The following is a 57,671-nucleotide window of genomic DNA, read 5'->3' on the forward strand; positions in this document are numbered from 1 at the left end:
AAATTCTTCTAGAAAATCGTCCAGATATTTTAGAATTATTGAAAAGATCCACAAATATGGAACTTGCTTAAATTTTTACTACTAATGAATTTAAGAGCATATATTGATTGAGTTAGAAGGATTTAATGCGTTGAAAGTTTAATGTTTCGTATCTATTACAGAATAAAAAAGACCTTACTACATTACGCAGTAAGGTCTTTTTTAATAATAATCTAAGCTCAACTAGAACTTATATAGCAAACCAAGCGTCGTCGTAGCATCAGTACGCGAGTCAACCATTGGACTGTCATATTGCTCATTTGGCAGATAACTTAAGCTTTGATTGGCAAAGCCCGCCCAGCGCTTACTGAAATCATAGTTGGCACTAACATTAATATAAGGATTCAAGCTTGAGTTGGCGGTATAAGCAGCGACGCCCGTTCTAGTTGACTCTGTATCACTTACCCCATAATAGTATTCATTGTAGTCGGCATCATTGTACTCAAATCCAACGCTTGGATAGACCGTTAGCTTGTTTTTGCTAATTTTACCAATATAGCTTAAGCGGGCAGTATTACCGCCGCTACGATCTAAGATATCTGTAGCGTATTGGGCACGAAAGCCACCAACCGGTGTCAGACGCGTATAGCTTAGTCCTGCAGCAGCAGAGGCTTTACGCTCATCAAGTCCTTTTAGTGCGCCAGTAGCATCATCAGGATCAAACTCACTGCCAGCAAGCTGAGCATAAGCAGCTAGCTGATTGCTGCCGTCATTGATAAGGTATACACCCGCTTGAGCACCGCGTGCGTAGATTCTATTATTGTCATAAAACACGCCTGGCAATACTTTTATCTCGGTGCTTTCTTCCAAATCGTAAGCAGATTTGACTGCCATGACGTTGACGCCGACGCTTAACTCAGCATCAGGATCTTTCGGTAGGTTTTTATTGAAGAGTGCTGCATTAGATAGGCTAGCTGCGCCAAGCATGGCAGTAGCCGTCAACGTACTAAGCAAAACGCGTATAAAAGTCGGTGATAGCGCTGATGATGTAGACATGATGTGCTCTCATAAGTGGGTGAAACAAAGGGATAAAAATAGTAAAACACGTAAGGATTTTTGTACGTTATAGTCGATTCATCTTAAAAACGATACAGTGCTATTGGCTATAAATTTTTTTGCAGCCTCTGTCACGCCTGCGAACAGCAAGCAAGAAAAAATTATAGCCAATAGCACGTTATTACAATCGTATCGCTTTTATTTTGAACTGACTATAGAATCCGTTAAATATAAAAGAGATATAGGCTAAACAGTACTTTGCTCAATGGCATTGAGCACTTCTATTAATTGCTGATGGATATCTTGCCACCACCACACAAAGCCAATGCTAATAAATAACATCACAATCCACGGCAGCAATTGCCAAATAAGCGCAGGTTTAATGGCTGTGCTTTTTTCATTCAGGGTTTCGTTAAGAGTAGGGCGAATAGGGTTGGTAGGGTTAATAGTTACGTTTGAGTTTATACCACTATTATTATCTACATGACTCTCATTATGCAAACTGTCATGATTTAAATGAAGGTTGGTTGAGTGAACATCATTATCAAAATAAGTATCGCTATTCACTGGCGTATTAATATAAGTGGTGTGATATTCGTTTTGTTGCTCACTTTGATAATGGGGTAAATAATCACTCTCGTAAGTGGCAATATTCTGTATGACAGCTGCCATACGTTGACGATAGGCAATCGCAAAAGCCAGTGCAATGATAAGACCGGTAATCGCACCGCCAATATGACCAGCATTGTCGATACCCGGCACTGCAAAACCATAAACTAGGTTGATGCCCATAATAAATATCAGGCTTTTAAGATTCAGCACCATACCATTGACTGATATCTTAAACAGCGCGGCGATTAATAACGCCGCGCCAATACCCATGATACCGCCCGATGCGCCCGCAGATAATCCAGCTTGCCCTGTCCCGTCCACAATACCTTGCCATGTGACGTAATTATTTAGTAAGTTGCCACCGATTGCTGCCAGTAAAAATAGCGCCAAAAACTTCGCTGAGCCAAACATCGGCTCGGCGATTTGACCAAAAAAGTACATGGCAAAACCATTAAACAATAAATGCATCAGCCCAATATGCAAAAACGCACTGCTGACCAAGCGCCATGGCTCATTATCCATGGTAAAAGGTAGAGCATTGGCACCCCATTTTACCAGCGCTTCAGTTGAGGGATTATTGGCATCGACACCCGTTAATACCTGCATGATAAACAGCCCGATAAAGCTGACTAATAACAAGGTGGTAACAGGCGCTGTCTTTAATAATTGTTGAATGGTCATAACATCTAATTATCAATAAAAAATTATCAGTACAGTATAAAGGGTATAGATAGTATAAAGAAAGCGACCAACAAGTCTAAGTAGCTATATCGTCTACACTTACCAGCGCATCGGTGCTACGTATGGCAAGGCAGTTTTGAGATGCTCGTAGGTACCTTTGACCAAGATATCATCGCGCACTTCATTGATATCGGTATGACCGCAAAACGCCATGCTGATATCACATTCGTTATAAATCAGCTCAAGCGCTCGGCGGACACCATCTTCGCCATACGCGCCAAGACCATAAAGAAAAGCGCGACCAATCATCGTGCCATTGGCTCCTAATGCCATCGCTTTGAGTACATCTTGCCCAGAACGAATACCGCTATCGAGCCAAACTTCAATCTGACTGTCTTCAGCACGCACGGCTTGTACGATATCGGCTAGAGATGAAATGGAAGAGGGCGCACCATCCAATTGACGGCCACCATGATTGGAGACCACTAGCGCATCGGCGCCGCTACGAGCTGCCAGTACAGCGTCTTCTGGCTCCATAATGCCTTTGATAATCAGCTTGCCACCCCACATGTCTTTAATACGAGCGACATCATCCCAGCTCAGTGCCGGATCGAACTGCTCAGCTGTCCATGCGGATAGCGATGAGATATCCTCGACGTTTTTGGCATGACCAACGATATTACCAAAGGTGCGACGCTTGGTACCCAGCATATTCATACACCATTCTGGCTTGGTCATCAGATTTAAGATATTGGCAAGCGTCGGTTTTGGCGGCGCAGATAGACCGTTTTTGATGTCTTTATGACGTTGACCGAGTACTTGTAAGTCGGCGGTCAGGATGAGCGCTGAGCAATTGGCTTCTTTAGCGCGGCGAATCAAATTGGCGATAAAGTCCATATCGCGCATCATATATAGCTGAAACCAAAACGGCTGGCTGGTATTTTCTGCTACATCTTCTATAGAGCAAATACTCATGGTCGATAGGGAAAACGGTACACCAAACTTTTCTGCTGCCTGTGCCGCGAGGATTTCTCCGTCTGCCCACATCATGCCAGTAAAGCCTGTTGGCGCAATCGCAACAGGCATTTTTACTGACGTGCCCAGCATTTCGGTGGCGAGAGAGCGTCCTTCCATATTGACCAATACCCGCTGACGCAGTTTGATACGGTCAAAGTCAGTTTCATTATTGCGATAGGTGGTCTCAGTCCATGATCCTGAGTCGACATAATCATAAAACATGCGAGGTACTTTGCGCTCAGCGACCCGTCGTAAGTCTTCAATTTCAGTAATTTTGCTCAAATTTTTCATAAGGTATTCCTTGTTGCTTATTTGGTAACCGTTTATTCATTATGATGCTGCGGTCATTCATTTTTTGTCGTTAATTATTAGATAATATTATCTTAACCGCGACATAAAACTGACGCTATCATAGTTAGTATAATAGCGTCAGTTCAAGTACTGAGTGCGGATTCACAGATTTACTAGTACAGCTAACTCATGTTAAGTAACGGTTTTTTTACTCGTTATTGCCATGATTCCAAAAAATGCGATTGGCCAAATGACAGCCAATATCCACCACCACATTTGACCGAAAATAATACCCATACCGATCAATCCTGCCTGAATCACATAGTATGTCATTGCGACTAAGGTTTTGCGAATAACATAGCCTTCTTTATCCATTAGACCAACCACCGCGCAAGCAGCAACGACGTTATGTACCGCAATCATATTACCAGCTGCGCCACCGACCGCTTGCAGTGCTACTACTTGTGCAGCAAGATTGACATCTAAGCCAATTTGACTAGCGGTTGACCACTGAAAGTAAGCGAACATCATATTACTGACGGTATTTGAGCCTGCAATGAACGCACCCAGCGCGCCAATCCACGGAGACACGAGTGGCCATGCATTTTGAAAGGCACCAGCGGCACTCTCAGCCAGTAAGATGGGCATAGCGGGTAGCGAATTTGCGACTTCAGCAGCTGACCCGGAGTTGATGAATACTTGTACCATCGGTACCGAAAACAGCAAGGCTGGTGCGGCGGCTACCATGGTTTTTGCAGAACTACTCCAACTACGTTTGACGGCTTGTCCGTTCATTTTGAACAACAAGATAGAGATTAAGGCAACAATAATTAGAATGATACCTGGAGAATAGGCAAGTTGGATTTTACTAGAAATAGTTGTACCAAAAAGATTGGTAAATTGTATAGTGGTCAAATCTCCAGTCAAAAATGCCTTCAGCGGTGCAATGACTCGAGTGATGATTAGTAGACCAATAACGATGAGATAAGGAGAAAATGCCCGAACCAAAGAAAATCTTGGTGCAATGGAATCATCAAACTTTTCTTCAGGTAACGAGCCTAGCCAGTCTTTATCCCATTTAGCGCGTGGCGCAAAATCAAAAATCTCTTTAGGCATCAAGAAGCCGCGCTTTGCTGCAGGAAGCACAATCATAAGACCGATAAAACCGCCGACCAATGATGGGAACTCAGGACCTAGGTATCTAGCCACCAAATAATAAGGAACGGTAAAGCAGAGACCAGCAAAAATTGCAAAAGGCCATACTTTGAGCCCTTCAACGAAGGAGCGATTTTTACCAAAGAACCGAGTCAAAAATCCACTCAAAAGTAACGGAATTAAAAAGCCTACCAGCGCATGTATCAGACCGATGTTACCCGCGATTTGTAATAGATAGTTTTCAGTTGAGAGTGGTGCAATCGCTTGCGTTATATCTGGCTTATCATTGATACCAGTCCAAACGCCAAGTAATACTGGCGTACCAACGGCACCAAATGATACGGGCGTCGACTGAATAATTAACATAGCCATAACTGATGCCATCGCTGGGAAACCTAAAGCGAGCAACAACGGTGCACCGATAGCAGATGGCGTACCAAATCCTGATGAGCCTTCTATCAGCGAGCCGAATAACCACGCCACAATGATAACTTGAACGCGTCTATCGGGCGAGATATCCATAAAGCCTTTACGAATAGCGACAATAGCGCCCCCTTCCTTCAAAGTATTCAGCAATAAAATAGCCGCAAATACAATAAATAAAAGCGTGAGTGCGACGATGATGCCGTTTACAGTCGCGGCTGCGACTTGGGCGCCACTGGCTTGCCAAACGAACAACGCTAATAGCGCGGTTACTAAATAGGCAACGCCCATAGAAATCTTGGCAGGGAGCCGCAACATTACAAGCAAAACGAGTACTACCAGAATAGGCGCTAAGGCCAAAAAAGTGTACATAATAAACCGTCCTTGGTATATGTAGTTGAAGTCATCTTTGAAATATCATTGAAGGATATTTCTTTTTTCTTTATCAGTATTAAGCCAAAAGAAGCCCGTAGTTTTTTGGTGCTGCGGGCGTCATTCAAATGGCAGTAGAGAACTTATTTCAAAAATTAGCTGAGACCTTGTATTCTTTGTTAAAGTAGTTAAGAGCTGATTATGATTGTCCTTTACAATCCGCTTAACTCATTATAGTTGGTTCTATTGTGGGTCTAACAATTCTATCCAATGCTTGACTGGGACGGACGCATGGCTGCCTAAATGCAATTGGCATCCGATATTGGCTGTCACAATCTGATCTGGGTTATCGATGGTAAGATCGTTGATTTTATTGGTGAGTAGTTGCTGGCTAAGCTTAGGCTGAAGGAGCGAGTAAGTACCAGCAGAGCCGCAGCATAAATGTCCGTTTTGGGTTTTAGAGAGCTCAATCCCAGCGCGTTGCAATATCTGCTCAACATGACCGCCTAACTGCTGAGCGTGCTGTAGCGAGCATGGGCAGTGGACAGCGGTCTTGCGATTCGTCTGTTTTACTACCAACTTCTCTAGGTCCTCTTTGATCAAAATTTCACTCAGGTCTCGGGTCAGTGCACTGATACGCTTGGCTTTAGCTGCATAAGCGTCGTCATGTTTGAGTTTTTCGCCGTACTCCTTGACCATCGAGCCGCAGCCTGAAGCGCTGATAACAATGGCTTCAGCCCCAGCCTCAATATATGGCCACCACGCATCGATATTGCGCCGCATAAACGCAAGCCCTTCTTCATGAGCAGGTATGTGATAGCTCACAGCGCCGCAACATCCGGCATCTGGCGCAGCAATCAAGCTGATGCCTAGCCTATCAAGTACTCGGGCGGCGGCATTGTTGGTATTGGGAGTGGCAGAAGGTTGGGCGCAGCCCTCTAGCACCAGCATTTGACGCGAGTGTTGCTGTGATGGTCGCGGACGGGTGATTTGCTTAACAGGGACTTGGGCTTTTAAGTCGCGAGGCAAAAAGGAGCGAAACAATTGCCCGAGTTTTAAAAGAAACCCGAAGCGATGCGGATAGGGCAACACCTTTCTGATAAGCCAACGTTTAAGCCTTTGATCGGCAGGTCGCGACAGCTGTTCTTCCATAATATCACGGCCGATTTCAGCCAAGCGGCCATATTTTACCCCAGAGGGGCAAGTGGTTTCGCAGCTACGACAAGTCAAACAACGGTCTAAATGAAGTTGGGATTTTTCGCTAACATCACCAGTTTCAAGCATTTGTTTTAGTAAATAAATACGACCGCGAGGACCGTCACGCTCATCGCCAAGCTCTTGATACGTGGGACACGTGGCATTACAAAATCCACAGTGAACGCAAGTGCGCAAAATATCATCGGCTTCTTGAATATCTGGGTGATCCAGATATTTTATATTGATTTGAGTTCGCATTACGACTTCCTTGTCATCGAGCTAATTTACATCCAGCTGTATAAACGATTGGGATTGAAAATACCATTCGGATCAAAGGCGTGTTTGAGGCGTTGGTGGAGCTTTTGGAGCGCCTCAGACTGAGTATGAAAGACCTCCTGACTCCTGTCACCACCGCGATAAAGGCTGACCTGACCACCTGCAGCCTCAGCGAGCGCTTCTAATTTGTCCACGGTAAAGTCGCCACGAAGCCAGCGCTGTGATCCTCCCCAATCAATCAGCCAATCTTCCTCTGGTAGCATATGCGCCGCGCTACTTTTTACAGAAAACCGCCACAATGAGGACGCGTCTAAGAAATAATCCAATTGCTGCTCACGAAGCATTGACCAAAACGCATCTGTATCCTCTAATATTGCGCCTTGCCACTGGTTGACAGTACTGTCTACCGCACTTCGCGCGCCTGCCAAGCGCAAATACAAATGATTGTCAAACCAACAAGCCCCTGTCAAGGGTTTGGATTGTCCTGAGAGACGGTTCATTGTCTCAATAGCCTTTGCAGCGTCCATTTCCTGCTTAATAGTCACAGTGGCGGCAGGCTTAGGCATGACTTTTAGACTGACTTCAGTGATGATACCCAAAGTGCCCATCGCGCCTGCTTGCATCCGTGAGACATCATAACCGGCGACGTTTTTCATCACCTGACCGCCAAAGCGCAGTTCTTCTGCATGGCCATTAATCAGGCGAATGCCTAAGACATGGTCTCTTATTGAACCGCTCCAAGGTCTTGCTGGGCCTGATAAGTGGCAAGCCAATGTACCGCCCAAGGTTGCTTGTCCGTCAAATGTCGGTGGCTCAAATGCTAAGCACTGATTGTGTTCGGCCAATGCGCTATTAATCTCAGTAATTGAGGTTCCAGCACGAGCAGTCAGCACCAATTCGATCGGCTCATAACTGATGATGCCTTTGTGCTCGCTAAGACTGATGGGGTCGCCTATTGGCTCACGTGCCATAAACTGCTTACTGCCCCCGCCCATGATTTGTAGGGCTGTGCCGTCATGGCTGGCTTGCATTACTCGCGCAATCAGCTCTTGACTGATGTCTGTCATGCCAGATCTCCTTGCTGTGGTTGAGAATCATGGTTGTGTTGCGTTCTGTCAAGGGTACGGTACTCTTGACAGCGCTTGAGCACTGGAATGCCCTTACCTGGATTTAGCGTACCGATTGGGTCAAAGGCGTGCTTGATTGCATGAAATTGTGTCAGCTCTTGATCGTTAAACTGAATCGTCATTTGGCGGATTTTTTCGACGCCAACCCCATGCTCACCAGTTATGCAGCCGCCTACCTTGACGCAAAGCTCTAAAATACGGCTGCCGAACTCTTCAGTGCGCTCAAGCTCTCCTGGGACATTGGCATCAAATAAGATAAGCGGGTGCAAATTGCCGTCCCCAGCATGAAACACGTTGGCGACGCGCAGACCGTATTCATCTGAGAGTTTTTGCATTTCGGTTAGGACATGGGCAAGTTGGCTACGCGGAATGGTGCCATCCATGCAGTAGTAGTCAGGGGATATTCGTCCGACAGCGGGGAATGCAGATTTTCGACCTTTCCACAATAAGGCGCGCTCCGCCTCACTTTGTGAGACACGTGTTGTGGTTGCGCCAAGCTCGATAAACAGCTGCTCAACCTCTGCAATCTGTTCTTGAACTTCCGCCTCGCTGCCATCTAACTCACACAGCAGCAAAGCTTGGGCGTCAATTGGATAGCCTGCATGAGCAAACGCTTCGGCGGCTATGATGGCAGGGCTATCCATCATCTCAAGTCCGGCTGGAATAATACCTTTGGCAATCACGCCGCCGACCGCGTCCCCTGCGGTCTGAACATTATCAAAAGCGGCCATAATGACCTGAGCCTTTTCAGGGCTAGGTAGCAGCTTGACCGTCACTTCAGTAATCACCCCAAGTAGACCCTCAGAGCCAGTAATCAAAGCCATCAAATCAAAGCCGTTGCTATCAAGACCTTCACTACCAATAGTAATGAGATCCCCCTCGACTGTGACCATCTCAACTTTTAATAAATTGTGAGTGGTCAGACCATATTTGAGACAATGGACGCCGCCTGAGTTTTCGGCGACGTTGCCACCGATGGAGCAGGCAATCTGTGAGGAGGGGTCTGGGCCATAATACAAGCCATATTGTCTAGCCGCCTCACTAATAGCAAGGTTACGGACACCTGGCTGCAAACGTGCGCTACGGGCAAGTGGATCAATATCAAGGATATGTTTAAATCGTGACAACACCAATAAGACGCCATCAGGGTTGGGCATTGCGCCTGCACACAAACCCGTACCGGCACCGCGCGCGACCACAGGGATTTGATAGCGATAACAGATTCGCATTACCTCACAAACTTGCTCAACGGTTTTTGGGAGCACCGTAATGAGTGGCATATCGCAATATACCGATAAGCCATCACACTCAAAAGGCTTTTGAGTCTCCTCATCATTGATCACGTACTGAGGCTCAATAAAATCGCGAAATAGCTCTACTAAAGCAGCTTTATCAGGTCTTTGGCTCTGATTCATGGTGGCATTCCTTTGCTCACTAAATTGTCGACACTCACTGTATTATTATACAGATGACCTTAAGCTTATAATAAAAAGGGAAAGATTAGCTATCAATATATTAGCTAAAACTGAATAAAATGATATGTAATGTTTTGAATTAGTAAGAATTAAGCTTGTTTGTGGCTGTATTGAATAAGCGAGCAGGGGCTGGCAGGGTTACAATAAACGCTGTAAATCCAGTACTGAAAATGGATAATCTAAGCGTTTTGTCGGTGTCAAGATGACGGGAATAGTTGTCGCAAAGGCCATCATAAGCGGCTCAGAGAAATCGGCAATATCGACAGGCTCGTAAGTAACGCGTTGCACCACTTGTAACTGTGTTATCAGCTGTTCAGCAGTATCACATAAATGACAACCTGAGGTGCCGAGTAGCCACCATTTGGTTATATTTTCAGGAGAACCAAGCTCAGGTTTTTCTTCAATCATATGAGCACGCAATGTGCTTATATTATTATTCTCGTACATAGCTATTCTCTTATATTAATCCTAAAGGCAAAGCTTACAAATTCAACGTTCATTTTTGCTGATTTTTTACGTGTACTCATGTGACATGATAAAGAAGTGGGGTAAATAATGACAGCGATTGTGAGATTAGGTAAGATGAGCTGCTATTTATAATTGCTGACCTATATTGCTAGGCTAAGCGCTCCTTACTTCCTCTAACTATCTTTTCAATCACTTGGACAACACGCATGACAAGTTTTGGCAAATTTATCAAACGACTCTTATTGGCATTGATGGTGTTGGTCGTCGCATTCCATGTGTTGGTTGCAGGGCTGTTATTAATTTGGAAAACGCAGCCGATTAATAACAGCATGTTTATGCTCACCCATCGCATTATGGGCGGTGATGTTAGCCAAACTTGGGTTGAATATGACGCGATTGCCAAATCTGCGAAGCAAGCGGCGATTGTCAGTGAAGATTCGACGTTTAGCCAGCATAAAGGCTTTGATATGAAAGGCATTAAGGCGGCACAGAAAAAGAATGAAGCGACTGGCAAGATGTCGGCAGGCGGCTCAACCATCACTCAGCAATTGGCTAAAAATCTGTTTTTGACTTCGCATCGCTCTTATACGCGTAAAGCTGAAGAGGCAGTTCTCACCATAATGATTGAGACATTGTGGGATAAGCAGCGGATTTTGACCGCGTATTTGAATGTAGCAGAGTTTGGCAATGGTATTTATGGTGTTGAAGCGGCAGCGCAGTATTATTTTGATAAATCAGCTGCTAATCTCAATCGTGATCAGTCAGCCTTATTGATTGCCATGCTAACCAATCCAAAATACTATGAAAGTCATCAAAGCGATAAACGCCTGCGTAATAAACAACGTATCATAAAAAAGCGTATGAAAAATGCTGTATTGCCACAGTCTGCTTAAATATAGCTAGAATTAACGGTAACAATAGAATAATAATTAAAAAGTATAGTATAAAAATGCTGATAGGATAAGATTGATATAAAAATGATAGCAGTTTGATAACAGTCATAGGAGTGGAGCGTGGTAGAGATGGATAATAAGCACAGTAATAGTGATAAGACCGCTGATGTTATTGAGACATATATTGATGAGAATAATGATGTCAATAGAGAGAGTGACACAGATAAAGTAGACGGTGCCATTAATACCAGCAATCCTCCTACCGATGAAAGCCTTATTAATCCGTATGGCAACCAGGCTTTAACCGAGATTGATTGGCAACGCTCGGAAGATGGTAATTATTCACCCAGCAGCTATATCAATCGTGACTTGTCTTTACTACAGTTTCATCTGCGGGTCTTAGCACAAGCGGCAGATCCCCACCATCCTTTGCTTGAGCGTTTATTCTTTTTAATGATTTTTTCATCCAATATCGATGAGTTTTTTGAAATTCGCGTTGCTGGTATTATGCAAAAGCTCAATCTGGGTGATGTGTCGACCAGTGTACATGGTATGCGTCCCAGTGAAATTCTTAATGAAATATCAGCAGTGACTCATGATGCCATCGCTGAGCAATACCGTATTTTAAATGAAGATATTTTGCCGGCACTGGCACTTGAGGATATTCGTTATTTAAAGCGCGATGAGTTGAATAGCGAGCAATCCGCATGGATGAAGCGCTATTTTACTGAGCAAGTCTCGCCAGTATTGACACCTATTAGCATTGATCCTGCGCATCCATTCCCGCGCTTGGTGAATAAAAGCTTGAACTTTATTGCGACGTTAGAGGGCAAAGACGCCTTTGGTCGCGATATCAATTTGGCAATCGTACCCGCGCCGCGTAGCTTGCCGCGCGTGATTCGCCTGCCTGATGAATTGACTGGTGGCAAAGAGCACCATGTGATGTTATCAGCGATTATCCATGAGCATATCGGTGAGCTATTCCCTGGTATGAATGTCACCGGCTGTCATCAATTTAGACTGACGCGTAATGCGGATTTGGACTTGGCAGATGATGTTGATGACATTGCCAAAGCCTTAGAAGGTGAGCTTGAAAACCGCCGCTTTGGTGATAAAGTGCGCCTTGAAGTCACTACTGAATGCCCAACGCCAATTAGTGATTATTTGCTTAATGAGTTTGAGTTACATGACAACCAATTATACCGCGTCAATGGACCTGTCAACTTAACGCGTTTGTTGTTTGATTTTAATATCCCGTCCTTGCGTTATCAGCCCTTCACCCATGTGATACCAAAACCGTTTCGCCGCGAAGTCGACAAGCTTGATAAAGCAACCAGTATGTTTGCTGCCATGCGTAAAGGCGATGTATTGGCGCATCATCCGTTCCATGCTTTTTCGCCGATTATTAATTTACTTTGGCAAGCTGCCAGTGATCCAAAAGTATTAGCGATTAAGCAAACGCTTTATCGTTCAGGTACCAATTCAGAAATTGTCAAAGCGCTAGCCGCAGCAGCACGTAATGGTAAAGAAGTGACAGCAGTCATTGAGTTACGCGCGCGTTTTGATGAAGCGTCTAATATTGCTGTTGCCAACTATCTGCAAGAGGCAGGGGCAGTAGTGGTCTACGGTATTGTTGGCTACAAAACCCACGCTAAACTCATGCTCATCGTGCGCCGCGAAGAGGGGAAAATGCGCCGTTATGTGCATTTAGGCACGGGTAATTATCACGCAGCAAATGCTAAAGTCTATACCGATTATGGATTATTCAGCGCGGATCCTGATATCTCAGAAGATGTCCACAAGATATTCCAAGAGCTGACCGGCATGGGTAAACCTGCTAATCTCAAAAAGCTATTGCATGCACCATTTACCTTGCATGATAAATTGATGAGCTTTATCGATGATGAGATTACTCATGCCAAGGCGGGCAAGCGCGCTCATATTATTGTCAAAGTAAATGCCTTAACCGAACGTCGTTTGATTGATAAACTATATGATGCGTCACAAGCAGGGGTCAAAATTGAACTGATTTTGCGTTCCATATGCTGTCTGCGTCCGCAAGTGAAGGGTCTGTCTGAGAATATCACCGTACGTTCTGTTATCGGTCGTTTTTTGGAGCATACTCGCATCTATTACTTCTATAATGATGGTGATGAGCGATTGTACTGTGGCAGCGCCGATTGGATGGATCGTAATTTGTTCCACCGTGTAGAGGTAGCATTTCCCATTGAAGATAAAAAATTGTCTAAGCAAATTTATCAAGATGGACTTTTGAGTTACCTCCAAGACAATAAGCAAGCGTGGATACTCAGCGGTGACGGTAACTGGCAACGAACCAAGCCAGCGGCGGATGAAGCGCCTCACATTGCTCAAGAGCATTTATTAAAAGTGATTAATCGTGTTGGCGAGCCGGTATAACTGTCTTGTTTATTAGCGGTTATTAAGTTGGTTAATCTCATTTAGTATTTTTAATGTTATCCAATTTTTTCAACAAATATAACAGCCAAGCATAGGGATTACTCTGTGCTTGGTTTTTTTTGCCTACCAATCCTGCTTTCTGGTTACAAACTGTCTGGTAAGCTCACACTTATTCACATATTTATACGGCAGTACACTGGTGAGCGTATCAAATTTATTCTTATAATTAGATAGATAGATATAAAAATTCACCCTTATGACGTATCTCAATAAGAAAACAGGATTTCACCATGAGTCACACCAACAATAATAGCTCAGATATCAAAAAAGCCGCTGAGGAATCAGACAGCCAGCAGATTGAGAAAAATTTAGAAAATGGCAAGCCAGTTGATGCACCAGAATTATTAACAGAAGAAGAGCAAACTTCTTTTATCAACGATGATTTACGTACAGACAAATAGTTAGCAAAAAATTATTGAACTCCATACTACTAAAGCGAGGGAAATGCCATGTCACATGATAGTCAGTCAGACAATACTCAAACTAACAACATGCACCCAAATAATGAAAAGCCCGTATCCGTCAACGATCCAGCGAAGCTGCATCCAGATAATCCATCGGACAGTTATGAAGGTCGTAAGCACGAACCCGAAATTGATGGACCTCAGCAGGAGTCGCAGGAGACGGATGAGATATACGCTGACCCACGCAAAGAAGAAAATCTGCCTCCAGGTGGAAAAAATGTTGGCGATCTAAACGCCTATGATTTATCGCAAAAAGGCAATGAATAGTTTTTCATCGTCATGACTATCTAAACTCACATACAAATGATTATTGTCAGATGTCAGATGATAAAGAAATAACAAGAAAGATAAATTAAAAATAAGGATATTACGATGGAAACGAAAGATCCGGCATTAACCAAAACGCTTCTCAACAGTAATGATGGTCATATCGAAAATACGCCTGCGCGCACGGTCGACACCAGCGCAGCTCATGATAATACGGAAAAAAGCACCGAGACATTTCAAGAAACAGTCATTGGCACTAGATATGCGAGCGATGATATCCAGCATGGTGACCATACACATGAAGACATTCATCATAATAGTCATAACGTGATGTCTACCGATGATAGTATTGAAAATCATACCACTATCAATAAAGGAACAGATACGTTCCAAGAGAGTGTGGTAGGCTCAGAACATGTTAATGATGGCGATAATGCTGCCCGTCAGCCAGATCGCCGCGATCAAGAGGGCAATGCTTTTGATGATGGTATCAATGAACATACCACTATTGATCAAGGAGCTAAAAGCGTAGGGATTAATGATTTAAATCGCTATGCAAATATTGATAATGCTCAAACCCGTGTGTTAAATCCGGATGAAAAAGATTTTTAAAACATTTAGTCAATGCAGATAACTTGAAAAAGGTGCTGCAAGTAATGACATACGATATGTCGCTTGCAACACCTTTTTTTGTTTTATTGATAGCATAGTCGATTGAATTTAAAAAGAACACAGTACTGCTGGGATAAACTTTTCAAAGCCTCTGGAGTGCGAAGCGCACAGCAAGCGAGAGAAATTTATCCCAGCATAATGCTATTCTGAGCGTAACTCTTTTATATTTAACTCACTATAGATTTAATAAATTAGAGAGCAATAGGGTCGCCGCTATGAAAACGCAGCTCAGTATCTGGAGTTGATATCAACTCTGCTTCCACTTCTTTAAAGAATGCCACACGATCATCGATATTGTCTTCAGACAATGACTGCGCTAGTGCCAAATAATCCTCAAAATGACGGCTTTCTGATTTTAATAAATAACGATAGTATTTTGCCAAACGCTCATCATTGATAACCTCAGAAAGGGCCGCAAAACGCTCACAAGAACGTGCCTCGATAAATGCACCAATAATCAGCACATCTACCATTGCAGCGGGTTCATAAGTGCGCTTGTGTTTTAGCATCCCTTTGGCATAGCGTCCAGCACTTAGATATTTCCATGCTTGCCCGCGCTCATTCATAATGCCGAGCACTTGCTCATAGTGCAGCATTTCCTCACGTATCAATTGTGCCAATTTACGCTGTAAATCATAAGAGAACTCATAGCGAAAGATGAGATTCATCGCGGTACCGGCGGCCTTTTTTTCACAATTGGCATGGTCTTGAATAATCAGCGGTAAGTTATTAACAGCGGCGTTGACCCAAGCTTGTGAGGTTCGTGCGCCCAAGAAATCGAAAATAGGCGATAAATCTACCTTTAGTGGCGTGCTGAGTTGGGTAATAGAAATGATATCAACGCTATCATTACTACTGTTATCTTCAGAATCTATTGCAAATTGGCTTCCTACTGTAGTTGAAGGCTCAGATTGCAAATTAGAAGTAGTTTTAGGTATGGATGTATTTTCTTGGTTTATGGTCATGGTTTGCTTAGACTTTATCGATGAGTGGATGAATAAAATAATGAAAAAAAGTAGATATATACGCGCGATATGTATTTAAATTCTCTAAAATACTTTGATATGATAGATAACCATTACGCATAAATTAATATCGTAATGATTACTTACAGTTTATACTTGTGAGTAATATAGTAGGATAGGATAGTAAGATAATCGTTGCTGGCGCATATAGTATATAGACTATCATTTATCTACAGCACAAGCATTTAGTTACTAAATGGGGTTTCCTTGTTTATTGCCTTATTTGGTAGTAGGATAATATTTTGCTTTTAACGTATTTTGTCTTACTATTGCTTGTCAGCTGATAGCAGGTAGCCAATAGTATATCAACTATCAATCGCGTCTCAAAATCTAAGGTTTATAGCCTATCTTTATGTAAAACCTATCTAGATAATACAACGTTAAATACTGCTCAAATAATGACAGCCGAGGTAACGCAGCAGCAAATTTACTTGGCTTGTAGCTTATTTATTACTTTGCAACCCTGCTTTATGCGCCCTTTTGCATGACTGTGTACATGGACGAGGTATGTTTTAGCAACCCAGTATCAACAAATCTAACAAACAGATAAGGATAACAGTATGAGCCAGTCTTCTAATGCCAATCGTGTTCAAAAAGGCATTCTTGCCATTGATCAGCAGCTGTTCGATTTTATCGAAAATGAAGTGCTGCCGAAAGTCGGTATTGATTCAGACGGTTACTGGTCAGGTTTCGAAAAGGTCATCAAAGAGTTTACGCCACGTAATAAATCACTGCTTGCAACGCGTGCTAAGATTCAAGGACAGATTGACCAATGGCACCTGCAACATCCTACCAAAAATGGCGATATTGATTATCCAGCGTACAAAGCATTTTTACAAGAAATTGGCTATCTGTTGCCAGAAGGCGAAGCATTCAGTGTCAGCACAGAAAACGTCGATGATGAGATTGCCCGCATTGCAGGACCGCAGCTGGTAGTACCAGTACGTAATGCCCGCTATGCGTTGAACGCCAATAATGCGCGTTGGGGCAGCTTATATGATGCTTTATATGGCACCAATGTTATCAGTGATGAAAATGGTCAAGAAGCAAAAGGTGGCTACAATCCAACACGTGGCGCAGCCGTCGTCGCTTATGCCAAAAAATTCCTAGATGAAAACTTTGCCTTAGCATCAGGCTCCTATAGCGATGTAACAGGTCTTAGAGTCGTTGATGGTAAGCTTGAAATTGCGCAAGGCGATAGCAGCACGCAACTAAAAGATGCTGGACAGTTTGCAGGTTTTGTAGGCGACGCTGATAGTCCTAGCGCTGTGTTATTAAAGAACAATAACTTGCATGCTGAGATTCAAATTGATGGCAATCATCCCATTGGCAAAGATGATCCTGCACATATCAAAGACGTGTTATTAGAGTCGGCGCTGACCGCGATTCAAGATTGTGAAGATTCCATCGCTGCTGTTGATGCAGAAGAGAAGGTTGAAGCGTATCGTAATTGGTTTGGCTTGATGAATGGCGATTTGCAAGAAACCTTTGAGAAAGGCGGCAAGACCCGTACGCGTAAACAGAATCCTGATCGCGAATATACTACGCCAGAGGGTGATACGCTGACCTTGCCAGGTCGCTCACTTTTATTGCTACGTAACGTCGGACATCTCATGCAAAATCCATCGATTTTGGTAGATTTAGGCAATGGTCAAGAAGAAGTTTTCGAAGGTTTAATGGATGGTTTGATTACGCCTTTATTATCATTGAATGATTTAAAAGGTAAAACCGAGCTATCAAACTCACGTAAAGGTTCAATGTATATTGTTAAACCAAAAATGCATGGTCCTGATGAAGTGAAGATGGCGAATGACTTGTTTAACGCCTCAGAAGACCTACTGGGCTTAGAGCGTTATACGATAAAGATCGGAATTATGGATGAAGAACGCCGTATGACGGTCAACTTAAAAGAAGCCATTCGCCAAGCAAAAGAGCGTGTTATTTTCATCAATACCGGCTTCTTAGATCGCACAGGTGATGAGATGCACACCAGTATGAATGCAGGTCCATTTGTTCGCAAAGGCGATATGAAGTCGCAAACGTGGCTGCCTGCTTATGAGCAATGGAACGTCGATATCGGTCTTGAAGTAGGCTTACAAGGTCACGCGCAGATTGGTAAAGGCATGTGGGCAAAACCTGATGAAATGCAAGAGATGATGGACACCAAGATTGCCCATCCGCAAGCAGGTGCCAATACGGCATGGGTGCCATCTCCAACGGGCGCTACCTTACACAGCATGCACTATCATCAAGTCAATGTTGCTGAGGTTCAAGACAGTCTGAAATCACGTGCGCGCGCTAGCGTAGATGATATCTTAACCATTCCATTGGCAACAGATACAAATTGGACTGAAGAAGAAAAACAGCAAGAGATTGATAATAATGCTCAAGGCATCCTAGGCTATGTCGTACGTTGGGTAAACCAAGGTGTTGGTTGCTCTAAAGTACCTGATATTAATGATGTCGGCTTGATGGAAGATCGTGCGACATTGCGTATCTCAAGTCAGCATATTGCTAATTGGTTACACCATGATGTGGTCAGCGAGCAGCAAGTGATGGACGCTATGAAACGTATGGCTAAAATCGTCGATGAGCAAAATGCTGGTGATGCTGATTATCAACCAATGGCAACTGACTTGGACAACTCCTATGCTTTCAAAGCCGCTTGTGATTTGGTGTTTAAAGGTCGCGAGCAGCCAAGTGGTTATACTGAGCCATTATTGCATCAAGCACGTCTAGATCTAAAAGCCAGTGTTGGCTGCTAAAAGTTAAAACAAGACTGAATTTAGCAATCAGCACCCTTTAAGCGAGGTAAGTGACTGTCAATTTTTAGTACTGTTAATTGCCAAAATTTTTAGCGTTTCTGATTTCCTTTGTAATTCTCACCCTTATTCGTTTTAAACGAGTAGGGGTGTTTTTTGTCAAAATTTTCTTTAAGGTAAAACCTTATACAGAGGGTGGGTTTGAAAGTTTTTCCCAATTAAAGCTTCAAAAAAATGTTGCAAATTATGTCAAAGTTGTTATGCTTGTAGCTGAAGTATGAGTTTGGTAACGGATGTTACGCAACAGAGCGATAAAGACCAAAGTTTACATGGCAGTTACTTTTTTAATCCCAGTTATGTAAGTCATGGTTTTTTTCATCTTACGGTAATAGAACTTCGCCACACTTGTTTCTGACTAATCTCGGTAGCCAGTTACACATTATATCTTTGAAGATTTGTGACGATACCATTTGGGCACTAGCTAATAATAGCTCGCTCATTACTAAAATTGTAAAGTGGAGATACCCCCATGAAAAAACTACTTTTAGCTACAGCAATCGCTGCCCTATCTGTATCTGCAGCCAATGCAGCACCAACTGTTTATGGTAAAGCTTTCGTTGCTATGGACTATATTAATGCTGAATTTGATGCGCCTCTTAGTGTGAATGATCGCGATGAAGATACAGTGGAAATCAATTCTCATTCTTCACGTTTAGGCTTTAAAGGCTCTGAAGCCATGACTGCTAACACTGATGTGATCTATCAGTTGGAATATGGCACAAGCATCGATGGTGATGGCGCTACATTCTCTAACCGTGATACGTTCCTTGGTTTGAAGAATAAGCAATTTGGTGAAATCCGTGCTGGTAAAAACCAATCAACGCTAGCTCGTATCGATAACGTAGTTGTAAACCAAGGTTATTGGGACAATCTAGGTACTAACGAGATGGAAGACGACGTTGTTGAAGCTTTAAACATGGCTGATAGTGGTCGTATCAACAGCTCAGTAATCTGGACTGCGCCTAAATATAACGGTCTACCATTAGAATTAGCCTTAATGTATAGCTCTGAAAAATCAAATATACTTGCAGATAAAAGTAAAGATGATGGATTTGGTGCTGCTTTGATGTTTGATCAAGGTACTGGCTTCACTGCTGGTGTTGCTTATGACAAAGATAACAACATCAAAGGTGATATCGTCCGTGGTACGGCTACTGTAGATCTAGGTAAATTTATTGCTGCTCCGGTAACATTAGGCGCACTATATCAAGTAGCTGATTTCGATTACTCCCGTACTACTGAAAAAGAAAAAGGCTTAGTAGTTAGTGCTGAAATGGGACTAACTAACTTTGCACGCCCAGCGTCTATCTATACACAGTATAACAAAACTAAGAACTTAAACGGTTGGGATAACTCTGACTCAGATCAAATCGTTGTTGGTGGCAAATATATGTATAAAGATAACATCATTGCTCATGCCTATGCTGGTATGAATGATGCTGAAAATATTCGCAGAGATAAAGCTGGTACTATAGTTGGTGATGCTGAAGTATTCGTAGTTGGTACTGGTCTAGAATACAAATTCTAATCTAACCATTAGAATCTGAATAAAAAAACTCATCCTTCGGGGTGAGTTTTTTTTTGTTATGGCTTTTTTAACGCTGTAGTGAGTTATAATAGACATGTGCTAAAAATGAAGAGTTTCGAATAGTTTGTGCTTTTGCCCTATATTTTTTGACGTATTTTTAGTAAAATCCTTCTTTACCAATTACCGACAGAGTACTATGACCAAGTTTATATTTGTGACCGGTGGGGTAGTGTCCTCACTAGGAAAAGGTATCACCGCAGCTTCCCTTGCTGCCGTCTTAGAAGCACGTGGCGTAAACGTGACCATGACCAAAATGGATCCGTATATCAACGTTGATCCAGGCACGATGAGCCCGTTTCAGCATGGTGAGGTATTCGTGACTGAAGATGGCGCCGAGACAGATTTGGACTTGGGCTATTATGAGCGTTTTTTACGCCATTCAAAGATGAGCAAAAGCAACAACTTCACCAGTGGTCGCATCTATCAAAATGTCTTAAATAAAGAGCGCCGTGGTGAATATTTGGGCGGTACGGTGCAGGTGATTCCGCATATTACGGATGAGATTAAGAGTAAAATTCTTGCCAGTGGCGAAGGCTATGATGTCGCTATCATCGAGATTGGCGGTACCGTAGGTGACATCGAGTCGTTACCTTTTATGGAAGCAGTACGTCAAATGCAAGTCGAGCTTGGTCGCAATCGTGCCATGCTGATGCATCTTACACTGGTGCCTTATATCGCCAGTGCAGGTGAAACTAAGACTAAACCAACTCAGCATTCAGTCAAAGAGCTGCGTTCTATCGGTTTGCAGCCTGATATCTTGATTTGCCGCTCTGATCATCATATCTCACAAGACAATCGTCGCAAGATTGCACTATTTACCAACGTTGAAGAGCGTGCGGTCATTATGTGTGAAGATGCGCAAAGTATTTATCAGATTCCACGTACCTTACATGAACAAGATCTCGATGATTTAATCTGTGAGCGTTTTGGTCTTGATTTACCAGAAGCAGATTTGAGCGATTGGGATAAGGTTGTCGAAGCGCAGCTGAATCCTGAGTCGACGGTAACGGTAGCCATGGTTGGTAAATATGTTGAATTACCAGATGCCTATAAATCAATCAATGAAGCATTGTTACATGCCGGTATTACTCACAAAGCCGACGTCAAAATTGATTATATCGATGCTGAACGTTTAGAAGACGATGACAGCTTACTAGCGCAACTGCATAATGCTGATGCCATCTTGGTACCAGGCGGCTTTGGTGAGCGCGGTACGATGGGTAAGATCAAAGCCATTACCTATGCTCGCGAAAACAACGTACCTTATTTAGGTATCTGTTTAGGTATGCAGCTTGCAGTGATTGAATATGCGCGTAACGTGCTACATATCGATGCCAACTCTTCTGAATTTGATCGTAAAACAGCTGAGCCTATTATTGGCTTGATTACCGAATGGTTAGATGAGCGCGGCGAATTGCAGATTCGTAGTGATGATTCAGACCTTGGTGGTACGATGCGTTTAGGCGCGCAGCAAGCTGAGCTGGTCGCTGGTAGTAAGCTTGCACAAATCTACGGTGCTAACAATATAACTGAGCGTCATCGCCATCGCTATGAGATGAATAACCGCTATATCGAGCCATTAGAGCAAGCAGGAATGACGGTATCAGGTTATTCTGCTAAGCAGCACCTAGTTGAGTCAGTTGAACTTGCTGATCATCCATGGTTTGTTGCGGTACAGTTCCATCCAGAATTTACCAGCTCGCCACGCGGTGGTCATCCATTGTTCAATAGCTTTGTAAAAGCGGCGAAGAATTATAGTGAAGCGAAATAATCGTTAAGTTATAAGTGCTTTTGATATAAACAGACTGATCTTCGGATTGGTCTTTTTTTTGGCTGATTTTTTGGCAGTGGTTTGCATGCTGATTTTTCTAATGGTTTGCCGCTAATTACGCTTATAGCCTTTTTTTAATTGACCTATCGGTTACAATAAGAGATAACAATAAAGAGGATACCTACTCAATGGAAAACCTACTAACCGCGCAGTCGCATATTCAGCTTAATACACCTGATAATAAAAACATCAGTATCGGTAATGATCAGCCATTTGTCTTATTCGGTGGCATGAATGTTTTAGAGTCTAAAGAGATGGCATTTGAGATCGCTGAGCAGTATGTCGATATTTGCCAGCGTTTGGGTATCGGCTATGTGTTTAAAGCCAGTTTTGATAAGGCCAATCGCTCAAGTTTGACCTCGTATCGTGGTCCGGGGCTAGAGAAAGGTATCGATTGGCTTGGGCAAATCAAAGAAAAATTCCAAGTACCGATTATTACGGATGTCCACGAACCTTATCAAGCGGCACCAGTCGCTGAAGTAGCTGATATTATCCAGTTGCCTGCGTTTTTATCCCGTCAGACGGATTTAGTACATGCGATGGCGAAGACGGATGCGATTATTAATATTAAAAAAGCGCAGTTTTTAGCCCCACATGAGATGCGTCATATCGTCAATAAATGTCTTGAGGGCGGTAACGATAAGCTTATCCTGTGTGAGCGCGGTAGTGCCTTTGGTTATAATAACCTAGTGGTTGATATGCTGGGTTTTGATACCATGAAGCAGATGGAGATACCAGTGTTCTTTGATGTGACGCATAGTTTGCAGCAGCCAGGCGGCCGTAGTGATAGTGCAGGTGGTCGCCGTGAGCAGATCACCACGCTGGCACGTGCTGGCATGGCAACAGGGATTGCAGGATTGTTTTTAGAGGCGCATCCAAATCCAGAAGTGGCAAAATGTGATGGTCCTTGTGCGCTACGTATGAGCCAATTAGAGCCTTTCTTACGCCAGCTTAAACAGCTTGATGACTTGGTCAAAGGCTTTGAGACTTTGGATACTCATTAATATCATAAGTAATGTGAGGATAAGACAGTGGCAATTAAAGTGGCACAAGTAAGCATTGAAAATATCAATGATTCAGAAGGTTTAGATAGCATCATGACCGCTTTGAAGAATATAACGGGCGTCACCGCTATTGAGTTAGATGCTAACAGTCATATGGCGTTAGTGCGTTATGATGATGCCAAAACCAGTATCCATGCCTTTACCGCTGCGATTAGTATGGTCGATTATGTCACTCAACCATTTCCTATCGATGCCCCGCAAAATCCACGTTATCATGATTAGATTTATAAAAGTATAACCAAACTGACTTGTGGTCAACGCCAATAGCTCTTATGCTGGTCTTGGCTATTTTAATAAAGTCTTATACCATTAAAGTATACAAACCATTTATTCACAGATAAAAATAAGGAGCCTCTCATGGCAAACCAAACCCGTATTATTAAAATTGATGGCATGACTTGTGGTGGCTGTGTGGCAAGCGTCCATAACGCCACCGCTGATATCGATGGTTTAGATGACATCAGTATCGAGCTTGCAGACAATCAAGCGACAGTCACCTTTGATGATAGCAAAACCAGTGCAGAGACGATTGCTGCTGCTATTGATGACGCAGGCTTTGATGCCACTGTTACCAACGCTTAATTTTATGCTTTGTTATAAACAAACCAGCTATTGTGGCTGGTTTTTTAATGGTTAAAAACTATGGCTATCAGAGTAGTGTTCTCAGCTCTCTTATTTCTGCAACATGTCCTTTTAATCTGAAATAATTGGTCGGCTGAAATAGTTGAATTGGCGCTAATCATGACCATTTAATATATAGGTTGATACACTAAGATGACTACTATTTAGATGCTCTGAAAAACAATATGATATTAATCTTTAGAATGTACTGCTTGTTTGATTTGGGTTTTTATTCCTCCACTGATAGATTTTTATAGCTCATACAAATTTATAAACGCCATAACGAGTTTTATTTATGAATGATTCTACCCGTACTAATACCCATAATTCTTACGATGTTGAGACTGATATTCAGTCTAATACCCCGCTTACGCCGCAGCGTGCGCACTTGCAGCTGGCGATAGAGGGTATGACGTGTCAGGCCTGTGCATCACGGATTGAAAAGGTTTTGAATAAAAAGCCATCAGTCTATGAGGTCAGCGTGAACTTCGCAGGCGAGACCGCCAATGTGGATTATGATCCGACACAGACGACGGCAGAGCAGGTGACGGAATGGGTCAACAAAACGGGTTTTGTCGCCAATTTACAGGCGGCTGATAGCTTGTTTGCTCAAAAAGATGAGGATGCAAGCACTCAGTATCCATGGCGTTTGATTGGACTATGGGTCTGTTTGGTGCCGTTTTTAATTGGTATGGCAGGTATGCTCTTTGGGCAGGGTATGGCATGGATGCCGCCGATTTGGATGCAGTTTATCCTAGCGACCATTGTACAGTTTGGATTTGCTTTACCATTTTATAAAAGTGCTTGGGCGTCTATTAGAGGCGGTCTTGCCAATATGGACGTACTGGTCGTCATCGGTACGGTAACCATTTGGGCGTATTCAACGTATCTGTGGCTGACCCATGGTGATGGTAGCTTAAACAGTCTGTTGCAAAGTGGGCATACTGGCGGTCATGGTGCGAGTGGCAGTCCTGCGGTATATTTTGAAGCAGGCGTGATGGTCATTGCTTTTGTGCGCACCGGTAAATATCTTGAAGAGCGCACTAAAAAGCACAGTCTGAATAGTATTGATTTACTATTATCGCTGACACCAGACGAAGTTGAGCAACAGCAGTCAAATGGTGAGTTTAAAAATATCGCTCTCAAAGAGGTACAAGTAGGTGATATTTTGCGTGCCAAACAAGGTAGCCGCGTTGCAACCGATGGGACGGTCATCGATGGTGCTGGTTGGTGTGTCGAGAGTCATTTAACCGGTGAGTCAGTACCGCTTAAGAAAGAAGTAGGCGATGGATTATTAGCGGGTGCCTTGGTCGAAAACGGTAGCTTGTTATATCGCGTCAATGCCAAGGGTAGTGATACAAAGCTTGGTGATATGGTACAAGCATTAAGCGATGCCCAAGGCTCAAAAGCCAATTTGGCACGCCTTGCTGATAGAGTCACTGCGGTCTTTGTGCCCGTTGTGGTAGTGATTGCACTGGTTACCTTTGGTGTGACATGGTGGCTGACCGGGATGCTCGATACCGCTTTGATGCACGCGGTATCGGTGTTGGTCATTGCTTGTCCATGTGCGCTTGGTTTGGCGACACCAGCTGCAATCATGGCAGGTATGGGCGTGGCTGCGCGTCACGGTGTTTGGTTTAAAGATGCGCAAAGCCTAGAAGCGGCAGGCAATATCGATACAGTAGTGCTCGATAAAACAGGTACCTTGACCATTGGTAAACCGACCATTGTCGATGAAGTTATGGTCGATAAATCAATAGCGGTTGATGATGTACTACAGATTGCCGCAAGTATTGAAGTACATGCCAGTCATCCGCTTGCAACTGCTTTGGTTAATGCAGCGACAGCACGTGGTTTATCCTTATTCGATGTGTCTGATATCAGCGTTATCAAAGGCGCAGGTATACAGGCAAATATTGAAGGCTTAGGTGTGGTAAAGGTTGGCACAGCAGAGTTTGCCAATCTTGTATTGCCTAAATTGATGCCAAAGGTATGGCAAATTGCCAGTACTGTTGCGATTAGTATTAACGATGAAGCACTAGGCGCATTTGCATTAGCAGATGACTTAAAATCAGATACGCCGCAAGCGATTACTGCGCTACAAGATGCGGGTATTAATGTCATTTTGATGAGCGGTGATAAACAATCTGTCGTCGATCACGTTGCCGGACAGCTTGGTATCGAAAAAGCGTATGGCAAGATGAGTCCACGTGACAAGGCCAGCCAAATTGCTCTACTGCAAACAGCGGGTCATAAAGTCGCTATGGCAGGAGATGGGGTCAATGATGCCCCAGCGATGGCAACTGCCGATGCCAGCTTTGCCATGTTTGAAGGCACGGATGTCGCCCAACATAGTGCCTCTGCGCGCTTGATGGGTGAGTCGCTGATGCATATCGACGCAGCGCAAAAAATTGCGAATGCCACGCTGCGTAATATCAAACAAAATCTGTTTTTTGCCTTTATCTATAATTGTCTTGGTATTCCGCTCGCTGCTTTTGGCTTTTTGAATCCTATGATTGCCGCTGCTGCTATGGCGCTTAGCTCGATTTCAGTACTGATGAATGCCCTACGCTTAACCCGTTTTAAGACCAAGGTTGAGCTGAATAATACTGTATCAGACTCCCACACTAAAGCAGATCGTCTAACAAAAGCGTAAGAGTTATATGACGTTTGATATCATAGGTACTGAGATAAATTGATAGTGGCTCATTTGACTAGTGATTGGCGATTTTATGACCGTCCGTTGCTTTAAGATAAGGGAAGTTTGGCAAAATTTATGCTATGATACCAAGCACTATAGCTAATGGTTAAGGGATGAAATAAACCTTTGATTACGTTTAAAATGAGCCGATTGTATTAATCACTAAAGCTTTTTTTGCGCATTACTATACGATATTCTGCTTTATCTTTTTTGTATTCTAGTTGCCGTTATTTATCTCATAAACTTGGCATGACCAAAGGAATTAACAGACATTATGTACGCTGAAGAAACCAACAACGTCACCGCAATTAAAGACATTCGCGCTCGTGAGATTTTAGACTCGCGTGGTAACCCAACGATTGAAGCTGATGTAATTTTAGCTGATGGCACTATTGGCCGTGCTGCTGCTCCAAGCGGCGCATCGACTGGCTCACGTGAGGCGCTTGAGCTACGTGATGGCGATCAAAGCCGCTATATGGGTAAAGGTGTCAAAAAGGCGGTAGCTAACGTCAATAGCCAAATCCGCAGTGCTTTGATGGACAAAGATGTTACTGCTCAGCAAGCCATTGATGATGCAATGATTGCGCTAGACGGTACAGAAAACAAAGACAATCTTGGTGCCAATGCCATACTAGCAGTTTCACTTGCGGTTGCTAAAGCGGCTGCTAAGTCACAGAGTCTGCCATTACATCAGTATATCGCTGATCTGCGCAACCAGACGTCGCTGACGATGCCTGTACCGATGATGAATATCATTAATGGTGGCGAGCACGCGGACAATACCGTCGATATTCAAGAGTTTATGATTGAGCCGGTTGGTTTTAGCAGCTTCTCAGAAGCATTACGTGCTGGTACTGAAATCTTTCATAGCTTAAAGTCTGTTTTAAAGTCGCAAGGCTTGAATACTGCTGTTGGTGATGAAGGCGGCTTTGCGCCAAATCTTCGCAGCAACGAAGAAGCTATTACCGTTATCATGCAAGCCATTGAGCAAGTAGGCTACACAGCTGGTAAAGATATTCACTTAGCTTTAGATTGTGCTGCTACTGAGTTCTATAAAAATGGCAAATACGTCTTGGCAGGCGAGGGCAACAAATCTTTTGATAGCCAAGGGTTCTCAGATTATTTAGTGGGTCTTGCGCGTCAATATCCTATTATCTCTATCGAAGATGGTCTTGATGAGTCAGATTGGGATGGCTGGAAATACCTAACTGAGCAAATCGGTGATAAGGTACAGTTGGTCGGTGATGATTTGTTTGTCACCAACCCTGCTATCTTGCAAGAAGGGATTGATAAGAAAATTGCCAATGCGATTTTGATTAAGTTTAATCAAATCGGCACCTTATCAGAAACGCTAGATGCGATTTATCTGGCGAAGAAAAACGGTTATGCGACGGTTATTTCGCATCGTTCAGGCGAAACGGAAGACAGCACCATTGCTGATTTAGCGGTAGGTACTGCGGCTGGTCAAATAAAAACTGGCTCATTATGCCGCTCAGATCGCGTTGCAAAATACAATCAACTACTACGTATTGAGCAGCAAGTACGTGCAAGCTATCGTGGTCGCGAAGAGTTTATCGGATTACGTGGTTAATAAGCCAAAATTGTCGCTTACGCTGGGCGATATATAAATATATCGCTCAGCAAGTTTATATTCTCTTTATATCGTTTGGCGTTATTATATTATGAAATACTTTAGCCAATTTATACTACTTGCGTTAGCCGTTGCCGTGCTGTCAGGACTGCAATATCAGTATTGGCTAGGTGAAAATGGTCGCGTCGAGCACAATAAGCTTCTGACTGAAGTGGATGAGCAGCAGCGCTTAAATGACAACCAAGTCTCAGCAAATAACTTACTGCGTACCGATGTTAATGATCTAAAGACTGGTCTCGAAGCGGTAGAGGAGCATGCTCGTTTGGATTTGGGTTTGATTAAGCCAAATGAGACTTTTGTACAAGTATCAACCGCGCCTACTACTCATAGTCGTTATTGATTTTGACGTACAGTCGGTATTGATTCTAAAGTCGTTGCAATGAGCTATTATTGATAATAATAGTTTTTTTTCATTTTTATACCTCTTAATTCCCATTTTTCTCTTATCCTATTTTCATGGAATCAACCCATGAGTACTGCCTTATGAATACCACTCCTAATATCCATGCCATGATCGTTGCTGCTGGACGCGGTAGTCGCTTTGGCGCGTCTATTGCTAAACAATATACCTTACTGCAAGGTCAAACCTTATTACAGCATAGTGTGGCACGTCTGGCTGAGAGTAATTATATTGATCAATGTCTATTGGTTGTGGCTCAAGATGATAGAACTGCCCAGACACTGAGCTTTGCGCTTCCTATCTATTATGCTATTGGCGGTACTGAACGTTGGCAATCGGTGCAGGCAGGAGTCGAGGCAATGATTAATGCGGGCGCAGATGAGTCGGATTTGGTTGTGATCCATGATGCAGCTCGTCCTGCAGTGCCAACGCATGATATTGATGCCGTCATTCAAGCAGCGATGCTAGAGCCTTATGGTGCTATTTTAGCGACACCGGTTGCTGATACCCTAAAACAGTCTTATATAGCATCTAACACACTATCAACGCCAGCATATGAAACTCCACTATCTCTTCAGCAACTGAATACTCAGCCGGAGATTGCTAATCGTCAAAGCGGTTATGACACGCTTCATACTTATGCTCAAAAAACCATTGATCGCAGCTATATGTGGCAGGCACAAACACCGCAAGTATTTAGGCTTGGACAATTGCAACAAGTCTTGAACTATGTCACTGAGCATAATCTGGCTATTACTGACGAAGCCAGTGCTTTTGAGCATTTACAACTGCCAATTCGATTGGTAACAGGCAGCCGTCAAAACATCAAACTGACTTATCCTGATGATATTATTTTACTGACAGCCATTCTCAAGGCTCAATTCGTCTCTAGCTCATAAAATTCTTATCACACTCTGCTTTCTGTATTTTTTAACTTTATAAATTTTATATAGATTTTTTATTCTGTCATAAAAATGTCGAATATTCATTGTATCTATCTCTGTAAGGCTTATGTCGCAAGCTTTATAGCTAGTATTAAATTTGAGACATGAAATTATATTCATAAATTTTTATTATTTATATTTACTAAATGGTCGTTTATTTTTCCTATATTATTTTTTATAGCTGTAGATATTTTTTATATGAATATTTCCTAAATATTGTTCAATATTAACAACTTGTTATTTGCCATAAACATATATTGCTTTGATCACTAAAACAGCCTATGATGTAACCAACTTAATACAATTAATATAAATATTTATAAAATCAATAATATACCAAGCCGATTTGTATTTAGAAACGTCTTGCTTCTATGTTTTTTTCTAAAAATGAGTATGGTTGTCTTAGCTACATTTACCTAATTATAGGGAGAAGCTGATTGTCACCAACGATTGATTCTACAAATCCAGTAATGCCAGATCTATGCCAGCTTGTATATCTGAGCCACATTACGTCTACTGGTCTATCCAACTCTAGTACGCTTAACGATATCGCAGAAGTCGCAAATAAGCTGAATAAGATTGATGATATTACGGGTATTCTTTGCTACGGCAACGGTTACTTTTTTCAATATGTCGAAGGTACTGAGCAAGCACTGACCAACCTTAAAAATCGCTTGTTAATAGATGATCGCCACAAAGATTTAAAAATATTGGATTTTTCAGCGATTGATGAACGCCGCTTTGAAGGATGGTCATTACGCTCTATTACGCTTGAGCGTTGGATGATTAATGAGCCTAAGCTAAGAGCCTTTATGCCTTTTAGACCTGATAGCTGGAAGTCAAACGAATGGCAGCAGTTTTTAGATATTCTGCAAGGCTATTATGAAGCGCAAGAAGTGACCGGTGATACTGATTCTCAGCCGATAAAATACAGCACGCTAGGGTTAACGTTAGGCAAAGTAGTAGGGCAGCACCAAGCATTTTTCTTGATCCAAACCATATTGGGTGGATTGATTGTGTTAGCGCTATTGTGGCTGATTTTATCCGATAAGATTTTCTAAATATCTATATATCTATATATGTATTCATGAAGTCAGCATAAATTGCTGGCTTTTTTTGTTTTTACAATCAGGTATTAAGTGGTTGTTAGGATGCACGGACAAGGCGTAATAGATATGTTTTATGCTGAAAAGTAGAAACTAATCCACATAAAAAAACCCTATCACAGTATGTTGTGATAGGGTTTTAGTGGTACGCTTATTAGTCTTATCTAACGCTTAACAAGCATATTTGCTAATAAGTGACGCCAAATAGTGGCGTCCCCAGGGGGATTCGAACCCCCGTTACCGCCGTGAAAGGGCGGTGTCCTAGGCCTCTAGACGATGGGGACTAGTACAACGCTTCAGCTGCTTTCACCTTTATGCTGAAGTGGTGCGTATTTTAATGGGGTCTGCGCTTGCTGTCAAGCCTTTTTCTACGTCTTTTTAAAATTAAATATCTTTTTTTAAGCGCGCGACGTGGATGCAGGTCATTACGCTTCAAATGATATCGAATCCACAACGAAGTACAAGTACTAATCGTTAATGCAAGCAGCATATAGCCGATGATCGTCGCCCATAATTTAAACTGTGGTTCCATCATAAAGTCCCTCATAATAAGCTTTAATCGTCTATAACAGACGCTAAAAGCACAGTAGGTAACTTAAACCATCTATAGATCTAATCATCGCTTGAGCAAGATGTACGCAAATGATTAAATCGTCCTGTTAAATTGTAAGGTTAAAGTTAGCTGACCTTACAAATAACACTATTATGGGTAGCGAGCAACACGTACTCTGTAATAACTTATTTATTTGCTATTATCAGTCGCAGTTTCTATGATTTCAGGCTCGCTGTGCATGGCATTAGCGAGCATAGGATAATTATTTAAGATATAACAAAATAGCTCAGCAGTTTTTTGCGTATCATAGAGTGCAGAATGAGCGTCGTTACCATCAAAATCAAGTCCTGCGGCTTTACAGGCGCGTGCTAGCACCGTTTGACCAAAGGCAAGTGCTGATAAAGTCACCGTATCAAAGACTGAGAAGTTATGGAAAGGATTGTGGCTCTTATTATTGGTACGTAATACCGCGGCATTTAAAAATGCCAAATCAAAATGTGCATTATGTCCGATTAACACACATTGACGGCAGTCTTCAGTACGGCGTACTTCTTTTAAACCTTTAAAAATACGACGTAGCGCCGTTTTTTCGTCTTCAGCAATGGCTTTACGTAGCGGATTGTTGGGGTCAATGCCGGTAAAGGCGAGAGCACTTGGCTCAAGATTTGCCCCTTCAAAAGGTTCGATATGAGCATTGAATGCCTCACCCGGATAAAAAACACCCTGCTCATTCAGTAGTACAGGAATACAGGCAATCTCTAACAAGGCATCAGTTTGCGCGTTAAATCCTGCCGTTTCAACATCCACTACTACTGGTAGGAATTTCCGAAAACGCTCTTTTAGTTTCATGGGTGCTAGCGTTTCTGTCGTCGAATCTATAGGAACGGCTACATTTATTTTGGGTAAAGCGGTATCTTTTTTAATGGTCATATCAGGTTAAATCGCTTTTATCAGTCGGGCTATTGTGTTTAATAAAAAAATAAACTTCCTATGACACTCATACTATTTTTCAATGGACAGATAGCATTGATATCATAGGATAAAATACAGATAATTTTACTTTATAAAAAAGGGTTTTAGTTAAAAAGTATCAAAATTATCCTTTGATCGACCAAGGTAATGTCTCGCCTGCCATCAGTGGAGTCAATGAGCTACCATCAAAGTAAGGATAATTTGCTGGTATTTGCATCGGCGTATTGATAATTGTAATAGTGCTCTCGTTAACGGGTAAACCGTAAAATTGTGCACCAAAACGACTGGTGAACCCTTCTAATCTGTCAATTTTACCAACACTATCAAACGCTGTGGCATATAAAGGTAGTGCAGTCGCCGCGCTATAGCAGCCAGCACAGCCACAAGCCGCTTCTTTTTTATCGGTTGCATGAGGCGCAGAATCAGTACCTAAAAAGAATTTTGGGTTGCCGCTGGTAGCGACATCAAGCAATACTTTCTGATGGCTTTCACGCTTTAAGATAGGCAAGCAATAGAAGTGCGGCTTAATACCGCCAAGCAATAGGTGATTGCGGTTAAACATCAAATGCTGCGGCGTAATAGTGGCAGCAATTTGATTGCCTTGTGACAAGACAAAATCAGCCGCATCACTGGTGGTGATATGCTCCATCACAATTTTCATGGTTGGGAACTTTGCGATGATTTGTACCATCACTTCATCCAAAAAGCGCTTTTCACGATCAAAAATATCAACATGGTCGTGAGTGACTTCGCCATGTAGCAGCAAAGGTAGATTATATTTTTCAAGCGCTTCAAAGACATTGACACAGGCATTGATGTCGGTGACGCCATCAGCAGAGTTGGTAGTGGCGCCAGCAGGATAGAGCTTGACCGCTTGTACGATGCCAGACTTTGCTGCCAGCTCAATATCTTGTGCGGTGGTATGATCGGTGAGATACAAGGTCATGCGCGGGTCAAATGATGCTTTACGCTCAGCGCTCAGATTGCTGATTTCTAGATGTTGCATGATACGCGCGCGATATGCTTGCGCATCGTCGACGTTTTTGACTGGTGGCACAAGGTTTGGCATGCAGATGACGCGGTTAAAGCTTTGGGCGGCATGCGGAACGGTGGTTGCTAACGCTTTATCATCGCGCAAATGAATATGCCAATCATCTGGCTGCAGGATGGTTAATTCTCTAATCGAATCAGTCATGGTGTTATCGCGCTCTATATCGTCATATACGGGAGTGAAGGGGGAGTCTTGCTGTGCTGCTATCATAACAGATTTGCCTACTTGACTAAATATGCGGAAAAATATCTGTACATAAATGATAAGCGATTTTTTGCCGGATTAACTTTTGCCAGAGTTTTAAGAACGTTGTTAAAAACGAGGGTTGTTTAATGAGGGTTGTTTACAGCGACTGTTATTTGAAAGTAGCTGTTATTTGAAAGCGACTGTTATTTGAAAGCGACTGTTATTTGAAATAACCGGATTTATAGAATTAACCTCAAATATAAGGGAAAACCCAGCGCCTGATGGCAGTGCCACTTTTGCCGTTAGTAAATATGATGTACACTGAGCGAGCAATCTATCTTCCTCGTGATATAGTCGATTTACCTATCATTAAATTCCTCATACTAGGAGTGTTTCATGGCTCAGCTTGATCCAAAAACTATTAATAAAATCGTGTTGGCATATTCGGGGGGTCTTGACACCTCAATCATCGCTCGATGGCTACAAGAAACCTATGATGCAGAAGTGATCACTTTCACTGCGGATATTGGTCAAGGTGAAGAAGTTGAGCCTGCGCGTGCCAAAGCTGAAGCCATGGGTATCAAACATATCCATATTGAAGACTTGCGCGAAGAATTTGCTCGTGATTACGTGTTCCCAATGTTCCGTGCCAATGCCATCTACGAAGGTGAGTATCTGCTTGGTACTTCTATCGCGCGTCCACTCATCGCTAAGCGTTTGGTTGAAATCGCTAAAGAACATAATGCTGATGCGATCAGCCATGGTGCAACCGGTAAAGGTAATGACCAAGTACGCTTTGAGCTTGGTGCTGTTGCTTTATCTCCAGACGTCGTGACTATCGCGCCTTGGCGTGAGTGGGATTTATCGAGCCGTGAAAGCTTGATGGAATATGCTAAAGAGCATAATATTGCCATCGACTATGCGGGCAATAAGAAAAAATCCCCATACTCAATGGACGCTAACTTATTACATATCTCTTATGAAGGCGGTATCTTAGAAGATCCGTATGCTGAAGCAGAAGATGATATGTGGCGCTGGTCAGTAAGCCCAGAAGAAGCACCAGATGAAGCCCAATATCTGGAATTAGAGTATGAAAAAGGCGACATCGTTGCCATCGATGGTGAAGCGCTTAAGCCATATGAAGTAATGATTAAGCTTAATGAGATTGGTGGTAAGCATGGTATCGGACGTTTGGATATCGTTGAAAACCGTTACGTCGGTATGAAGTCGCGCGGCTGCTACGAGACGCCAGCGGGCACCATTATGTTAAAAGCGCATCGTGGTATTGAGTCATTGACACTTGACCGTGAAGCGGCGCATCTAAAAGATGAGCTGATGCCACGTTATGCTAAGACTATCTACAACGGCTATTGGTTCAGCCCTGAGCGTATGATGCTACAGGCGCTGATTGATAAGTCACAAGAGTATGTTAACGGTACGGTACGTGTCAAATTATACAAAGGTGCTGTAAGCGTGGTTGGTCGTAAGTCAGATGATTCGTTATTTGATGAAAAAATTGCGACTTTTGAAGATGATGCGGGCGCCTATGATCAAAAAGATGCAGAAGGTTTTATTCGTCTGAATGGTCTACGTTTGGCAATTGAAGCCAGCCGTGGTCGTGATTTGTCAAAATAAGTATTTTTGGCTGAAGGTTTTCTTAAATCATTTTGTTAAATGACCGATCAAAAAAGAGGTGCTATATAAATAGCACCTCTTTTTTTTGCTGAGCAATTTCTACGATACTATTTTGAGCATAGCTATGTTTTATTCAGCTTTTGATTTTTTATCATCAGCAGTGGTATCTTCGTTCACCATAACGATAGCCACATCTTGCTGCTGTCGCTCTTCTAACACTTCCTCTGTAGCAAGTATGACACCGTTAGATTTTTGCGTTTCATATTTGATGGTTGCCAATATTCCAAGCCCACCAATCACGAGAATAATCAGCAGAATGACGGGATTTTTCCATAGGGGGACTGATGCCTCGTATTCAATCGGCTTTTCGCTAAGGGTGCTTGGTGTATTATCATTGTTGCTATTACTGCTCAGCAATCCTGAGCTAACCAACGGCGGCTTTGGCGGGTTGATAGGTTCAGAAGTAATGCGTAATCGATTACGCTGCAAATATATCTCTGATATTTTAGCCAGTTGTACTAGCCAGCGTTGATGTGGCAAGCCAATAGCCGTCATCGGTGCAAACATCAATAAGTCATTGTGTTTACCTTGTTGAATGTTTTCAGCTGAGCGTCCAATGGCTTTTAAGTAGTTACCAGTCGCTAACTGCGTGTCTTTTACTGGCTCAAATTGTTCGGCTATGAATGCTGTCAGCTCATACCAGTAAGGATCAAAAGCTGGCGGGTTATCTGTCAATTGCTCAGCGATTAATAAATAATGCTCGTCGCTAGCTACTGACTCTATTTTTACCGCTTCTACTGCTGACAATGTGGTTTGTGCCTCATCGCTATCATCAGCTGATTCGTTAAGAGCTAAATTTGAGACAGGGATAGCAAAACGCGCTTTGGACAAAAATTGTGGCTGTAAGGCGAACCATTTATTCACCTCATCATGATCAAGTTGGCTATACTCAACCAAAATAGCAAGCTCACGTAGCACAATGACGCATAGGGTAGTAAGCAAGATTTGTACTTGTGGCGCTGTCGCGTCAATCTGTGCTGCAATATACTCACTGGCTTTGCTTACCCGGGCATTATCATGGAATATCGCATCGGCGGCATCATGGCGATGGTACAACGTTGTATTTAGAGTAGCAAAATTCATAGAATTGTACTGGCGCATTTCTTTGACGGCACTGCGACCAAATAGCTTTTTGCTTAGAGCTTGTCCTTGATGGCGCTGCTGATACGCGAGAAGGGCGCTGATAATCGCCTGCAAGCTGGCTGTCATTGCCAAACGCGCTTGTGGCAATGACAGCGCTGCTGCATCTGCTAATAATGACACCAATGGCTTGGTATCTTGATATAGAAAATCATACATCGACACCCGTGTCGGTGAAATAGTCGTCATAATCTGCTAGCATCAAAAAGTGTGCCCCTATATTACGGTGTCAAATGTCTTGATACAATCCCTTGATAATAGAAAGACTCACTCATTTTTATGCTGCTATGGTGAGTTCAATATGAAAAAGTTACGTTCAGAATAGCATTATGCTGGGATAAATTTCTCTCGCTTGCTGTGCGCTTCGCACTCTAGAGGCTTCGCAAAATTTATCCAAGCAGTACTGTATTGTTTTTAAATTGAATCGACTATAACAGCCATCATCGAAATAACTGCCGGAAAATTGCTATGACAGATAACGAAAATCTTACGACCCAGATAGTGATTAGCATTGCTCAGCAAACTTTGACCGTTTATAGGCGGCAAAAAGTTATTGCTGAATATCCTATATCAACAGCCAAAAATGGGATAGGCAGTCAACAAGACAGTGGTTGTACACCACTTGGTCAGCATATCATTGCAGAAAAAATAGGCGGCAATGCGCCAAGTCATACGGTATTTATTGGACGTATAGCGACGGGAGAAATATATAATGCTGAGCTTGGGGCATTGAACCCTAAACGTGATTGGATACTAAGCCGCATTCTTTGGCTAAGTGGTCTTGAGGAAGGCTTTAATAAAGGCAGTAATAGTCAAGGTGGCTGCGATACTTATCATCGTTATATCTATATTCATGGAACGCCTGACAGTGAGCCGATGAGCGTGCCACTCTCACATGGCTGCGTACGTATGCGCAATCAAGATATTATCGAATTGTTTGAGCAGGTTGAGGAAGGGACAGCAGTGAATATTATCGCCCAATAAAAGTAGTATTAAGTAGCTGTAGTAGTAATGTATGGATTATAAATTGAGTCGACGATATAAAAAAGACAACCCTTATTCAGTGGGCTATCTTTTTCTCTAATATTGATAAACATCAAATGACAATATACTCAATTACCAAAATACAGAGCACTCATGAAATCTATCCAAATGTTTTTCTGTGGCTTTTTCGATTGGTATCGAAGCAGCATTTAACCAGCCTGCCGCATATAAAGCAGCAGAGTCAGAGCTGGCTTTACTTTGATAGTACTGCTGATAGTCAATCATATCGAGCTGTTGACCCAGTGCTTTCTGTGCTTTTACGGCACGTTTTAGCCAGCGCTTGGTTTTCTTTTTGCTATACAAAGGTGCTACTAATTCGCTGATAGAACATAGATTTTTCAGATGAGCATGTAGGTTATGCAATGCTTTTATGATGGATTCTTCCTCTAACTCACTATCTGAATCATCATGGCTGTCCTCTAAATATTGCTCAGCTTCAAGTAATTTGTCATAGTATTTAATAAGTACTTTTTCAAGCTTATTGATAGCCAGCTTATCTGTTTGAGGCTCAAGGCTAGGGTCGCTCATAGTAAAGGCGATGAGCTCAAGCAACACGATCTGGAAGTCGTTAGCACTGATTGCAGTCATTGGTGTAATTTTGATAGCATCAATATCCGCTGTCCAATCAACGATAGGTGCACCGTGCTGTTGTAACATTGGTTCAATATGAGTACTAAGATGAGCAAGCTTACGATAATCAGCGAGTAAAGTAGCAGTTTGCTGCAGTATGGCTGACCAATCCGGATTGATTTCATCTGAGAAGCTATCAAATGCTTGTAGTACAGTGTGCAAGCGCTCTATACCGATAGATAGCTGTAAAATGTGATCATTGTCTTTACTGCCTGCCCCGATGGCGCTGCTATTTGGGAGTATTTGCAGTAAGCAGTTATGCACGACAGCGCGTAAAAAAGCAGGCATAGTGATTTTTTTATTGATACTAAGGGTGCTCAAGTCAGCAGCAGTGGCTGAACTATAATTTTGTCCCTTAATAAGCAAGCCGCCACGCTCTGCTTTGGTCACGGTAGAGAGACACAATTTATGACGCTGACACCATGTTTTAGCCGTCGTAAATAAAAAATCTAACTCACCGGATATGAGCTCAAATTCAACTTCTTGAATGGCATCTCTTTGAGTATCATCAGTACCATGGATAATTTCTCCATAGTCGTAAGCCATCTCAATACTGTTAACGACTTCATCGCTCGTATCTTCTATCAATAAGCGGGTAGTACGCTCTACATCAGTCACATATAAACGGGTCAGTTTTTTAGCCAGTTTTTTGAGCTTAAAATCTGTCAATGCTGGGGCAATAAGGCTATCTTTATAAATCGTTAAATCAGGCATCAGCGCGTTATTTTCGAGCATGGCTTGTACCTGCTCATTATCTAAGGTGGCATTGTGCTCTAGGCGCGCTGCGATACCATCGCCGCCCGCTTTAATAGTCTGCACCCAAGCATCACCCTCCTGACGAATACGCAGGCCAATACCAGCCTGTGCAAGCTGCTGGTCAGGGGTGTCATAATAATGCGCAGCCAGTTGTGTTACTTGTGATGATTTGACTTTCGCTTGGCGCATAAGCCCTTTTAATCGCGACTCTGGTACCAAGAATTTCAGCTCTATTTCTTGCATGATGGCTCCTGATTGTTTTAATAAATTTATATTATTACCATCGTATGAAAGCTATCAGTGAATAACAAGTAAAACTTTCGTTTTGGTTGGCTAAATCGAGCCAAATAATTATTGAGTAAATGAACATCAGTTAATTAAAAAAGTGATTGAATAGCTCTGTTATTTGGGTAGATATCGTTACTTATAGCGCACAAAAAAGCCGCCCTACCATGTAGGACGGCTTTTCTTAAAACTTTTACTTATAAAATGTACTTATAAGTGGTCAGACATTAGAACTGGTTCATCGTGTTCTTGCCGCCGCCAGCTTTAAGGGCGTTTTCACCAGAGAAGATCTCTTTATGATCATCGCCAAGGTCAGAACCCGCCATTGCTTGGTGTTTAACACAAGCGATGCCTTCACGGATTTCTTTACGTTGTACGCCAGCTGCATAAGCAAGCATACCATCTTCACCGAAGTAGCCTTTAGCAAGTTCATGAACGCTAAGAGCCGTGGTGTGATAAGTAGGTAGCGTGATTAAGTGATGGAATACACCTGCTTCACGTGCTGCATCGCGTTGGAAGTTTCTAGCCGCTTCGTCAGCTGCTGTATCAAGCTCAGTACCATCGTAATCAGCACTCATCAAGTCAGCTTTATTATAGGCAGATAGGTCTTTACCTTCTTCTTCCCACTGAGCGATGATTTGCTTACGGAAGTTCAGCGTCCAGTTGAATGATGGGCTGTTGTTGTATACAAGCTTGGCTTTTGGCTGTTGCTCTTTAATACGGTCAACCATCATTTTGATGTGTGCGACGTCTGGAGTCGGTGTTTCGATCCATAGTAGATCAGCGCCGTTTTCTAGAGCCGTTACACAGTCAAGGACAACGCGGTCGATGTTCGTGTCTTCACGGAACTGATAGAGACCATTAGGCAAACGAACTGGACGTACTAATTTGCCGTTATGCTTAAGTAAGCTGTCGTTCTCTTTGGCGTTTTCTAGCGTGACTTCTTCCATCTCGATAAAATCGATGTACTGAGAAGCAAGATCGCCTGGCTCATTTGATACTGGGATTTTTTGCGTCAATGACGCGCCTTCAGAGTCAGTACGAGCAACGATAACGCCGTCTTCAACACCAAGCTCTAAGAATGCATAACGGATGGCATTGATTTTTGCGATATAGTCTTCATGCGGTACAGTTACTTTACCCGCTTGGTGACCACATTGCTTGGCATCAGATACTTGGTTTTCGATTTGCAGTGCACAAGCACCTGCTTCGATGATCTGTTTCGCTAGTAGGTAAGTCGCTTCTTCGTTACCGAAACCTGCATCGATATCAGCAATGATTGGCACAACATGTGAATCAAAGTTTTCGATTTTTTCTAAGATAGCTGAGGTATCTTGACCAGCTTCTTCAGCAGCGTTTAGCTCACGGAAATAATCGTTCAATACTTTTGCATCCGCTTGACGCAAGAAAGTGTAGATCTCTGCAATCAGCTTAGGTACAGACGTTTTTTCGTGCATAGATTGGTCAGGCAGAGGACCAAACTCAGAACGTAGAGCTGCTACCATCCAACCAGATAAGTAGATGTAAGTTTTAGATGTTGTGCCAAAATATTTTTTCTTCGCATACATGGTTTGCTGTGCAACAAAACCATGCCATGCACCTAGAGACTGGGTGTATTGAGACGTGTCATTGTCATACTCTTCCATGTCTTGACGCATAATTTTTGCGGTGTACTTAGCAATATCTAAACCTGTTTTAAAGCGGTTTTGTGCCATCATACGTGCCGCATCAGTTTCGCTGATGTTCTGCCAGTTACCGTGTTTCTGTTTTAGTTCACGTACTAAATCGATCGCTGATTTATATGCAGTTGACATCTATAGTCTCCTTGGTGGTGAATAAATAAGTAAATTAAAATAATTTTGGTCTATATAGAAAGATGCTGGCAGAAGTAAAAATTTGAAATATAAGCTTCTTCCGTGAGCAGTCTCTACTAAACTATAAGAAAATGGTGATAAAAGCAATTAAAACCTGTCTCTTTGGTCAGCTTTTATTTTTAAGTCTCTTTTTTGAACAATTATTTCAGAGTTAATTGAGAGTTAATTGGTTGTTTTATAAGTATGTATTGCTACTGAAGTAACTATTACCCTAAAGCGTATAAGATATTTATCCAAGCCTGAAAAATAAGCACAAAAAACTAAGTTTCTATAAGATGCTGTTATAAATTTTATGTCCGTATTTCAGCATGAAAATACGATAAAATGCACTTAGTAACTCATTCATTGAAATATGTAGTAACGGTCTAATGTTGAATAGTCCCTAATGAACGCTTGCTAGCCACTATAGCTAGGTTACCTTGATTTATCTAGTTTATGATTATTATCTTGGGTATTTCGTTTAATTATAGTACATATAAAACAATGGCTTGTGGTGGGTAGATTCAGTTATAATAAGCATATTCCAAAATAATTAACATAAAAATATCCTTATATCATGCTGTTAAGGATGAATTGTAATAAATGATAGGATAGAAAATATCACGTTTATGATGGTATTTATTCTAAGATAAAGAGACACATATATGAATTTGCAGCGGGTTGATTTAAATTTATTGGTACATTTGGATGTGTTGTTGCGAGAAAAAAACGTAACGCGCGCTGCTGAGCAGCTAGGCATTACCCAACCGGCGATGAGTAATATTTTGCGCCGCTTGCGTAAGTTATTTAACGACCCTTTATTGGTGCGTTCATCAGAAGGGATGACACCGACCGAGCGCGCCCTTGAATTACAGCCTCGTATCCGTGAGATACTTGCCGATTTGACACAAGTGTTAGAGCCACGTACTGAGTTTCGTCCTTATAGTACCTCACGCGTTTTTCGTATTATGACATCAGATTATGCTGAGGCGACCTTGGTACCAAAGTTGGTGAAAGCGCTACGCTCAGAGGCACCCAATGTCATTTTAGATTTCTTAACGCCATCGGATGTGTCTTATCGTGATATGGAGCAGGGGCGTGTAGATTTGGCAATCAACCGCTTTAACGAGATCCCGCAAAGCTTCCATCAAGTATTGGTATGGCGTGATACCTTTAGCTGCCTGTTATCGTCTGAAAGTCCTTATGCTCATCGCTTTAATCTTAAAAATTATCTTAAAGCGCAGCACGTTTGGGTATCAAAAACTGGTATGGGCGTGGGCTTTGGTGTCAATCCGGAAAAATCTGGTGGCTTAGGTTCTATCGATCAAGCTTTGCAGCGTTTAGGTCAAAAACGTCAAATCAGCGTCTTTACCCGTCACTATCAGATGCCTGCTATGCTGGCCGCAAACAAAGATTTGATTGCGACTTTGCCGACCCGTGTCGCAAAAATGCAGGCCAATAACGACAGCATTATTATGGAAGAGCCGCCTTTTTTTATACCAGAATTTGAGCTAACGATGGCGTGGTCGCCGTTATTGCAGCATCATCCGGCGCATCGCTGGTTACGTCAGCTGATTATGCACGTAGCACGTCAAATCGTTAATGATGAAGAAAATCCACCACAAGAAATCCCTGTGATCAATCACTTGTTTTAGGTTGTTTATTGTACAACTGTATATGGTCTTCTAAAGCTCAATTATGTATAGTTAAAATATCTCAAAAACGCTACAGTGCTGCTGGTATAAATTTTTTGCAGCCTCTGTCTGCATAGGCACAGCAAGCAAGAAAAATTAATATCAGCAGTACTTGATGTATCGATATTACTTTTCTCTGACTATATCAAACCAGCCATCGTGCTGGTTTTTTATTTGTCTAAAGTTGTCAAAACTCTCTGCATGAGAGGCTCTATACAAGATTTAGGTTTGCTTAGTAACACCGTCACATTCTTAACATCTTACTCACAATTCTTTATAACTTGTAAACCTACTCACCAAGCACTTTGTTATGATAGTCAAACATTAAGAAAAATGATGAATAAAATCTCTATTGTTAAGTTGTTCTATAAAGTTGAGCTGTTAGCAATAGGTTGTTTTATATACTAAAGACATTCTAATAAATAAGGATAACAATCATGGCGGATATTACTACTGTAAACCCAGCAACAGGCGAAGACATTAAAGAATATAATTATATGAGTAACGATGAGGTCAACAACATTGTTGAAGCCTCGCATCAAGCGTTTCTAGAATGGCGTAAAACTAGCCATGAAGAGCGTGCGAAGGTCATTAACTCTATTGGCGAGACCTTGATGAAGTACAAAGAGGAGCTGTCCCGTCTTATGACTGAGGAGCGCGGTAAACTATATAGTCAGAGTTTACAAGAAATTGATCTGTGTAAAGCGATTTGTGATTATACCGCAGAGAAAGGTGTGGCCGCACTTGCTGATGATGAACGTGACATCGAAGGTCTCAAAAAAGGTATTGTCACTTATCAGCCTATTGGCGTTATTTATGGTATGCAGCCTTGGAATTTCCCAGCTTATCAAGTGTTCCGTTATACCATTGCCAATTTGATGGCAGGTAACAGTATTTTGCTGAAGCACGCAGCAAATGTGACTGGTTCTGGCTTATTAATTGAAAAAATCTTCCATGAGTCTGACTTACCGAACGATTTGTTCCGTACTATTCTAATTGATCATGATCAGTCAGAAAAGTTAATTGGTAATGATAAAGTACGCGGCGTGACGCTTACTGGTAGTGATGGTGCAGGTAGCATCGTCGGTCAGCAAGCAGCAAAAGCAATCAAAAAAGCAGTCCTAGAGTTGGGCTCAAATGACGCATTTATCGTTTTAGAGGATGCCGATTTGGAGCTTGCAGTACAAACTTGTACTTTAGCGCGTCTTATCAATAATGGCGAAACTTGTGTTGCGGCAAAACGCTTTATCGTTGTCGACAGTTTATATGACGAGTTCCGTAAGCGCATCGTTGAAGAGTTTGCAAGTAAAAAAGCCGGCGATCCTATGGATGACAGCTCTGATCTTGGTCCACTAGCGCGTAAAGATCTGCAAGAAAAATTGCATGCGCAAGTAGAGGAGAGCGTAAGCAAAGGCGCTACTATCTCTGTTGGTGGTAAATTACCAGAAGGTAAAGGTAGCTTCTATCCAGCGACTATCTTGGAAAATGTTGAAAAAGGTCAACCAGCTTATGATGATGAGCTGTTTGGTCCAGTAGCATCACTAATACGTGCTAAAGATCAAGACGATGCGTTACGTATTGCTAACGACAGCCGTTATGGCTTAGGTGGCGCTATTTTCTCTAAAGATGAAGACAAAGCTATACGTCTAGCCAATGAGCAATTTGATACGGGTATGGTATATATAAATGGTTATGGCCTCGCAAATCCAGCATTACCCTTTGGTGGCGTGAAAAACTCGGGTCATGGTCGCGAGCATGGTGGTTTCGGTATCAAAGAGTTCGTAAACATCAAAGGTGTCCATGTTCACAACAGTTAAGAACCCGTACAGATTTTAAAGCTAAAAGGCTTTAAACATTAGATATCGAAAAGCCCAGTCATTCATAAATTGAGTGATTGGGCTTTTTTATGATCGATAGTTTTAAATGATTACTACTTTTCTTTGCTTCTTGCCATTGCTTCAACGGTTTAAATACAGCTTTAAAGGTAGCGTCGGCATACAGGTGCGTTGCTGATTTAATAATTGCTCGTTGTTCAACGATAATACACCTTTGGCTAGTAGCAAAATTGTCCAAGGTAACAGCTGATGTTCAAGCTTTTGCACGCGCGTTTGCAAATTGTCAGCAGTATCTTTTTGATGCACTTCTAGCCAGGCTTGGGTCAAAACAGCGCCCGCGTCGAGCTCAGCGGTGACGACATGAATGCTACAGCCGTGCTGACGCTCACCTGCTTGAATGACACGCTGATGAGTATCCAAACCTTTATAAGCAGGCAAGAGCGCAGGATGCAGATTAATCATTGGTGCTGGCGTGTTATCAATAAATCCAGCACTTAAAACACGCATAAAACCAGCTAACACAATCAGGTCAGGTTGCCATGTGGTTAGTTGGGCGCTGGCATGACTCTCAAAAGTTTTGATTCCCATGCGTTTGCCACTAGCAACGTGAGATAAGACCGCCACTGGAATGTCAGCATCTTTTGCCCGTGTGATGGCATAAGCGTCTTCACGGTTACTAATAACACCGACAATCTCAATTGGTAGCGCACCAGCTTGCATGGCATCAATCAATACTTGTAAGTTGCTACCGCTACCAGATACCAGAACAGCAATGCGTAATGGCTTGTTGGCATGACTGGTATTATTGGCTAGCATTAACGGTACACCACTGCATCCGCTTCTCGCTTGACCATTTCACCTAATTTCCATGCTTTTTCGCCAGCATCATTCAAGGTTTGGATAGCAGCATCTGCTTTATCTTTGGGTACGACGATGACAAACCCAACGCCGCAGTTAAAGGTACGATACATCTCGCTTTGCTCGATATTACCTTGGGTTTGTAACCAAGTGAACAGCTCTGAGAACTGCCAGCTATTCGTATCGATGCTAGCGGCTAGCGTTTCAGGTAATACACGTGGCAGGTTATCGGTTAAGCCGCCGCCAGTGATATGTGACATCGCATGTAGGGATGAGCTACCAAGGGTATCTTGTAATGCTTTGATCGCTTTAACATAAATACGTGTCGGTGCCATTAAGGCATCTTGGATAGACTGACCATCTAGCTGCTCATTGCTACTAGTCACATCCACACCGCTGACTTCAATGACTTTGCGTACCAATGAGTAGCCATTGGAATGCGCGCCACTTGAAGCAAGGGCAATTAATACATCGCCTTCAGCCACGTTTTCGCCAGTGATGACTTCTGCTTCTTCAACCACACCGACGCAGAATCCCGCTAGGTCATAATCGTCATCCTGATACATGCCTGGCATCTCAGCCGTTTCGCCGCCGATAAGTGCGCAATTTGATAATTTACAACCTTCACCTATACCCGTAACAACAGTAGCTGCAACATCGACGTCAAGCTTACCAGTTGCATAGTAGTCTAAGAAAAACAAAGGCTCAGCACCGCAAACCAATAAGTCGTTGACACACATAGCGACCAAGTCGATACCGATGGTGTCATGGCGGTTTAGTTGTAATGCCAGTTTAAGCTTGGTGCCGACACCGTCAGTACCCGAAACTAATAACGGTGAGGTGTAACCAGTCGGAATGCGACAAAGCGCCCCAAAGCCGCCAAGTCCGCCCACCACTTCAGGACGTGAGGTGGCTTTTGCCACGGATTTAATACGTTGCACCAACGCATCGCCAGCATCAATATCAACGCCAGCATCTTTGTAGCTTAAAGAAGGCTTGTTACTCATGGTCATCTCACAAATTTTATAGGGAATGAAGGTCAGTCAGTAAAAACGCGTGTCGGTCATATGAATTTTGCAGATTGTGCGCGCATTATACCCAAAAATCACCCTTACTCGCAAAACAACTTGCTTTTATTTGACCTAAATTTGCTTGATATCTATCTAATATTTCAGAAAGACGGCAATAAAGATGACATGAAAATTAAGAAACAAAAAATGACGGCTTTTTTATAGGACTCTGCGATAATAGAAGGCTAAAATTATGGTCAATAACTGTTTGCTATTGGAATGTTGTCGTTCAATAAGATCTATCATCAACTTTAAATCAAATCACTCTTTTAAATAAGCCCATTCGTAGGACTAGCCTTCATGACAAACCAATCAATAGACCCCTTTTTTCGACGCCTATTTATCGTCGTTGCTATTGTTGTGGCTATGGTTTTATTGTATTTAATGATGCCGGTCATTGTGCCGTTTGTCTTTGCTTTTGTATTGGCTTATTTGTTTAATCCATTGGTTAAACGCTTATCAAAATATATCAAACGTTGGATTGCCATTATTATTGTGTATTCGACGATTACGCTGAGTATGGTGCTACTACTGTGGTGGTTGATACCGACATTGTGGCATCAGCTGCAAGCAGCATGGGATTATCTGCCACAGCTTTTGACTTGGTATAACGAAGTCGTCCGTGAATGGTTTGCTAGTAATAGCCGTATTCGTCTACCAGAGCTTGAGTCTAAGGGCTTCTCTGAGACCTTGGTTGAATACATGCAAACCAATTATAAGTTTGAAGATGCCGGTACCATGATGAGCCAAATACTGGCGTCTAGCATGAACTTTATCAATAATGCTGGGCTGATTGTCCTGGTGCCGATTTTGACCTTTTATTTCTTATTTAATTGGGAGCAACGCTTACATACATGGAAAATGGCGATACCTGCGCCATACTGTAAAAAAGTGATTCAAATTGCGCAAGAGTGTGACCGTGCGTTGATGGCTTTTATTAAAGGTCAGCTATTGGTGATGGTCTTACTAGGTGCTATTTATGCCGTGCAATTGCAGCTTATCGGGCTTGAGCTTGGGCTGATTATTGGTATGGTTGCAGGTATTGCTAGCTTTGTACCGTATTTGGGCTTTGGTATTGGCTTCGTTGCCGCGATTATCGCCTGTCTGTTCCAGTTTGGTCTAGATTGGACGTACTTATCCTTGATTGCTGGCGCATTCTTGATTGGACAAGCTGCTGAAGGCTATATCTTGCAACCGCTACTATTGGGCGACAAAATTGGTCTATCGCCATTATGGGTAATATTTTCGGTACTGGCAGGTGCAAGTTTGCTCGGTTTCGTTGGTATGCTGATTGCGCTGCCAGTGTCTGCTGTCTTGAACGTGTTATTCCGTCATTTTTATACTCATTATCAAACGACTGACTTTTATAAAGGTCGTAAGCAGTTGGCATTGTTTGAAAAAAAATAATGTTGTTGTATGTATAGCTGCCATGAAGTCCTTCAGGTGACAGGACATATCATAGTCATTTGCCTGCGTGATAAAACAGGATTGATTGGGTGTTATGGGTAAAAGACTTGTCAGTCATTTTGCAAATATGTTATATATAGGCGCAGTAGTAACGGTATTGACCTTTACTAGGTTGGCTTTGGCTAAAATGAATTTTACCAAAGTCAGTTTATAAGTATATTAGTCGTTTAGCCTTTTTATTGATTGTGCTACGCAAACCGAGTTGATGATTCATGGCAGAAGCACAGCTAAGTCTCAATCTGGACATAAAGCATGATGCAAGTCTCAGCGACTTCGCCGGTCCGGGTTGGATGTCTATTATCGATGCAGTACGGCAGCTCCATGTCGGCCTGATAGGTCAGCTGTACCTATTTGGCAGTCCTGCTACTGGCAAATCGCACTTATTATCCGCTATTTGTGAGTCGTTTATTGAGATGGACAAGTCAGCGATTTGTCTGTCGTTAAACGAGTTGATTCATACCGATGTCAATGTATTATCATCGCTAGAAAATTTCTCTTTGATTGCGATCGATGATTTGGAAGTCATTGAACAAAACAGTCAATGGCAAGAAGCTTTATTTCATCTGATCAATCGTAGCCGCGAAGGGCAGCGCCAACTTTTATTTGCCGCTAATAAGCCTGCATCCGAGCTGCCGTTTCAATTGAGAGATTTGCTCACCCGTTTGGCACAAGCGCCCTCATTTAAAGTACCGACAGGACATGATTTTGCAGACCGCGAAGCATTATTACAGTCGATATTGCGCAGACGTGGTTGGCAGTTTGATGAACGTATTACCAATTATCTGCTCACTGAAGGACCGCATCGTATTGGTGCAATGATGGAGGTGCTCAATTACATTCAACCCATGTTCTCCAACTTGGGTCGTAGTAATATATCAAAAGCGGTCATTGCTGACGCGCTGCGTACGATTGATGAGCAGACGCTTGCTGCTGAACTTGCTGATATCGCACAGGAGTCGCAAGTAGACAATGATGCCGCTGATCAAGACCATCATACTCAGCATACGATGCCACTTGATTTTTAGCAGTCAGAACACAAACTTTCTATCCGAAATGCTTTTTACTACTATTGGAAAAATTATGAAATCAAATGCGTCTTTGCTAAAAAAACTGTCTATCAGCGCTGTGTTTGTTGGGGCAGCTTCTGTGTCTATGCTGTCGCAAGCGGCAGTTACTTTAGTGGTCGATGATCATATCAAAGTGACGGCAATTAATGGTCAAGAGCTGACACAGAGTCTTCTTCAGCCATTGACCAAGTCATTTACCTTGCAGCCAGGTAAGCATGTGATTACCGCTAAATATGATCGCCTTTATGATCTGCGCCGTGATGAGCATGATTATTTGCGTTCAGGTAACGTCAGTGTTGCCGCTGAATTGGCAGACAATCAGACCTATCGCTTAACCATGCCAAATCAGCCAGAAGACTATGCAGCTGCCAAGAAGTATGCTGAACGTCCAACGTTAGCAATACAAAGTAATAACACTATCATTGCCAGTCAAGAAAGTGTCGGTGGTAATAGCAATAGCTTATTCTCAGGTCTTGGTAAAGCATTAGGTGGCGTATTCGGTGGTAGCGGTGATGCTGAGCTACAAAACCAACGTGCGATAGCTGCACTCGATCAGCCATCCGTAAGTACTAACAAGTCAGTAACTACAGGTGCTACCGTGACGCAAACGACAAGTGTCAACGCATCTACCAGTTCACTTGATCAGTTTATGCAGATTTGGCTACAAGCCACACCTGCTGAGCGTGAAAAAATGCGTCAATGGATGCAAAAGTAAGCTTTGAGATAAAAAAGTAAAAAGATTGCACTTATAAAAAAAGCACCTATTTAGGTGCTTTTTTTATATCTTAGATTTTGTGACTATTCAGCTTTTAGCCCAAAAAAGCATTATACATCCATATTAATTTTTCTTGCTCTTGCACATAAGCATCAACAAGATCTGCTGAACCCTGATCTTCTGCTTCTGCTGCTAGAGTCGATACTTGACGTTGTTCTTCAATTAGCTCTTGTAAACCTGTCACAACGCCTTTAACACAAGTAGTGCCGTCTTTAACGTTCTTATCTTCTTGAATGCTGGTATGCTGAGCAAAATCACTATAAGCATGTAAAGGTGTGCCGCCTAGGGTCAAAATACGTTCAGCGATTTCATCGATTTGGATTTGCAGCGCGGTATATAGCTCTTCAAACTTTGGATGTAAAGTGAAGAAATGCTCACCTTTGACGTTCCAATGATAACCACGAACATTGATATAAAACATATGATAGCTAGATAGCAGACCATTTAACTTGCTGATGACTTCGCTCATATCTGCTTTTTCTAGACCGATCTGGTTAGTGTCGTTATTATTGTTACTCATTATATTATCCTTTTCATTGAGTGTAGGGTTCAAACATCAAGTTATTAAACCTTTAAACTTAAGCAATTTATAGCGAGCGATTATTGGACTAAATCCTAAATGACCGCTTACTACGCGTTACTCAACCTTCGATGCTTACTATTGTAGCAAGCATGCAAAAATAAGTTAAATTAATCAAATTAAAATTTGTAATATATTTTATAAAACAACTAAATCCTTGATCTAACAGAAAGCGCTAAGCCTATTTAGCAGGTATCTGTAAGCTTTCAGAGTTCAGACCTTTCACTGCGACTACTTCTAATAAATGCTGGCGTACCGTATCGATAGGGAATTTTTGCGCTTGCAAGCGTTTAGGAATAATCTGACTGCCTTGCTGACCTTTCATCTCAAACATCATAAAGATATAGTCGTCGGTCTCATCCCAGCTTTTCACAGCGCTCCAAGGAATCACCGCTTGTTGGGTGCTGCCTGCACGCATTTGCATACCGCGCATCTGATTGCTACTAAACATATCTGACTGATTGACCGGCACTGCCATTACCAGACCATGCTTCTGTACACCCAGTTTCATTTGGCGCATCTCGTCAGGCATTTCTTGATCAGCGACTTGCTTTTCAAACTCTCTTTTCACATACCATTTAAAACCAAGCGTACGAACCAGTAGGTAAATAACAACGGCTGCTAGCATCAGCCAAAAAATAATGGTCGAATAACCGGTCAAAAAAACCAGCCCAGCAACGGCTAAAACCACAGCGACTGCCATGATAATCCATTCTTTAAGCTTGATACTCGACAGACCAAATGACGGGCTGGCACTAGAAAATAGCTCATACTGTGCTTGGTGGAATTCTGCCTCGGTTAGGTTTAAGGCAACAGGTTGCAGCGTGTAGGGGTACAGAGCCATAAAGGTTTCTCAAAGACTTATAGTGAAAACGTTAAATTAAAAGCGCCAAACGTCGACAACAAGGTAATATTTGGCTGGAAATAGAATAAAGATATGCGCTTATCTTACCGAAAATCGCCCTTAAATGAAACATATAAGCCACTCTGTTCGCTAATAGACACCATATTTAAGCCATTAGTAAAGGTAAGTCACATTTATAAAGAGCTTGCGACCTTAAATTATATTATTAGCACGTTAATATGAATAACTATTTCCTATTTAAAGATTAAGAGAATAGAAGCTCAAAACTCAGTCAAGAGATGGGTAAAAAACTGCCAAAACATGGTCAAAACAGCCGCAGCTTGGTATTATAGCGGCTACCACCTAATTTTAAGCACAATCGGGCTATAGAGCCCAGATTTTCATTATTTTCACACTTTTTATCCACTTTTAGCGCGACAGGCACCTATTATGATAGACCCAAAACTCTTACGCGGCGATTTGACAGATTTACAGCAGCAATTGGCCACCCGTGGTTATATGCTTGATATGGCGTTCTGGCAAAATATTGAGAACGAACGTAAATCGCTACAAGTAAAGACCGAAGAGTTGCAGTCGCGCCGTAATACAGGCGCAAAACAAGTTGGAGCGCTTAAAAAATCTGGCGAAGATGCTAGTGAGTTGCTTGCTGAGATGCAAAGTGTCAGTGGTGAGATTAAGACAGCTGAAGACGAGCTACGTACCTTACAAGAGCGCATTAGCCAAGCGGCAATGCAAATTCCAAATATCCCAGCAGCAGATGTGCCAGTTGGTACATCAGAAGACGATAACGTCGAAGTACGCAAATGGGGCACACCGCGTGAGTTTGATTTTGAAATTAAAGATCATACGCATATTGGTGAGACACTTGGTATGCTCGATTTTGAAGCAGCAACCAAGCTTACAGGAAGTCGCTTTAATGTCTTAAAAGGACAATTGGCGCAGATGCATCGCGCCTTGATTCAATTCATGCTCAATACCCATACGATGAAGTATGGCTATACTGAAACTTATGTGCCGTATATTGTTAATTCTGAAAGTTTAAAAGGTACAGGTCAGCTGCCTAAGTTTGAAGATGATTTGTTTAAGCTAAGCAATCATACGAATAATGATGACATGGATTTTTATCTGATTCCAACCGCAGAAGTACCGATGACCAACTTGGTACGGGGTGAGCGCTTGGATATCAAAGAGCTGCCATTAAAGTTCACCGCTCATACGCCGTGTTTCCGTAGTGAAGCTGGCTCGCATGGTCGTGATACCCGTGGTCTGATTCGTCAGCATCAGTTTGAAAAAGTCGAGATGGTTAATATTGCCACAGCTGAACAATCAGATGAGCTGCTTGAAGCGATGACTGGACAAGCAGAATTTATCTTACAGCAGCTTAATTTGCCATACCGCACCGTCAAATTGTGCACGGGCGATATGGGTTTTGCCGCCCAAAAAACTTATGATATCGAGGTATGGTTGCCAAGCCAAGAGACCTATCGTGAAATCTCAAGCTGCTCAAACTGTGGCGATTTTCAAGCACGCCGTATGGGTACACGTGTTAAGGACGGCAAACAAACCAGTCTTGCACATACTTTAAACGGTTCGGGTTTGGCAGTCGGTCGTACATTATTGGCAGTGATGGAAAACCATCAAAACGCTGATGGCAGCATCACGATTCCAGAAGTATTGCGTCCGTTTATGGGCGGTGCTGACACCATTTTATTATAGTTTTTTGATATGCGGGTTTTTGACATATAGTTATTTGATGCAATTAGTGAGTTGGTATTCAGGCTCACTGATTGTGTTTTATTGCAGTAAGTATCGGTCAAATTGATAAAACTGATACAAATTATTATTAAATACGAACGGTTCTGTTAGCGCATTTTTGCGCTAGATAGAGTGCAAATATGTTAATATTACCCCTGTATTTACAGATTATTCGTTAAGGGCGCCTATTGCGTCCTTATTTTATGACCCTCTGAGTAAACTCTCCTCTTATCCTCCATACTTCTACCCGAATATTAGGACACTCTATGCCAGCTCCAATTAGCGAACGTAAATTAGCCAATGCCATCCGCGTACTGTCGTTTGACGCGGTTCAAAAAGCCAATTCTGGGCACCCAGGTGCACCAATGGGCATGGCTGATATTGCCGAAGTTTTGTGGCGCAAGTTTTTAAAGCATAATCCTGCTGACCCAAGCTGGCACAACCGCGATCGTTTTGTCTTATCAAACGGTCATGGCTCGATGCTTATCTACTCATTGCTACATTTATCAGGCTATGACGTTAGCGTTGATGACCTAAAAGGTTTCCGTCAATTACATTCGAAAACGCCGGGTCATCCAGAGCTTGGCTATACGCCAGGTGTTGAAACCACCACTGGTCCATTAGGGCAGGGTATTGCCAATGCGGTTGGTTTTGCAATTGCAGAAAAAACGTTGGCAGCGCAATTTAATCGTGATGGTCATAATATCGTTGACCATCATACCTATGCCTTCTTAGGCGATGGTTGTTTGATGGAAGGTATCAGCCATGAAGTCTGCTCATTGGCTGGCACGTTAGAGCTTGGCAAATTGGTGTTTTTCTATGATGACAATGGCATCTCAATTGATGGTGATGTCGACGGCTGGTTCACTGATGATACGCAAGCGCGCTTTGAGTCTTATGGCTGGCAAGTTATCAAGGTCGATGGTCATGATACCGATGAGATTACGCAAGCAACTGAGCAAGCGATTAAAGAGACGACTAAGCCAAGCTTAATTATTTGCAAAACGACTATTGGCGCTGGTAGCCCAAATAAACAAGGCTTAGCAGCCAGTCATGGCGCGCCACTAGGTGATGATGAAATCGTTTTAACCCGTGATGCGCTATCTTGGACGCATGCACCTTTCGAGCTAGATGATGAAATCTATCAAGCATGGGATGGTAAAGCGAAAGGCGACGTCTTACAGAAAAACTGGAACGCGAACTTTGACGCTTATAAGAAGGCTTATCCAGAGTTAGCAACTGAGTTGCTTCGTCGTTTAGAGGGTGACTTACCAGCTGATTTTGAGCAAAAAGCGCAAGAGTATATCCAGCAAACTCAAGAGCAGGGCGGTGATGTTGCCAGTCGTAAAGCCAGCCAAAATGCCATCAATACTTTGCAGCCATTACTGCCAGAATTACTTGGTGGCTCAGCGGATTTAGCAGGCTCAAACCTCACGCTATTTAAAGACGCCAAAGGCATCCAAGACGATGACGCTGGCAACTATATCTATTATGGCGTGCGCGAATTTGGTATGACGGCGATTGCTAACGGCATCGCACTGCATGGCGGGTTTGTTCCTTATGTTGCGACCTTCCTCATGTTTATGGAATACGCACGTAATGCGGTACGTATGGGCGCACTCATGAAGCAGCGTGTGATTCATGTCTATACCCATGACTCTATTGGTCTGGGTGAAGATGGTCCAACGCATCAGCCAGTTGAGCAATTGACCAGCTTGCGTACCACGCCAAATCTACGTACATGGCGTCCTTGTGATGCGACCGAATCTGCTAGTGCTTGGGTTGAGGCAATTAAATCAGAAAGTAATCCATCTGCCTTGATTTTCAGCCGTCAAAGCTTGCCACATCAAGCACGTGATGCTGAGCAAGTAGCAAACATCACAAAAGGTGGTTATGTACTTGCAAAAGAGCAAGGCGAGCTACAAGCGATTATCATCGCGACTGGCTCAGAAGTCGGTCTTGCTATGCAAGCTTACGCGACCTTGAGCGAAAATGGCGTCGGTGTACGTGTGGTCTCTATGCCATGTGCAGAAATCTTCGTCGAGCAAGATGCTAGCTATCGCGAAGCGGTATTACCTGTCAATACTCGCGCCCGCGTCGCTGTAGAAGCAGCACACGTCGATTACTGGTATAAGTTCGTTGGTTTAGACGGTAAAGTGATTGGCATGACGACTTATGGTGAATCAGCACCTGCTGATGAGTTATATAAAGAGTTTGGTATCACGACTGACGCGGTAGTTGAGGCGGTGAATAGTTTAGTGTAAGCATTTAAAACTGCTCAAACAAAAAAGAGTTGCTAGGATTTCTAGCAACTCTTTTTTTTATGTTCTTTTAAGCTATTTAAAATCAATTAGCAGCAATCAATTTCCCTGATATCTCAAGCGGGATGATATTGCTAATCACCTTTGGAAAAGCGGTAACCCCATAGTTGTAACGATCTACCAAACCCGTCGCGCGAAATTTTAAGGTAGGTCTAGAGGTGACAGGATCATTCTCTACATCTGATAACGTTACTCTCACCGTCAAAGGTTTAGTTTGACCTAATACCGTAAAATCACCGGTCACATTGGCTTCTTTAGCATTTATCATGCTGACTTTTTTAGAAACAAAAGTCATCGTCGGATATTGTTTCGTATTCAAAAGCTCCTTTCGGCGCAAAAATGAATCTCTCAAGCTGCGATCAGTATCGATACTATTGGTAAAAACGGTAAAATTAATGGTCGTGCTTGCAGGTTTATTGACGTCATAATTGATGGCGCCATTGACCTTATTGAACCTGCCGTCAGTCGTGGCTTTACCCAAATAATTGACTTCAAATTCTACATTGGTCTTTGGGACGTCCAGTTTCCATTTTTGCGGAACGGTCGCCGCCAATCCCATGACTGGTAATGATAATAGTAGGCAGCTGCTGAGTGTGATTTTCAGCAAAGAGGTGACAGGTGTGGTCATATGTCTGATCCAAAGAGAGATAGGAGGTATATCAGTAGTTAAAATAATTTAATTCAAGTGGTTCTATAGTAATTAATCCGTGCTCTATTCTTTTCAAAATCAATCGACTATAGTAAGGCGATATCCTACTACAATTAAGCGATTTCAATGTACTATTAAAGTTATAAGCGCTTGAGGCGTGTTAGGTAAATGGTTTAAGACAGACAGCATACTATTTTAATTATAAGTGTTTTTATCTTTTTTATTGGAAGACGATTATGTCCCTCATGTCCAGCTTCAAAGGTGTTTTAGGTGAAACAGTCATTAATGTTGCCATGTGGTTAAAGCTAGAAAAAGACCTCTATCATCGTTTAAATAATATCACTTTGCCATTAGCCAATGGTGGTAGTACCCAAATCGACCATGTCATTGTCTCTAAATACGGCATCTTTGTCATCGAAACCAAAAACTATAAAGGCTGGATATTTGGTAATGAGGCGCAAAGACAGTGGACGCAAGTCATTATGGGTCGCAAGTATAAATTCCAAAACCCATTACGTCAGAATTATTTGCATATTAAAACGCTCGCGGATTTATTAGCATTAGATATGAGCTACTTTCATTCGATAATTGCGTTCATCGGTGAATGTGAGCTAAAAACTCGCGATGAGTTGCCGGAGCACGTATTGACGAGTGGGATGGTGTCTTATATTAAAAGAAAGCAGGATGAGATACTTACTGAAGACGAGGTCACATCCATCGTTGCTCAGATTGAAAGCAATAGATTTAGTAAGTCGTGGCGCACTAATAGAGAGCACAAAGCCTATCTAAAGGATAAGCATAGCAATCCAAGTAAGTCGTCTAGCAATAACTCTAATGGTAAGTCAGTTGCTACAACTATTGATAAGTCTACATCTGAACCGATAGTAAAAGAAACGGCTAAACGAGCCAGGCTGAAAAGCAGAGAAGTGCATCGATGGTCTGGTCAAACTGAGATTGAATCTAGCGATTTACCAATTGATAGTTTGAGTACTCAGCAGATAAGTTCGCCGCATGATATTACTGATAAGGTTTTTCTCACACCCTTTGGGTTTATAGAGACTGAGCCATAAGTGCATTACCCTGCGACACTTGTGGCGATAGACAATATAGCTAATTTCATCCAAGCACCAACTTGCCCGAGATGTAATAGTGAGATGGTCAAACGCGTTGCAAAAAAAGGCGCACATCTTGGGCAGACCTTTTTTGGTTGTAGCCAATTTCCAAAATGTCGCGGAGTAGTCAACACAAATTGAGCCCAAATGAAACTTGATTTTGGGCTCGATTAATCATCTTAAACTATGTTAAGCAGAGACTGACTCAGCATGCACGTGATTCGCCTTGATAAGGTCTGCTATTTTTTCAGCAATCATAATCGTCGGTGCATTGGTATTGGCACTGATTAAGGTTGGCATCACTGAAGCATCGATGACCCTTAGTCCATTTACGCCGCGTACTTTTAATTCTAAATCAACGACTGAATCACTGTCTGAGCCCATACGGCAAGTGCCTACAGGGTGGTAGATAGTGTCCGACTTGTTGCGGATATAGCCAAGCATACCGTCTTTTTCGATATAGGGGGCAGGGTAGTCCTCAGTGATGTATTCAGCCATTGGCGACTCTTGCATAATGGCGCGCGTACGCTCTGCACCAGCGACCATATACTCTACATCTTTCGGATGCGAAAGATAGTTTGGATCAATCAATACGGCGTCAGAAGGATTGGCAGAATCGAGTCTGACCGTACCACGGCTTTCAGGGCGTAAATAGCAGGTATGACAAGAAACGGCAAAACCCCGTCTAAGATCACGTCCGTGTTCAATCACGCGAGATATCACAAAATGCAGCTGGGTATTTGGCCATTCTTGTGGGTCGTCACCGACACTAAAGAACGCGCCTGCTTCTGCATAATTGGTA

At 42.5% G+C, this 57,671-nt stretch carries 48 protein-coding genes and 1 tRNA gene (2 of these 49 running past the window's edge); 28 read left to right on the forward strand and 21 right to left on the reverse strand.

Translation table 11 applies throughout. The features are described 5' to 3' along the window. On the forward strand, nt 1-71 hold the 3' portion of the coding sequence (locus H0262_RS04170; RefSeq protein ID WP_181209793.1) for a hypothetical protein. Its footprint begins 718 nt before the window's first position; 71 of the gene's 789 nt are visible here — the last part of the coding sequence; its start codon lies off the left edge, out of view; the stop codon is at nt 69-71. A gap of 151 nt (nt 72-222) precedes the next feature. Here the strand turns inward: H0262_RS04170 and H0262_RS04175 are convergent, their stop codons facing one another. The 8 genes from H0262_RS04175 to H0262_RS04210 all read right to left on the reverse strand — a co-directional run bounded on the left by H0262_RS04175 (nt 223) and on the right by H0262_RS04210 (nt 10,108). Next, nucleotides 223-1,035: a MipA/OmpV family protein gene (locus H0262_RS04175; RefSeq protein ID WP_181209794.1), complete on the reverse strand. Its 813-nt coding sequence runs from the start codon at nt 1,033-1,035 to the stop codon at nt 223-225. 246 nt (nt 1,036-1,281) lie between these two features. Beyond that, complete coding sequence (locus H0262_RS04180) at nt 1,282-2,328, reverse strand: rhomboid family intramembrane serine protease (protein WP_181209795.1); 1,047 nt, start codon at nt 2,326-2,328, stop codon at nt 1,282-1,284. A gap of 99 nt (nt 2,329-2,427) precedes the next feature. Next, on the reverse strand, nt 2,428-3,636 hold the full coding sequence (locus H0262_RS04185) for an alpha-hydroxy acid oxidase (protein WP_181209796.1): 1,209 nt from the start codon (nt 3,634-3,636) through the stop codon (nt 2,428-2,430). 192 nt (nt 3,637-3,828) lie between these two features. Next, entirely contained in the window at nt 3,829-5,586 is a 1,758-nt protein-coding gene (locus H0262_RS04190; RefSeq protein ID WP_181209797.1) for an L-lactate permease, read from the reverse strand. Between the two features lie 243 nt (nt 5,587-5,829). After that, nucleotides 5,830-7,041: a glycolate oxidase subunit GlcF gene (glcF, locus tag H0262_RS04195; RefSeq protein WP_181209798.1), complete on the reverse strand. Its 1,212-nt coding sequence runs from the start codon at nt 7,039-7,041 to the stop codon at nt 5,830-5,832. 26 nt (nt 7,042-7,067) lie between these two features. Further along, the gene (glcE, locus tag H0262_RS04200; protein WP_181209799.1) at nt 7,068-8,126 is read right to left on the reverse strand and encodes a glycolate oxidase subunit GlcE; all 1,059 of its coding nucleotides are present in this window, start codon (nt 8,124-8,126) and stop codon (nt 7,068-7,070) included. Beyond that, a complete protein-coding gene (locus tag H0262_RS04205; RefSeq protein ID WP_011514205.1) occupies nt 8,123-9,601 on the reverse strand; it encodes an FAD-linked oxidase C-terminal domain-containing protein in 1,479 nt (492 codons plus the stop codon). The genes glcE and H0262_RS04205 overlap by 4 nt, the downstream gene beginning before the upstream one ends. Nucleotides 9,602-9,799: 198 nt before the next feature. Beyond that, entirely contained in the window at nt 9,800-10,108 is a 309-nt protein-coding gene (locus H0262_RS04210) for a glutaredoxin family protein (RefSeq protein ID WP_181209800.1), read from the reverse strand. Between the two features lie 227 nt (nt 10,109-10,335). On the opposite strand from H0262_RS04210, the gene mtgA reads away from it, so the two are divergent. The 5 genes from mtgA (at nt 10,336) to H0262_RS04235 (ending at nt 14,843) form a co-directional block, all read left to right on the forward strand. Continuing rightward, nucleotides 10,336-11,022, forward strand: a complete 687-nt coding sequence (mtgA, locus tag H0262_RS04215; protein WP_181209801.1) for a monofunctional biosynthetic peptidoglycan transglycosylase — start codon at nt 10,336-10,338, stop codon at nt 11,020-11,022. 129 nt (nt 11,023-11,151) lie between these two features. Next, nucleotides 11,152-13,440, forward strand: a complete 2,289-nt coding sequence (ppk1, locus tag H0262_RS04220) for a polyphosphate kinase 1 (RefSeq protein ID WP_220432378.1) — start codon at nt 11,152-11,154, stop codon at nt 13,438-13,440. A 290-nt stretch (nt 13,441-13,730) separates the two neighbouring features. After that, complete coding sequence (locus tag H0262_RS04225; RefSeq protein WP_181209802.1) at nt 13,731-13,901, forward strand: hypothetical protein; 171 nt, start codon at nt 13,731-13,733, stop codon at nt 13,899-13,901. 48 nt (nt 13,902-13,949) lie between these two features. Then, nucleotides 13,950-14,231 (forward strand): hypothetical protein, encoded by a 282-nt coding sequence (locus tag H0262_RS04230; RefSeq protein ID WP_181209803.1) that lies wholly within the window; start codon nt 13,950-13,952, stop codon nt 14,229-14,231. A gap of 105 nt (nt 14,232-14,336) precedes the next feature. Further along, nucleotides 14,337-14,843, forward strand: a complete 507-nt coding sequence (locus H0262_RS04235) for a hypothetical protein (protein ID WP_181209804.1) — start codon at nt 14,337-14,339, stop codon at nt 14,841-14,843. A 251-nt stretch (nt 14,844-15,094) separates the two neighbouring features. Here H0262_RS04235 and H0262_RS04240 read toward each other — a convergent pair whose 3' ends face one another. Then, entirely contained in the window at nt 15,095-15,868 is a 774-nt protein-coding gene (locus H0262_RS04240; protein WP_220432366.1) for a tRNA-(ms[2]io[6]A)-hydroxylase, read from the reverse strand. 620 nt (nt 15,869-16,488) lie between these two features. Here H0262_RS04240 and H0262_RS04245 point away from each other — a divergent pair. The 11 genes from H0262_RS04245 (at nt 16,489) to H0262_RS04295 (ending at nt 30,611) form a co-directional block, all read left to right on the forward strand. Continuing rightward, nucleotides 16,489-18,693, forward strand: a complete 2,205-nt coding sequence (locus tag H0262_RS04245; protein WP_181209805.1) for a malate synthase G — start codon at nt 16,489-16,491, stop codon at nt 18,691-18,693. A gap of 526 nt (nt 18,694-19,219) precedes the next feature. Beyond that, nucleotides 19,220-20,278, forward strand: a complete 1,059-nt coding sequence (locus H0262_RS04250) for a porin (protein ID WP_181209806.1) — start codon at nt 19,220-19,222, stop codon at nt 20,276-20,278. Between the two features lie 196 nt (nt 20,279-20,474). Next, the gene (locus H0262_RS04255; RefSeq protein WP_011514195.1) at nt 20,475-22,109 is read left to right on the forward strand and encodes a CTP synthase; all 1,635 of its coding nucleotides are present in this window, start codon (nt 20,475-20,477) and stop codon (nt 22,107-22,109) included. Between the two features lie 188 nt (nt 22,110-22,297). Beyond that, on the forward strand, nt 22,298-23,173 hold the full coding sequence (kdsA, locus tag H0262_RS04260) for a 3-deoxy-8-phosphooctulonate synthase (protein ID WP_011514194.1): 876 nt from the start codon (nt 22,298-22,300) through the stop codon (nt 23,171-23,173). 27 nt (nt 23,174-23,200) lie between these two features. Continuing rightward, the gene (locus H0262_RS04265; protein ID WP_181209807.1) at nt 23,201-23,455 is read left to right on the forward strand and encodes a hypothetical protein; all 255 of its coding nucleotides are present in this window, start codon (nt 23,201-23,203) and stop codon (nt 23,453-23,455) included. A gap of 135 nt (nt 23,456-23,590) precedes the next feature. After that, nucleotides 23,591-23,815 carry a heavy-metal-associated domain-containing protein gene (locus H0262_RS04270; protein WP_020444055.1) on the forward strand — a complete coding sequence of 75 codons (225 nt, stop codon included), beginning with the start codon at nt 23,591-23,593 and terminating at the stop codon, nt 23,813-23,815. A 334-nt stretch (nt 23,816-24,149) separates the two neighbouring features. Next, nucleotides 24,150-26,510, forward strand: coding sequence for a cation-translocating P-type ATPase (locus H0262_RS04275; RefSeq protein ID WP_181209808.1), 2,361 nt, complete (start codon nt 24,150-24,152; stop codon nt 26,508-26,510). Between the two features lie 319 nt (nt 26,511-26,829). Beyond that, nucleotides 26,830-28,146, forward strand: a complete 1,317-nt coding sequence (eno, locus tag H0262_RS04280) for a phosphopyruvate hydratase (RefSeq protein ID WP_181209809.1) — start codon at nt 26,830-26,832, stop codon at nt 28,144-28,146. Nucleotides 28,147-28,237: 91 nt separating this feature from the next. Continuing rightward, the gene (locus tag H0262_RS04285) at nt 28,238-28,546 is read left to right on the forward strand and encodes a septum formation initiator family protein (RefSeq protein WP_020444053.1); all 309 of its coding nucleotides are present in this window, start codon (nt 28,238-28,240) and stop codon (nt 28,544-28,546) included. Between the two features lie 116 nt (nt 28,547-28,662). Next, nucleotides 28,663-29,505 (forward strand): 2-C-methyl-D-erythritol 4-phosphate cytidylyltransferase, encoded by an 843-nt coding sequence (locus tag H0262_RS04290; protein ID WP_181209810.1) that lies wholly within the window; start codon nt 28,663-28,665, stop codon nt 29,503-29,505. Nucleotides 29,506-29,987: 482 nt separating this feature from the next. Then, nucleotides 29,988-30,611, forward strand: coding sequence for a BLUF domain-containing protein (locus H0262_RS04295; RefSeq protein ID WP_259275395.1), 624 nt, complete (start codon nt 29,988-29,990; stop codon nt 30,609-30,611). A gap of 253 nt (nt 30,612-30,864) precedes the next feature. Here the strand turns inward: H0262_RS04295 and H0262_RS04300 are convergent. From H0262_RS04300 to pyrC, 3 genes are all read right to left on the reverse strand, one after another. Beyond that, a tRNA-Glu gene (locus H0262_RS04300) sits at nt 30,865-30,940 on the reverse strand. Nucleotides 30,941-31,398: 458 nt separating this feature from the next. Continuing rightward, nucleotides 31,399-32,139, reverse strand: a complete 741-nt coding sequence (gene rnt, locus H0262_RS04305; protein ID WP_181209811.1) for a ribonuclease T — start codon at nt 32,137-32,139, stop codon at nt 31,399-31,401. A gap of 166 nt (nt 32,140-32,305) precedes the next feature. Continuing rightward, the gene (gene pyrC / locus H0262_RS04310) at nt 32,306-33,376 is read right to left on the reverse strand and encodes a dihydroorotase (protein WP_181209877.1); all 1,071 of its coding nucleotides are present in this window, start codon (nt 33,374-33,376) and stop codon (nt 32,306-32,308) included. Nucleotides 33,377-33,814: 438 nt separating this feature from the next. Here pyrC and H0262_RS04315 point away from each other — a divergent pair, with 438 nt between their 5' ends. After that, nucleotides 33,815-35,053, forward strand: a complete 1,239-nt coding sequence (locus H0262_RS04315; protein WP_011514184.1) for an argininosuccinate synthase — start codon at nt 33,815-33,817, stop codon at nt 35,051-35,053. Nucleotides 35,054-35,182: 129 nt separating this feature from the next. Here H0262_RS04315 and H0262_RS04320 read toward each other — a convergent pair whose 3' ends face one another. Further along, entirely contained in the window at nt 35,183-36,442 is a 1,260-nt protein-coding gene (locus tag H0262_RS04320; RefSeq protein ID WP_181209812.1) for a hypothetical protein, read from the reverse strand. A gap of 279 nt (nt 36,443-36,721) precedes the next feature. Between H0262_RS04320 and H0262_RS04325 the strand changes: the two genes are divergently transcribed. After that, on the forward strand, nt 36,722-37,237 hold the full coding sequence (locus H0262_RS04325; RefSeq protein WP_181209813.1) for a L,D-transpeptidase: 516 nt from the start codon (nt 36,722-36,724) through the stop codon (nt 37,235-37,237). Between the two features lie 132 nt (nt 37,238-37,369). On the opposite strand, the gene H0262_RS04330 is transcribed toward H0262_RS04325, so the two are convergent. Further along, entirely contained in the window at nt 37,370-38,926 is a 1,557-nt protein-coding gene (locus H0262_RS04330; RefSeq protein WP_181209814.1) for a CYTH and CHAD domain-containing protein, read from the reverse strand. A 269-nt stretch (nt 38,927-39,195) separates the two neighbouring features. Continuing rightward, nucleotides 39,196-40,782 carry an isocitrate lyase gene (locus H0262_RS04335; protein ID WP_181209815.1) on the reverse strand — a complete coding sequence of 529 codons (1,587 nt, stop codon included), beginning with the start codon at nt 40,780-40,782 and terminating at the stop codon, nt 39,196-39,198. A 704-nt stretch (nt 40,783-41,486) separates the two neighbouring features. Between H0262_RS04335 and H0262_RS04340 the strand changes: the two genes are divergently transcribed. Further along, nucleotides 41,487-42,476 carry a LysR family transcriptional regulator gene (locus tag H0262_RS04340; protein ID WP_011514179.1) on the forward strand — a complete coding sequence of 330 codons (990 nt, stop codon included), beginning with the start codon at nt 41,487-41,489 and terminating at the stop codon, nt 42,474-42,476. A 476-nt stretch (nt 42,477-42,952) separates the two neighbouring features. Next, entirely contained in the window at nt 42,953-44,332 is a 1,380-nt protein-coding gene (locus H0262_RS04345; protein ID WP_181209816.1) for an NAD-dependent succinate-semialdehyde dehydrogenase, read from the forward strand. 141 nt (nt 44,333-44,473) lie between these two features. Here H0262_RS04345 and purN read toward each other — a convergent pair whose 3' ends face one another. Continuing rightward, entirely contained in the window at nt 44,474-45,166 is a 693-nt protein-coding gene (gene purN / locus H0262_RS04350) for a phosphoribosylglycinamide formyltransferase (RefSeq protein ID WP_181209817.1), read from the reverse strand. Beyond that, nucleotides 45,166-46,215 carry a phosphoribosylformylglycinamidine cyclo-ligase gene (gene purM / locus H0262_RS04355; RefSeq protein WP_181209818.1) on the reverse strand — a complete coding sequence of 350 codons (1,050 nt, stop codon included), beginning with the start codon at nt 46,213-46,215 and terminating at the stop codon, nt 45,166-45,168. The genes purN and purM overlap by 1 nt, the downstream gene beginning before the upstream one ends. Before the next feature lie 363 nt (nt 46,216-46,578). On the opposite strand from purM, the gene H0262_RS04360 reads away from it, so the two are divergent. The 3 genes from H0262_RS04360 (at nt 46,579) to H0262_RS04370 (ending at nt 49,527) form a co-directional block, all read left to right on the forward strand. Continuing rightward, a complete protein-coding gene (locus tag H0262_RS04360; protein WP_011514175.1) occupies nt 46,579-47,685 on the forward strand; it encodes an AI-2E family transporter in 1,107 nt (368 codons plus the stop codon). A gap of 272 nt (nt 47,686-47,957) precedes the next feature. Further along, nucleotides 47,958-48,770, forward strand: a complete 813-nt coding sequence (gene hda, locus H0262_RS04365; protein ID WP_011514174.1) for a DnaA regulatory inactivator Hda — start codon at nt 47,958-47,960, stop codon at nt 48,768-48,770. Between the two features lie 55 nt (nt 48,771-48,825). After that, nucleotides 48,826-49,527 carry a DUF2057 family protein gene (locus tag H0262_RS04370; RefSeq protein ID WP_011514173.1) on the forward strand — a complete coding sequence of 234 codons (702 nt, stop codon included), beginning with the start codon at nt 48,826-48,828 and terminating at the stop codon, nt 49,525-49,527. Nucleotides 49,528-49,621: 94 nt separating this feature from the next. Here the strand turns inward: H0262_RS04370 and H0262_RS04375 are convergent, their stop codons facing one another. Together H0262_RS04375 and H0262_RS04380 are read right to left on the reverse strand one after the other, a co-directional pair. Beyond that, nucleotides 49,622-50,107 carry a Dps family protein gene (locus H0262_RS04375; RefSeq protein ID WP_011514172.1) on the reverse strand — a complete coding sequence of 162 codons (486 nt, stop codon included), beginning with the start codon at nt 50,105-50,107 and terminating at the stop codon, nt 49,622-49,624. A gap of 241 nt (nt 50,108-50,348) precedes the next feature. Continuing rightward, complete coding sequence (locus H0262_RS04380) at nt 50,349-51,011, reverse strand: YcxB family protein (RefSeq protein WP_181209819.1); 663 nt, start codon at nt 51,009-51,011, stop codon at nt 50,349-50,351. A gap of 450 nt (nt 51,012-51,461) precedes the next feature. On the opposite strand from H0262_RS04380, the gene serS reads away from it, so the two are divergent. Both serS and tkt read left to right on the forward strand, forming a co-directional pair. Next, nucleotides 51,462-52,748, forward strand: a complete 1,287-nt coding sequence (gene serS, locus H0262_RS04385) for a serine--tRNA ligase (protein WP_181209820.1) — start codon at nt 51,462-51,464, stop codon at nt 52,746-52,748. A gap of 305 nt (nt 52,749-53,053) precedes the next feature. Continuing rightward, the gene (gene tkt, locus H0262_RS04390; protein WP_181209821.1) at nt 53,054-55,051 is read left to right on the forward strand and encodes a transketolase; all 1,998 of its coding nucleotides are present in this window, start codon (nt 53,054-53,056) and stop codon (nt 55,049-55,051) included. Nucleotides 55,052-55,133: 82 nt separating this feature from the next. Here the strand turns inward: tkt and H0262_RS04395 are convergent, their stop codons facing one another. After that, nucleotides 55,134-55,736: a YceI family protein gene (locus H0262_RS04395; RefSeq protein WP_149409200.1), complete on the reverse strand. Its 603-nt coding sequence runs from the start codon at nt 55,734-55,736 to the stop codon at nt 55,134-55,136. A 257-nt stretch (nt 55,737-55,993) separates the two neighbouring features. On the opposite strand from H0262_RS04395, the gene H0262_RS04400 reads away from it, so the two are divergent. Together H0262_RS04400 and H0262_RS13125 are read left to right on the forward strand one after the other, a co-directional pair. Next, nucleotides 55,994-56,827, forward strand: coding sequence for a nuclease-related domain-containing protein (locus H0262_RS04400; protein WP_259275396.1), 834 nt, complete (start codon nt 55,994-55,996; stop codon nt 56,825-56,827). A gap of 84 nt (nt 56,828-56,911) precedes the next feature. Continuing rightward, on the forward strand, nt 56,912-57,010 hold the full coding sequence (locus H0262_RS13125; RefSeq protein WP_259275404.1) for a hypothetical protein: 99 nt from the start codon (nt 56,912-56,914) through the stop codon (nt 57,008-57,010). 48 nt (nt 57,011-57,058) lie between these two features. Here the strand turns inward: H0262_RS13125 and H0262_RS04405 are convergent, their stop codons facing one another. Beyond that, a protein-coding gene (locus H0262_RS04405; protein WP_181209822.1) for a GMC family oxidoreductase crosses the window boundary here: on the reverse strand, nt 57,059-57,671 show its 3' portion. Its footprint extends 1,031 nt past the window's final position; 613 of the gene's 1,644 nt are visible here — the last part of the coding sequence; its start codon lies beyond the right edge, outside the window; its stop codon occupies nt 57,059-57,061.

Origin of the sequence: Psychrobacter sp. D2 (assembly GCF_013608135.1) — a bacterium.
GTDB lineage: Bacteria > Pseudomonadota > Gammaproteobacteria > Pseudomonadales > Moraxellaceae > Psychrobacter > Psychrobacter cryohalolentis.

Excerpts from the sequence above, each read along its gene's own strand:
- H0262_RS04175 (WP_181209794.1), bottom strand. The coding sequence starts at position 1,035 with ATGTCTACATCATCAGCGCTATCACCGACTTTTATACGCGTTTTGCTT.
- H0262_RS04180 (WP_181209795.1), bottom strand. The coding sequence starts at position 2,328 with ATGACCATTCAACAATTATTAAAGACAGCGCCTGTTACCACCTTGTTA.
- H0262_RS04185 (WP_181209796.1), bottom strand. The coding sequence starts at position 3,636 with ATGAAAAATTTGAGCAAAATTACTGAAATTGAAGACTTACGACGGGTC.
- H0262_RS04190 (WP_181209797.1), bottom strand. The coding sequence starts at position 5,586 with ATGTACACTTTTTTGGCCTTAGCGCCTATTCTGGTAGTACTCGTTTTG.
- glcF (WP_181209798.1), bottom strand. The coding sequence starts at position 7,041 with ATGCGAACTCAAATCAATATAAAATATCTGGATCACCCAGATATTCAA.
- glcE (WP_181209799.1), bottom strand. The coding sequence starts at position 8,126 with ATGACAGACATCAGTCAAGAGCTGATTGCGCGAGTAATGCAAGCCAGC.
- H0262_RS04205 (WP_011514205.1), bottom strand. The coding sequence starts at position 9,601 with ATGAATCAGAGCCAAAGACCTGATAAAGCTGCTTTAGTAGAGCTATTT.
- H0262_RS04210 (WP_181209800.1), bottom strand. The coding sequence starts at position 10,108 with ATGTACGAGAATAATAATATAAGCACATTGCGTGCTCATATGATTGAA.
- mtgA (WP_181209801.1), top strand. The coding sequence starts at position 10,336 with ATGACAAGTTTTGGCAAATTTATCAAACGACTCTTATTGGCATTGATG.
- ppk1 (WP_220432378.1), top strand. The coding sequence starts at position 11,152 with ATGGATAATAAGCACAGTAATAGTGATAAGACCGCTGATGTTATTGAG.
- H0262_RS04225 (WP_181209802.1), top strand. The coding sequence starts at position 13,731 with ATGAGTCACACCAACAATAATAGCTCAGATATCAAAAAAGCCGCTGAG.
- H0262_RS04230 (WP_181209803.1), top strand. The coding sequence starts at position 13,950 with ATGTCACATGATAGTCAGTCAGACAATACTCAAACTAACAACATGCAC.
- H0262_RS04235 (WP_181209804.1), top strand. The coding sequence starts at position 14,337 with ATGGAAACGAAAGATCCGGCATTAACCAAAACGCTTCTCAACAGTAAT.
- H0262_RS04240 (WP_220432366.1), bottom strand. The coding sequence starts at position 15,868 with ATGACCATAAACCAAGAAAATACATCCATACCTAAAACTACTTCTAAT.
- H0262_RS04245 (WP_181209805.1), top strand. The coding sequence starts at position 16,489 with ATGAGCCAGTCTTCTAATGCCAATCGTGTTCAAAAAGGCATTCTTGCC.
- H0262_RS04250 (WP_181209806.1), top strand. The coding sequence starts at position 19,220 with ATGAAAAAACTACTTTTAGCTACAGCAATCGCTGCCCTATCTGTATCT.
- H0262_RS04255 (WP_011514195.1), top strand. The coding sequence starts at position 20,475 with ATGACCAAGTTTATATTTGTGACCGGTGGGGTAGTGTCCTCACTAGGA.
- kdsA (WP_011514194.1), top strand. The coding sequence starts at position 22,298 with ATGGAAAACCTACTAACCGCGCAGTCGCATATTCAGCTTAATACACCT.
- H0262_RS04270 (WP_020444055.1), top strand. The coding sequence starts at position 23,591 with ATGGCAAACCAAACCCGTATTATTAAAATTGATGGCATGACTTGTGGT.
- H0262_RS04275 (WP_181209808.1), top strand. The coding sequence starts at position 24,150 with ATGAATGATTCTACCCGTACTAATACCCATAATTCTTACGATGTTGAG.
- eno (WP_181209809.1), top strand. The coding sequence starts at position 26,830 with ATGTACGCTGAAGAAACCAACAACGTCACCGCAATTAAAGACATTCGC.
- H0262_RS04285 (WP_020444053.1), top strand. The coding sequence starts at position 28,238 with ATGAAATACTTTAGCCAATTTATACTACTTGCGTTAGCCGTTGCCGTG.
- H0262_RS04290 (WP_181209810.1), top strand. The coding sequence starts at position 28,663 with ATGGAATCAACCCATGAGTACTGCCTTATGAATACCACTCCTAATATC.
- rnt (WP_181209811.1), bottom strand. The coding sequence starts at position 32,139 with ATGACCATTAAAAAAGATACCGCTTTACCCAAAATAAATGTAGCCGTT.
- pyrC (WP_181209877.1), bottom strand. The coding sequence starts at position 33,376 with ATGACTGATTCGATTAGAGAATTAACCATCCTGCAGCCAGATGATTGG.
- H0262_RS04315 (WP_011514184.1), top strand. The coding sequence starts at position 33,815 with ATGGCTCAGCTTGATCCAAAAACTATTAATAAAATCGTGTTGGCATAT.
- H0262_RS04320 (WP_181209812.1), bottom strand. The coding sequence starts at position 36,442 with ATGACGACTATTTCACCGACACGGGTGTCGATGTATGATTTTCTATAT.
- H0262_RS04325 (WP_181209813.1), top strand. The coding sequence starts at position 36,722 with ATGACAGATAACGAAAATCTTACGACCCAGATAGTGATTAGCATTGCT.
- H0262_RS04330 (WP_181209814.1), bottom strand. The coding sequence starts at position 38,926 with ATGCAAGAAATAGAGCTGAAATTCTTGGTACCAGAGTCGCGATTAAAA.
- H0262_RS04335 (WP_181209815.1), bottom strand. The coding sequence starts at position 40,782 with ATGTCAACTGCATATAAATCAGCGATCGATTTAGTACGTGAACTAAAA.
- H0262_RS04340 (WP_011514179.1), top strand. The coding sequence starts at position 41,487 with ATGAATTTGCAGCGGGTTGATTTAAATTTATTGGTACATTTGGATGTG.
- H0262_RS04345 (WP_181209816.1), top strand. The coding sequence starts at position 42,953 with ATGGCGGATATTACTACTGTAAACCCAGCAACAGGCGAAGACATTAAA.
- purN (WP_181209817.1), bottom strand. The coding sequence starts at position 45,166 with ATGCTAGCCAATAATACCAGTCATGCCAACAAGCCATTACGCATTGCT.
- purM (WP_181209818.1), bottom strand. The coding sequence starts at position 46,215 with ATGAGTAACAAGCCTTCTTTAAGCTACAAAGATGCTGGCGTTGATATT.
- H0262_RS04360 (WP_011514175.1), top strand. The coding sequence starts at position 46,579 with ATGACAAACCAATCAATAGACCCCTTTTTTCGACGCCTATTTATCGTC.
- hda (WP_011514174.1), top strand. The coding sequence starts at position 47,958 with ATGGCAGAAGCACAGCTAAGTCTCAATCTGGACATAAAGCATGATGCA.
- H0262_RS04370 (WP_011514173.1), top strand. The coding sequence starts at position 48,826 with ATGAAATCAAATGCGTCTTTGCTAAAAAAACTGTCTATCAGCGCTGTG.
- H0262_RS04375 (WP_011514172.1), bottom strand. The coding sequence starts at position 50,107 with ATGAGTAACAATAATAACGACACTAACCAGATCGGTCTAGAAAAAGCA.
- H0262_RS04380 (WP_181209819.1), bottom strand. The coding sequence starts at position 51,011 with ATGGCTCTGTACCCCTACACGCTGCAACCTGTTGCCTTAAACCTAACC.
- serS (WP_181209820.1), top strand. The coding sequence starts at position 51,462 with ATGATAGACCCAAAACTCTTACGCGGCGATTTGACAGATTTACAGCAG.
- tkt (WP_181209821.1), top strand. The coding sequence starts at position 53,054 with ATGCCAGCTCCAATTAGCGAACGTAAATTAGCCAATGCCATCCGCGTA.
- H0262_RS04395 (WP_149409200.1), bottom strand. The coding sequence starts at position 55,736 with ATGACCACACCTGTCACCTCTTTGCTGAAAATCACACTCAGCAGCTGC.
- H0262_RS04400 (WP_259275396.1), top strand. The coding sequence starts at position 55,994 with ATGTCCCTCATGTCCAGCTTCAAAGGTGTTTTAGGTGAAACAGTCATT.
- H0262_RS13125 (WP_259275404.1), top strand. The coding sequence starts at position 56,912 with ATGGTCAAACGCGTTGCAAAAAAAGGCGCACATCTTGGGCAGACCTTT.